The 57,098-nt window shown below is 73.5% G+C and carries 50 protein-coding genes, 2 pseudogenes and 1 riboswitch (1 of these 53 only partly in view); of the genes and pseudogenes, 13 read left to right on the top strand and 39 right to left on the bottom strand.

Features of this window, described 5'->3' with window-relative positions:
* Positions 1-217: 217 nt before the first annotated feature.
* From BLU95_RS30985 to BLU95_RS30955, 7 genes are all read left to right on the top strand, one after another.
* Complete coding sequence (locus BLU95_RS30985; protein ID WP_093862877.1) at positions 218-1,387, top strand: phytanoyl-CoA dioxygenase family protein; 1,170 nt, start codon at positions 218-220, stop codon at positions 1,385-1,387.
* Positions 1,384-2,859 carry a DUF6271 family protein gene (locus BLU95_RS30980; protein ID WP_231977912.1) on the top strand — a complete coding sequence of 492 codons (1,476 nt, stop codon included), beginning with the start codon at positions 1,384-1,386 and terminating at the stop codon, positions 2,857-2,859. The genes BLU95_RS30985 and BLU95_RS30980 overlap by 4 nt, the downstream gene beginning before the upstream one ends.
* A complete protein-coding gene (locus BLU95_RS30975; RefSeq protein WP_093862876.1) occupies positions 2,852-4,060 on the top strand; it encodes a type III PLP-dependent enzyme in 1,209 nt (402 codons plus the stop codon). Before BLU95_RS30980 ends, BLU95_RS30975 begins: the two co-directional genes overlap by 8 nt.
* Positions 4,060-4,713: a GNAT family N-acetyltransferase gene (locus BLU95_RS30970; RefSeq protein WP_093862875.1), complete on the top strand. Its 654-nt coding sequence runs from the start codon at positions 4,060-4,062 to the stop codon at positions 4,711-4,713. The genes BLU95_RS30975 and BLU95_RS30970 overlap by 1 nt, the downstream gene beginning before the upstream one ends.
* A gap of 97 nt (positions 4,714-4,810) precedes the next feature.
* Positions 4,811-6,064 carry an MFS transporter gene (locus BLU95_RS30965; RefSeq protein WP_093865249.1) on the top strand — a complete coding sequence of 418 codons (1,254 nt, stop codon included), beginning with the start codon at positions 4,811-4,813 and terminating at the stop codon, positions 6,062-6,064.
* 133 nt (positions 6,065-6,197) lie between these two features.
* A complete protein-coding gene (locus tag BLU95_RS30960; RefSeq protein WP_093862874.1) occupies positions 6,198-6,554 on the top strand; it encodes a DUF6204 family protein in 357 nt (118 codons plus the stop codon).
* 113 nt (positions 6,555-6,667) lie between these two features.
* Positions 6,668-7,672, top strand: a complete 1,005-nt coding sequence (locus BLU95_RS30955) for a hypothetical protein (RefSeq protein ID WP_093862873.1) — start codon at positions 6,668-6,670, stop codon at positions 7,670-7,672.
* Here the strand turns inward: BLU95_RS30955 and BLU95_RS30950 are convergent.
* Complete coding sequence (locus tag BLU95_RS30950; protein ID WP_231977910.1) at positions 7,648-8,550, bottom strand: DUF6597 domain-containing transcriptional factor; 903 nt, start codon at positions 8,548-8,550, stop codon at positions 7,648-7,650. The genes BLU95_RS30955 and BLU95_RS30950 overlap by 25 nt on opposite strands.
* A 544-nt stretch (positions 8,551-9,094) precedes the next feature.
* Between BLU95_RS30950 and BLU95_RS30945 the strand changes: the two genes are divergently transcribed.
* Positions 9,095-10,075, top strand: coding sequence for a LysR family transcriptional regulator (locus BLU95_RS30945; protein WP_093862871.1), 981 nt, complete (start codon positions 9,095-9,097; stop codon positions 10,073-10,075).
* A 273-nt stretch (positions 10,076-10,348) separates the two neighbouring features.
* Here the strand turns inward: BLU95_RS30945 and BLU95_RS30940 are convergent, their stop codons facing one another.
* From BLU95_RS30940 to def, 3 genes are all read right to left on the bottom strand, one after another.
* Positions 10,349-11,815, bottom strand: a complete 1,467-nt coding sequence (locus BLU95_RS30940) for an RsmB/NOP family class I SAM-dependent RNA methyltransferase (protein ID WP_093862870.1) — start codon at positions 11,813-11,815, stop codon at positions 10,349-10,351.
* A 71-nt stretch (positions 11,816-11,886) separates the two neighbouring features.
* Complete coding sequence (fmt, locus tag BLU95_RS30935; RefSeq protein WP_093862869.1) at positions 11,887-12,936, bottom strand: methionyl-tRNA formyltransferase; 1,050 nt, start codon at positions 12,934-12,936, stop codon at positions 11,887-11,889.
* A gap of 52 nt (positions 12,937-12,988) precedes the next feature.
* Positions 12,989-13,534, bottom strand: coding sequence for a peptide deformylase (def, locus tag BLU95_RS30930; protein WP_093862868.1), 546 nt, complete (start codon positions 13,532-13,534; stop codon positions 12,989-12,991).
* Between the two features lie 240 nt (positions 13,535-13,774).
* On the opposite strand from def, the pseudogene BLU95_RS45880 reads away from it, so the two are divergent.
* Positions 13,775-14,305, top strand: a pseudogene (locus tag BLU95_RS45880) (hypothetical protein); the annotation flags it as partial.
* 392 nt (positions 14,306-14,697) lie between these two features.
* Here BLU95_RS45880 and BLU95_RS30920 read toward each other — a convergent pair.
* The 14 genes from BLU95_RS30920 to pyrR all read right to left on the bottom strand — a co-directional run bounded on the left by BLU95_RS30920 (position 14,698) and on the right by pyrR (position 31,377).
* Positions 14,698-16,848: a primosomal protein N' gene (locus BLU95_RS30920; RefSeq protein ID WP_093862867.1), complete on the bottom strand. Its 2,151-nt coding sequence runs from the start codon at positions 16,846-16,848 to the stop codon at positions 14,698-14,700.
* A 122-nt stretch (positions 16,849-16,970) separates the two neighbouring features.
* Positions 16,971-18,179 (bottom strand): methionine adenosyltransferase, encoded by a 1,209-nt coding sequence (metK, locus tag BLU95_RS30915; protein WP_093862866.1) that lies wholly within the window; start codon positions 18,177-18,179, stop codon positions 16,971-16,973.
* A 152-nt stretch (positions 18,180-18,331) separates the two neighbouring features.
* A complete protein-coding gene (coaBC, locus tag BLU95_RS30910) occupies positions 18,332-19,567 on the bottom strand; it encodes a bifunctional phosphopantothenoylcysteine decarboxylase/phosphopantothenate--cysteine ligase CoaBC (RefSeq protein ID WP_093862865.1) in 1,236 nt (411 codons plus the stop codon).
* 164 nt (positions 19,568-19,731) lie between these two features.
* A complete protein-coding gene (gene rpoZ / locus BLU95_RS30905; protein ID WP_030240625.1) occupies positions 19,732-19,998 on the bottom strand; it encodes a DNA-directed RNA polymerase subunit omega in 267 nt (88 codons plus the stop codon).
* Between the two features lie 39 nt (positions 19,999-20,037).
* Entirely contained in the window at positions 20,038-20,595 is a 558-nt protein-coding gene (gene gmk, locus BLU95_RS30900) for a guanylate kinase (RefSeq protein ID WP_043471804.1), read from the bottom strand.
* 49 nt (positions 20,596-20,644) lie between these two features.
* On the bottom strand, positions 20,645-20,971 hold the full coding sequence (gene mihF, locus BLU95_RS30895) for an integration host factor, actinobacterial type (protein ID WP_030056187.1): 327 nt from the start codon (positions 20,969-20,971) through the stop codon (positions 20,645-20,647).
* A 370-nt stretch (positions 20,972-21,341) separates the two neighbouring features.
* Positions 21,342-22,175: an orotidine-5'-phosphate decarboxylase gene (gene pyrF, locus BLU95_RS30890; protein ID WP_093862864.1), complete on the bottom strand. Its 834-nt coding sequence runs from the start codon at positions 22,173-22,175 to the stop codon at positions 21,342-21,344.
* 46 nt (positions 22,176-22,221) lie between these two features.
* Complete coding sequence (locus BLU95_RS30885; RefSeq protein WP_093862863.1) at positions 22,222-23,334, bottom strand: quinone-dependent dihydroorotate dehydrogenase; 1,113 nt, start codon at positions 23,332-23,334, stop codon at positions 22,222-22,224.
* Between the two features lie 66 nt (positions 23,335-23,400).
* The gene (gene carB, locus BLU95_RS30880) at positions 23,401-26,712 is read right to left on the bottom strand and encodes a carbamoyl-phosphate synthase large subunit (protein ID WP_093862862.1); all 3,312 of its coding nucleotides are present in this window, start codon (positions 26,710-26,712) and stop codon (positions 23,401-23,403) included.
* Positions 26,705-27,862 (bottom strand): glutamine-hydrolyzing carbamoyl-phosphate synthase small subunit, encoded by a 1,158-nt coding sequence (carA, locus tag BLU95_RS30875; protein WP_093862861.1) that lies wholly within the window; start codon positions 27,860-27,862, stop codon positions 26,705-26,707. Before carA ends, carB begins: the two co-directional genes overlap by 8 nt.
* Positions 27,859-28,443 (bottom strand): PH-like domain-containing protein, encoded by a 585-nt coding sequence (locus BLU95_RS30870; RefSeq protein ID WP_231977908.1) that lies wholly within the window; start codon positions 28,441-28,443, stop codon positions 27,859-27,861. The genes carA and BLU95_RS30870 overlap by 4 nt, the downstream gene beginning before the upstream one ends.
* A complete protein-coding gene (locus BLU95_RS30865; RefSeq protein WP_093862860.1) occupies positions 28,440-29,744 on the bottom strand; it encodes a dihydroorotase in 1,305 nt (434 codons plus the stop codon). The genes BLU95_RS30870 and BLU95_RS30865 overlap by 4 nt, the downstream gene beginning before the upstream one ends.
* 26 nt (positions 29,745-29,770) lie before the next feature.
* Positions 29,771-30,748: an aspartate carbamoyltransferase catalytic subunit gene (locus BLU95_RS30860; RefSeq protein ID WP_093862859.1), complete on the bottom strand. Its 978-nt coding sequence runs from the start codon at positions 30,746-30,748 to the stop codon at positions 29,771-29,773.
* Between the two features lie 5 nt (positions 30,749-30,753).
* Positions 30,754-31,377 carry a bifunctional pyr operon transcriptional regulator/uracil phosphoribosyltransferase PyrR gene (gene pyrR, locus BLU95_RS30855; protein ID WP_093862858.1) on the bottom strand — a complete coding sequence of 208 codons (624 nt, stop codon included), beginning with the start codon at positions 31,375-31,377 and terminating at the stop codon, positions 30,754-30,756.
* A 330-nt stretch (positions 31,378-31,707) separates the two neighbouring features.
* Between pyrR and bldD the strand changes: the two genes are divergently transcribed.
* Positions 31,708-32,211, top strand: coding sequence for a transcriptional regulator BldD (gene bldD / locus BLU95_RS30850; protein WP_030300254.1), 504 nt, complete (start codon positions 31,708-31,710; stop codon positions 32,209-32,211).
* Positions 32,212-32,413: 202 nt separating this feature from the next.
* Here bldD and BLU95_RS30845 read toward each other — a convergent pair whose 3' ends face one another.
* The 6 genes from BLU95_RS30845 to nicT form a co-directional block, all read right to left on the bottom strand.
* On the bottom strand, positions 32,414-33,334 hold the full coding sequence (locus BLU95_RS30845) for a DUF8829 domain-containing protein (protein WP_093862857.1): 921 nt from the start codon (positions 33,332-33,334) through the stop codon (positions 32,414-32,416).
* A gap of 335 nt (positions 33,335-33,669) precedes the next feature.
* The gene (locus tag BLU95_RS30840) at positions 33,670-34,509 is read right to left on the bottom strand and encodes a thioesterase family protein (RefSeq protein ID WP_093862856.1); all 840 of its coding nucleotides are present in this window, start codon (positions 34,507-34,509) and stop codon (positions 33,670-33,672) included.
* Positions 34,510-34,668: 159 nt separating this feature from the next.
* Positions 34,669-35,106, bottom strand: a complete 438-nt coding sequence (gene nusB, locus BLU95_RS30835; protein WP_093862855.1) for a transcription antitermination factor NusB — start codon at positions 35,104-35,106, stop codon at positions 34,669-34,671.
* A gap of 4 nt (positions 35,107-35,110) precedes the next feature.
* Entirely contained in the window at positions 35,111-35,674 is a 564-nt protein-coding gene (gene efp, locus BLU95_RS30830) for an elongation factor P (protein ID WP_093862854.1), read from the bottom strand.
* Positions 35,675-35,739: 65 nt separating this feature from the next.
* Positions 35,740-36,846 carry a M24 family metallopeptidase gene (locus BLU95_RS30825; protein ID WP_093862853.1) on the bottom strand — a complete coding sequence of 369 codons (1,107 nt, stop codon included), beginning with the start codon at positions 36,844-36,846 and terminating at the stop codon, positions 35,740-35,742.
* 66 nt (positions 36,847-36,912) lie between these two features.
* Positions 36,913-38,082 carry a Nickel transporter NicT gene (nicT, locus tag BLU95_RS30820; RefSeq protein ID WP_093862852.1) on the bottom strand — a complete coding sequence of 390 codons (1,170 nt, stop codon included), beginning with the start codon at positions 38,080-38,082 and terminating at the stop codon, positions 36,913-36,915.
* 32 nt (positions 38,083-38,114) lie between these two features.
* Positions 38,115-38,307, bottom strand: a riboswitch (cobalamin riboswitch).
* 83 nt (positions 38,308-38,390) lie between these two features.
* Between nicT and BLU95_RS30815 the strand changes: the two are divergent.
* A pseudogene (locus BLU95_RS30815) lies at positions 38,391-38,726 on the top strand (ArsR/SmtB family transcription factor); the annotation flags it as partial.
* Between the two features lie 181 nt (positions 38,727-38,907).
* On the opposite strand, the gene BLU95_RS30810 reads toward BLU95_RS30815, so the two are convergent.
* From BLU95_RS30810 to BLU95_RS30750, 13 genes are all read right to left on the bottom strand, one after another.
* The gene (locus tag BLU95_RS30810; RefSeq protein WP_093862850.1) at positions 38,908-39,741 is read right to left on the bottom strand and encodes an Fpg/Nei family DNA glycosylase; all 834 of its coding nucleotides are present in this window, start codon (positions 39,739-39,741) and stop codon (positions 38,908-38,910) included.
* 83 nt (positions 39,742-39,824) lie between these two features.
* Complete coding sequence (locus BLU95_RS30805) at positions 39,825-40,700, bottom strand: AAA family ATPase (RefSeq protein WP_093862849.1); 876 nt, start codon at positions 40,698-40,700, stop codon at positions 39,825-39,827.
* Positions 40,701-40,930: 230 nt separating this feature from the next.
* Positions 40,931-41,359, bottom strand: coding sequence for a type II 3-dehydroquinate dehydratase (gene aroQ, locus BLU95_RS30800; protein WP_030396059.1), 429 nt, complete (start codon positions 41,357-41,359; stop codon positions 40,931-40,933).
* Between the two features lie 8 nt (positions 41,360-41,367).
* A complete protein-coding gene (gene aroB / locus BLU95_RS30795; protein ID WP_093862848.1) occupies positions 41,368-42,459 on the bottom strand; it encodes a 3-dehydroquinate synthase in 1,092 nt (363 codons plus the stop codon).
* Positions 42,452-42,973 carry a shikimate kinase gene (locus BLU95_RS30790; RefSeq protein ID WP_093862847.1) on the bottom strand — a complete coding sequence of 174 codons (522 nt, stop codon included), beginning with the start codon at positions 42,971-42,973 and terminating at the stop codon, positions 42,452-42,454. Before BLU95_RS30790 ends, aroB begins: the two co-directional genes overlap by 8 nt.
* A complete protein-coding gene (aroC, locus tag BLU95_RS30785; RefSeq protein ID WP_079008809.1) occupies positions 42,970-44,154 on the bottom strand; it encodes a chorismate synthase in 1,185 nt (394 codons plus the stop codon). Before aroC ends, BLU95_RS30790 begins: the two co-directional genes overlap by 4 nt.
* Before the next feature lie 281 nt (positions 44,155-44,435).
* The gene (locus BLU95_RS30780; RefSeq protein ID WP_093862846.1) at positions 44,436-45,266 is read right to left on the bottom strand and encodes a shikimate dehydrogenase; all 831 of its coding nucleotides are present in this window, start codon (positions 45,264-45,266) and stop codon (positions 44,436-44,438) included.
* A gap of 34 nt (positions 45,267-45,300) precedes the next feature.
* The gene (mltG, locus tag BLU95_RS30775; RefSeq protein WP_093862845.1) at positions 45,301-47,340 is read right to left on the bottom strand and encodes an endolytic transglycosylase MltG; all 2,040 of its coding nucleotides are present in this window, start codon (positions 47,338-47,340) and stop codon (positions 45,301-45,303) included.
* A 156-nt stretch (positions 47,341-47,496) separates the two neighbouring features.
* On the bottom strand, positions 47,497-48,771 hold the full coding sequence (gene mltG, locus BLU95_RS30770) for an endolytic transglycosylase MltG (protein ID WP_231977900.1): 1,275 nt from the start codon (positions 48,769-48,771) through the stop codon (positions 47,497-47,499).
* Between the two features lie 109 nt (positions 48,772-48,880).
* Positions 48,881-49,369, bottom strand: a complete 489-nt coding sequence (gene ruvX / locus BLU95_RS30765) for a Holliday junction resolvase RuvX (protein ID WP_093862844.1) — start codon at positions 49,367-49,369, stop codon at positions 48,881-48,883.
* A 16-nt stretch (positions 49,370-49,385) separates the two neighbouring features.
* On the bottom strand, positions 49,386-52,055 hold the full coding sequence (gene alaS, locus BLU95_RS30760) for an alanine--tRNA ligase (RefSeq protein ID WP_093862843.1): 2,670 nt from the start codon (positions 52,053-52,055) through the stop codon (positions 49,386-49,388).
* Positions 52,055-52,498, bottom strand: coding sequence for a DUF6167 family protein (locus BLU95_RS43445; RefSeq protein ID WP_197698634.1), 444 nt, complete (start codon positions 52,496-52,498; stop codon positions 52,055-52,057). Before BLU95_RS43445 ends, alaS begins: the two co-directional genes overlap by 1 nt.
* 4 nt (positions 52,499-52,502) lie before the next feature.
* On the bottom strand, positions 52,503-52,979 hold the full coding sequence (locus BLU95_RS30750) for a DUF948 domain-containing protein (protein ID WP_093862842.1): 477 nt from the start codon (positions 52,977-52,979) through the stop codon (positions 52,503-52,505).
* Positions 52,980-53,209: 230 nt separating this feature from the next.
* Between BLU95_RS30750 and BLU95_RS42540 the strand changes: the two genes are divergently transcribed.
* Both BLU95_RS42540 and BLU95_RS30740 read left to right on the top strand, forming a co-directional pair.
* Positions 53,210-55,411, top strand: coding sequence for an ATP-binding protein (locus BLU95_RS42540; RefSeq protein ID WP_159425045.1), 2,202 nt, complete (start codon positions 53,210-53,212; stop codon positions 55,409-55,411).
* 125 nt (positions 55,412-55,536) lie between these two features.
* Positions 55,537-55,830, top strand: a complete 294-nt coding sequence (locus BLU95_RS30740) for a tetratricopeptide repeat protein (RefSeq protein ID WP_093865246.1) — start codon at positions 55,537-55,539, stop codon at positions 55,828-55,830.
* Positions 55,831-55,926: 96 nt separating this feature from the next.
* On the opposite strand, the gene rpsD is transcribed toward BLU95_RS30740, so the two are convergent.
* On the bottom strand, positions 55,927-56,541 hold the full coding sequence (gene rpsD / locus BLU95_RS30735; protein ID WP_030396046.1) for a 30S ribosomal protein S4: 615 nt from the start codon (positions 56,539-56,541) through the stop codon (positions 55,927-55,929).
* A gap of 321 nt (positions 56,542-56,862) precedes the next feature.
* On the bottom strand, positions 56,863-57,098 hold the final stretch of the coding sequence (locus BLU95_RS30730) for a replication-associated recombination protein A (RefSeq protein ID WP_231977898.1). 1,324 nt of this gene lie beyond the right edge of the window; the window shows 236 of its 1,560 coding nt (coding positions 1,325-1,560); its start codon lies beyond the right edge, outside the window — the gene reads right to left on this strand; it ends in the stop codon at positions 56,863-56,865.

Raw genomic sequence — 57,098 nt, 5'->3', positions numbered from 1 at the left:
CCCTTCCCGCCACCACCGCCTCCGGAACCACCTTCACCGTTCTCCCCACCGCTCACCCGGCCGTGCCCATCAGCCGTTCCCGATGCCCGTCCCGCTGCCGCCGCCCCCTGCCGCCCGCTCCCCCGCGACCGCTCTCCCGTCACCCCGGGCACACGACGCTCTCGGCACACACGACCACCACCGATCCCACGCCCCGACCCGACCTTGGAGTGCCGTGATGCCGAAGCCCGACGGGTACCTGTATCGAGCCGCTTCGGAGCGCCCGTACTTCAGCAACGACGGCGAGGCCTACCTCGCCGCCACCGCGCTGAGGGACATCCAGAAGCAGCGCCCGTTGCGCGTACTGTCGGAGGAGCAGTTCGCCTTCTGGCAGACGTACGGCTACGTGATCGTGCCGGAGGCGATCGCCCCCGAGGCCGCGCGCAGGCTGCTCGACTTCGCCTGGTCGTTCCAGGGCCTCGACCCCGAGCGGCCCGAAACCTGGTACGAGGAACGGGACTTCCGGGACGAGCTGGACCAGCACCTGCACATCTACGGCTTCGTCGAGGCCTACCAGCACCAGCTCATGTGGGACAGCCGGCAGGCCCGCCGGGTCTACGACGCCTTCGTCGACGTCTGGGACTGCGAGGAGCTCTGGGTCACCCTCGACCGGCTCAACCTCAACCCGCCGAACGTCAGGAACCGCGACCGCGCGCTGATCGAGCCCACCGACGAGGGCTTCGACATCGAGCTGCACTGGGACGTCGACTCCACCGCCGGGATGCTCCCCCAGCGCGTGCAGGGCATCATCGCCCTCAACGACACCGCACCGGACCTCGGCGGTTTCCAGTGCAACCCCGAGCTGTTCCGCCGGTTCAACACCTGGCAGGCCACCCAGCCCGCCGACCGCGACCCGATCCGTCCGGCCGTCGACCGTGCCGACTTCCCGGTCGTCCGGCCCGAGTTGAAGGCCGGTGACCTGCTGATCTGGAACGGCATGCTGGCGCACGGCGTGGCCGCCAACACCTCGGCGGACGGCGTGCGCTCCGTACAGTACCTGTCGATGATGCCCGCGCTGGAGGAGCACACCGAGCTCCGCGACTCGCGCATCGGCTCCTGGCGCGACCGCTCCACCCCCACCTGGAACCGCACCCTGGTCGGCGACCACCGCGAGCACGAGTCGCTGCGCTACGGCGCGGCCGAACTCACCGGCCTCGGGGCCAGGCTGCTCGGCCTGGAGCCGTGGCACCCGGCCGACGCCGAAGCCGCCCCCGGTACCGACGGCAACCCCGACACCGAAGGCACCCCCGGCCCCGACAGCGCCCCCGGCACCGGCGCGCAGGCACCGGTGGCCGGCGACACCCCCGGCCCCGAGGGCATCCCCGCGCCCAGGAAGGGCGAGGCATGACCGTGGACCTCGCCGCACCCGGCATCTGCCTCGCCCTGCCCACCAACCGGGCCTGCGCCGCCGCCATCGCCGACGTCGGCGCCGAAGCCGCCTGGGCCGCCCGTGAGTTCGGCGTCCGGGTGCATCTGCTGATCCTCGACTCGGCGGACGCCGCGACCCGCGCCGAGCACGAGAAGGCCGTCGCCGACCTCCCCGCCGTCCAGGGGGTCCTGGTCCACCACCTCGACGAGGAGCAGCAGCGCACCTTCCTGCGGTCCGCGATCGACCGGGCCCTCGCCGCGACACCGGCCCTGGCCGCGGCGGCCGGTGCCGACCGGCTGCTCGAGCTGATGCTGCCGGACACCGTCTCCTACGGCGCCTGCACCAACCGGGCTTTCCTGTTCGCCGCCGCGCTGGGCTGCTCCTCGCTGCACCGCCGCGACTCCGACAGCACCTACCAGGAGCTGGACGGCGAACCGGTGTTCCCGATCCACCACGAGCTGCGCTCGATCGGCCGGCGTGCCGCCGACGCCGCGCCCGGCGTCACCCACCACACCCTCGACCCGGTGCACGCGGAGAAGCCGGTCGCCCTGGTCGGCAGCTCCTTCATCGGCGAACTCTCGGTCGACCTCGGGGAGATCCGCTCCCTCGACCCGGCGGTCTACGAGGAGGTCGTGGGCCTGTGGGCGGCCACCGGCTCCACCGTCGAGCAGCGGCGCGAGCTGGTCGCGGACTCGTTCGTCGGCAACGGCACCGACCCGTTCACCCACGACCGTGCCGTGCTCGACCTGCCCGACATCTGGCGGATCGACATGTGCAACATCGCGCTGGACCGCGAGTTGTACGAGCGGGTGCCGCTGCCGCCGGCGACCGACACCATCGGCAGCGACTACTTCCTGCACCACCTGGTGCTCGACGCGGGGCTGCCCGGCGTCACCCACAACCGCAACATCGTCAACCACTACACCTCGGAGCGCCGCACCGACGCCGGGTTCCTCGCCTACCAGCTGCGGTTCACCAAGTTCCTGCTGTCGATGCTGTACCTCCACCCGGTGTACGACGCGCTGGAGGCGGCCGGCGGGGCGCTGCTCGACGAGCACCACCACGTGCGGCCCGGGGCGGTGGCCGGGTTCGCCCGCCGCGCCGCGGCCGAGGACCGGGCGGAGAACCACCGGCGGCTGGCCGTGCTCGACCGTGCCTACCGCGGGCTGGGCGGGCGCTACGCCGACTTCGCCGACCGTCTGCTGCCGCGCCGGGAAGGCCTGTTGGACGAGGCGCAGGCCGACATCGAGGCGTTCGCCCTGCTCGTCGATGCGTGGGGCCCGCTGGTGGCGGCCGCCCGCACCGTCCCGCCGACGCCGTCGGGCGCCGACCTCCTCGCGCCCGCACCGGCACCGGCACCGGCATCCACACCCTCGAGCGCGCCCGCGCCCACGAACACCCCCGGAAGACCCGAGCGACCCACCACCGGCCGGAGCACCGCCCATGCCTGACCACGGACGCCTGCGCACCGCCCTGGCCGCCGCCGAGGACGACCGGATCATCTACGACCTCGACGGCATCGAGTCCCAGTACGACGACCTGCTGCGCGAACTGCCCGGCGTCGACGTCCGGTTCGCCATGAAGGCCTGCCCGGTGGACGAGGTGCTCGACTGCCTGGCCGCCCGGGGTTCCGGATTCGACGCGGCCGGACCGCAGGAGATCGTCCAGGCGCTGCGCACCGGCGTGCCGGTGGAGCGGATCCACTACGGCAACACCGTCAAGTCCGACGAGCAGATCGCCGAGGCGTACCGGCTCGGTGTGCGCGACTTCGCCACCGACAGCCTGGCCGACGTCCTCGCGATCGCCGAACACGCGCCGGGGGCACGGGTCTTCTGCCGTCTCGCCACCACCGGCGCGGGGGCGCTCTGGGGCCTGAGCCGGAAGTTCGGCTGCTCGCCGGCGGACGCCCTGCGGGTCCTGGACGCGGCCCGGGACGCCGGACTGGTCCCGGCCGGGCTCTCGGTGCACGTCGGCTCCCAGCAGCTTACCTCCGAGGCCTGGCAGCAGGCCCTGGAGACGATCGCCTCGGTGGTCGAGGAGGCCAACCGGCGCGGCATCCTGCTGGACCACGTCAACCTCGGCGGCGGCCTGCCCGCCCTCGGCGTACTCGACCGGCGCGGGGAGCCGCTCGACCCGCCGGTCGACAAGATGTTCGCGGTGATCCGGGAGGGCATGCAGCGGCTGCGCGAGGTCTCCGCGGCGCCGCTCGGCTTCCTGCTGGAGCCGGGCCGGCACCTGGTCGCCGACCACGGCGCGATCCGGGCCCGCATCACGCGCCTGACGGATCGTCAGCAGCTGGACGGTGAACGGGCGTACTGGCTCTACCTGAGCTGCGGAAAGTTCAACGGGCTGTACGAGATGGACGAGTTGCGCTACCGGCTGGAGTTCCCCACCCACCCGGACGCCGTGACCGTACCCGCCGTGATCGCCGGTCCCACCTGCGACAGCGACGACGCCTACGCCGACGAAGGGGCCGGTGTGCCCGTCCCCCGGGACGCCGCCTCGGGCGACCCGGTGTGGATCCTCTCCTGCGGCGCCTACGCCACCGCCTACACCACGCGGGGCTTCAACGGCTTCCCCCCGCTGCCCTACAGCTGCGTCCGGGCGGACCGCCCGGACGGCGCGCCCCGCCCCGAGGGAGTACCGCAGTAATGTCCGCGCACCCGGCCGCCCGACCCGGCACCGGCCGCCTCCTCACCGACCGGCCCGCCACCGGCCGCCTCCTTACCGACCGGCCCGCCACCGACCGGCCCGCGAGCGACAGCGGCACCGCCGCCCGGCTCCCGGGCGGCGGTGTGGGCCTCGACGACGAACTCCTGGTCCGCCCGCTCGCCGAGCACGACTGGGCCGAGGTGGTGCCGCTGGAGGCCCGCGCCTACGGCGAGAGCGGGCTCTCCGAGGGCGGGGAGGCCCTGCGCTCGCGCCACCGGGCCGCCCCCGACTACTGCTTCGCGATCGAGCACAAGGGCGAGTTCGGCGGCTACCTGCTCGCCCTGCCCTACCCGCTCGGCCACTGCCCCGATCTCAGCCGCGCGGAGTCCCCGGCTCCCGCCGACTCCACCAACCTGCACGCCCACGACCTGGTCGTGACCGAGCGGCTGCGCGGGCGCGGACTGGCCCCGCGCCTGCTCACCTTCCTCGCCGACACGGCCCGGGAGCGCGGCCACACCACCATCTCGCTGGTCGCCGTCCGCGGCAGTGAGGTGCTCTGGGCCCCCCTCGGCTACCTCCCCCGCCCCGAGGTCCGGCTCCCCGCGAGCTACGGCGACCGGGCCGTCTACATGGCGATGCCCCTCCACCCCTAGCCGTTCCCCTCCACCCCGGCACCGTTCCCCCGCCCTCCCCCCAGTGACGAACTCCCCGAGTGACGAACTCCCCCACCCAAGAATCGGACTGATGCACATGCTCCGCGTGCGCGACGACTTCCTGCGGGCGCACCTGGCCATCGCAGCGCTGTTCTGTTTCCTCGGCTTCCAGTACGCGACCTGGGTGTCCCGGCTGCCCGCCCTGAAGGCCGACTTCGAGCTCAGCGACGGGCAGATCGGCCTGCTGCTGATGGCCTCCGGGATCGGCGCGGCCGCCTCCTTCCCGCTCGTCGCCACGATGATGAAGCGGTACGGCTCCCGCACCCTCGCCACGGTCTCCGCGATCGTCCTCGGCCTGGTCCTGGGCGGCTTCGCGCTCGCCCCGAACTTCGCCGTCCTGCTGCTGGTGGCGGCCCTGGACGGCGTCGCGGTCGGCTTCCTGAACGTCGCGATGAACGCCCAGGGCGCCGCGCTGGAGGTCCGCTTCGGGCGCACCGCGATGTCCAGGCTGCACGCCACCTTCAGTGCCGGCCTGGGCCTGGCCGCCCTGCTCGCCTCCGGTGTGAACATCGTCACCACCACGCTGTCGGCGCACTTCGCGATCGCGGCCGCCGTGCTCGCCCTGCTGCTCCTGCTGGCGGGGACCGGCATGCTGGCGGACGAGCCGCAGTCGGCCGAGGCCGACCGGACGGCCGACCGGGAGAGCGCGGAAGCGGCCTCCGGAGCCGCCGAGGCGACGCCGCCGAAGCGCCGCGGAATCCCGCTCCCCTCCCGGATCACCATCTGGATGGGCGTCGCGATGGTCTTCGGCACCATCACCGAGGGCGCCATGAACGACTGGTCCGCCCTCTACCTGAAGAACGTCGTGCACGCCTCGCCGCAGCTGGCCCCCCTGGGCATCGCCGTCATCTCGGTGATGATGGTCGTCGCCCGGCTGTTCGCCGACGGCTGGCGCACCCGCTTCGGGGACGGCCCGATCGTCCGGGTCGGCAGCACCGTGGCCGGGCTCGGCCTGGCGCTCGCCCTGCTGGTCGGCGGTGTCGTGCCGGCCCTGATCGGCTTCGCCTGCGTCGGTCTGGGCATCGCCGCCGTCACGCCCTGCGTCTACGTCGCCGCCGCCCGGCAGGGGTCCGACGCCCTGGCCCTGGTGGCCGCCACCGGCACCACCGGGCTGCTCGCCGGCCCGGCCGTGATCGGCTTCGTCGCCAATGCCACCGGCCTGGCCTGGGGCATGGGTGTGGTCGCAGCCTCGGCGCTGGTCGTCGCGCTCTGCTCCACCCGGATCGCCTGGCCCACCCTCGACGCGGCCCCGGCCCCCGGCACCTCCGACCCGGTCCTCCGCGAAGCCTGAGCGACCACCCCGGCCCCGGCCCCGGCCACCGACACCCGGGGCCGGGGCCGGGGCCGGCCCGGTGTGCGGCCCGGCATGCGGACCGCCGCAAAACCCTTCGCCCACCCGCCGCCCCGCGAACTACGCTCGCGGGATGACCACCCGCACCTTCCGCATCACCGTCCGCGGCGTCTTCGACGGCCTCACCCCCGAACAGCACGCCGAGCTGCAGTCCAGGGCCGCCGAGCACGACATCCTGTACGCCGCCTTCACCCCCGAGGGCCACCTCAGCTACGACCTGACCGCCCGCGCCGTCTTCACGTTCCGCTACCAGGACACCGGCGAGGCCGAGGAGGACATCCTCGAGGCCACCGAGCGCGCGGAGCAGTCGGCGCGCGCCTGGCTCGACGAACGCGGGTACGGCCACAAGAACCTCCGTTCCCAGGCCGAGGACCTCTCCCAGGCCCCGCTCGGCAAGCGACAGCGGCGGGCGGCCGCCAAGGACCTCTGACGCCCACCACGCCCGCGCCCGGCAGCCCCGCGCGGCACTCCCGCACGCGACACCCCCGCGCCCGCGTCCGAATCGTTCAAGACGGCCGCCCCCGGCCCGCCTACGGTCGAGTCATGACCCGCACCCGCACCGCACGCCTCACCGGGGACCGTCTCGACGCCGCCGCCGCGTTCCTCTGGACCTCCGGCCGCGTCATCGAACAGCGGCGCTTCGCCCACCTGTTCGGCGGCGAGAGCGACTCCGCCGGTGACCCCGTCGGAAGTCCCGCCGGCAACCCCGTCGGAAGTTCCGCGGGGGACCCCGGCGGCGTCCTCGCCGCCCTCGAGGCCCACCGCACCGCCGACGGCGGCTACGCCTACGGCCTCGAACCGGACGTGCGCGGGCCCGCCGCCCAGCCCATCGCCGTCCCGGGCGCACTGCTCGTCCTGGAGGAGGCCGGGGCGCTGGACCAGGCCCGCGCCCGGGCGGTCTGCGACTGGCTGGCGGGCGTCGCCGCCCCCGACGGCGGCGTGCCCGTCGTCCTGCCGAGCCTGCGCCGCTACCCGCACCCGCCGTTCGTGCCGGTGCCCGAGGAGGGCCGGCCGCCGGTCGGCGCGCTGCTGTCCACCGGCCAGATCGTCGCCCCGCTGCTCCGCCGGGGCATCGTCCACCCGTGGCTCACCGCCGCGACCGCCTTCTGCCGCACCGCCGTCGAGAACCTCCGCGAGACCCACCCGTACGAGGCGGGCGCCGCGATCCGCTTCCTCGACGCCGCGCCGGACACCGTCTGGGCCGGGCGGGAGGCCGCCCGGCTGGGCGCGCTGGTCCGCGAGCAGCGGATCGTCCTGCTCGACCCGGCCCGGCCCGAGGACGCCCGGATCTCCCCCGGCTACGCACCGGGCGAGCACCACCTCCCGCACGACTACGCCCGCCGGCCGGACAGCCTGGCCCGCCGGTGGTTCAGCACCGCCGAACTCGCCCGCGGGCTCGACCACCTCGCCGCCGAACAGCAGTCGGACGGCGGCTGGCCGATCCACTGGGCGCGCTGGTCGGCAAGCACTGAGTCCGAGGCCCGCCCGGGTGTCACGCTCCAGGCGCTGCTGACCCTGCGCGCCTACGACGCTCCCGGGGGCGCCTGACCGGGCCGCGCGGCGGCCCGGCCCAGCAGAACCGTCGGCGACAACCCCGACCAGCGGCGCACCTCCCTCGTGAGGTGCGCCTGATCGGCGTACCCGGCCCGAGCCGCCACCGCCGCCAGCTCCGGCACGGCACCGGCACCGGCACCGGCACCGGCAGAACCGCCCGAACGCGCCCAGGCCACCGCCCGCCGGAACCGCAGCACCGCGTGCAGGGTCTTCGGCCCGTAACCGACCGCGTCCGTCGTCCGACGCCGCAACTGCCGCTCCGAAAGCCCGAGTTCCGCCGCCAGTTCCGGCAGCCGCACCCGCTCCGGGCGCCCCAGCACGGTCACCGCCCGCTCGACCAGCCGGTCCGGCGACCACCCGGGCACCCGCGCGGCCACGAAGGCGTCCAGCACGGCCGCGGCATCCGCCGGCCCGCGCACCCCGGCGCGCCACTCATCGTCCCACTCCCCACCCCACTCCCCGCACCGCTCCGCCCGCCCCTCCGCGCACCGCTCCGGAGTCCGCCCCGCGAGCCGACCTTCGAGCCGTTCCGCGAGCCGCTCCGCCTCCCCCGCACCGACCACCTCGGCCAGCGGCACCTGGAGGTCGCAGAGCTCCCGCACCGGCATCGCCCCCAGCAGCAGCCCGGCCGCGCCGGGCCGGAAGCGCACCCCGGCCAGCTCTGCCCCGCCCGGCACCGGCACGGTCCGCGGCGCGAGGTCCGGACCGACCACCTCCAGCCCCGCCGCCGACCACACCAGGTCCACACAGCCGTCCGGTACGACGAGCTGCCCGTACTCCGGCCCCGCGGTGTTCCGCCGGACCCAGACACAGGCCACCTGCCGCCCGGAAGCGGCGGCGGGCGGCCGTTCCGCGTACGAGGAGGAACCCACCCTCCCACTCTCACCCGGACACCGGCCCGGACGCCACCGCCAAGGCGGCACCCGCACCGACCACGACCGCACCGACCGCGACCGCAACCGCCAACACCACCGCCACCGCCCGCCGCGCCCGCCCATTCGCCCGTTCACCCGGGGCGCGCTCCGGCGCAGGTCCATTGGTATGTACCACCGTCCGATGATCCGGACCGACCGTCACCACTTCCGCGCCCCCGCCGCCGGGCCGGCCGGTCACGCGGGGGGCGTCACCCCGGCCGGGACGCGGGGCGCCCGGGCAGCTCACCGGGCCGGTGCGGCCGGCGTGCGCCGTCGGCCGGACGAAAGGTCGGCACACGGCCTCCTTGGCAGGCCATCACCAACATGTCATTGTCAATCATCACGTCAGATCCTTCACTCCAAAGGGGAGTTGTCACGATCGACGGTAGATGACGAGTCGTCATGCCTCCCCACGGAACCCTTGGTCAGCACTGCTTCCACTTCTGGTCATCCCCGCCCCCACCACCCCCACCCAGCCGACCGACCACCAGCGGAGAACTCCATGCCGGACCTCGATCTCAACCTGCTCGTCGCCCTGGACGCCCTGCTGGAGGAGGGCAGCGTGACAGGCGCCGCAGAGCGGCTGCACACCTCGGCCCCGGCCATGAGTCGCACGCTAGGGCGACTGCGCCGGGTGCTCGGCGATCCGCTCCTGGTCCGGGCCGGACGGGGGCTGGTGCCGACGCCGCGCGCGGTGGAACTACGGGCGGAGGTCAGGGCGCTGGTCAGCCGGGGCCAGTCGCTGCTGGTCCCGCGCGCCGCCGCCGAACCGGCCGACCTGAACCGCCGCTTCACCCTCCAGACCGGGGACGTCCTCCTCACCACCATCGGCGCGACCCTGGTGGAGACGGTCCGCGCCCAGGCCCCGGCCGTCACCCTGCGCTTCCTGAGCGACCACCCGGAGGGCGCCAGCGCGATGCGGGACGGCGTGATCGACCTGGAGGTCGGCGTGACGGACCACCTCGACCCGGAGACCCGCACCGAACCGCTCGCCACCTCCGGTCTGGTGGGCATCGCCCGCGCCGGACACCCGCTGACCGTCGGCGCACCGCCCACCGCCGAGGAGTTCGCCACCGCCGACCATCTCGCGGTCTCCCGCAACGGCCGCGGTCAGGGGCCGATCGACCAGCGGCTGGCCGAGGTCGGCCTCTCCCGGCGGGTCGTCGCCAGCGTGCCGAGCTATCCGGCCGCGCTCTTCCTGCTCCGCGACAGCGACCTGGTCGGCCTCGCCCCGGCGCGGCTGGGCACCCGGGCGGCCGAGGCCCTCGGCCTGAGCACCTTCCCGCTCCCGGTGCCCATGCCCGAGGTGACGCTGACCATGGCCTGGCACCCGCGCAACGACCAGGACGCCGGCCACCGCTGGCTGCGCGAGCTGGTCCGCGGCGTCGTCACCGCCCGGGCCGGTGCCCCCCGCCGCACCATCGGCCTACCCCCGGCCGACGCGTTCCTCGGTGCCAACCGCCCGGTCCTGAGTGCCCGTTGACCACCCGGGCCGGGTCCGGCCCGGGGCGAGCGGCCGGCCCGGGGCGAGCGGCCCGGCCGGGGCCGCAGCAGCGGTTCCGCGGGACCGGCTGCGCCGGGCGCTCCGCACCGAGTTGCACCGCACCGACGACGTGGAGCGGTCGCGGGCGGTGATCGCCCGTCGCGGTGTGCCGCACGGCTCCGGCCGAGGAGCCGTGCGGTGGGTCGCCGAGCACATGCCGCCGCGACCGCCCCCACACCGTGCGGCGGGTCGGCGAGCGCCCCGCGAGCGCCGCTACGCCGTGCGGCGCAGCAGAGCCAGGTACATCGCGTCCGTCCCGTGCAGGTGCGGCCAGAGCTGGACGTCGGGGCCGTCGCCGAGCGCCGGCACACCGGGCAGCAGCGGGCGGGCGTCGATCCACTCGACCCGGCCGCCCTCCTCCCGCAGCACGTCGTCGACGACCGCCCTGGTCTCCGCGAGGTGCGGCGAGCAGGTGGCGTAGCCGACCACGCCGCCGATCCGGGTGGCCTCGACGGCCGAGCGCAGCAGGTCGCGCTGGAGCGGTCCGAAGGCGGCGACGTCCGCCGGCCGTCGGCGCCAGCGGGCCTCCGGGCGGCGGCGCAGGGCGCCGAGGCCGGAGCACGGCACGTCGACGAGCACCCGGTCGAAGCCGCCGGACTTCCAGGCCGGACGGGTGCCGTCGGCGGCGATCACGGTGTACGGGCCGGGGTTGCCGGCCAGGGCGCGGGCGACCAGGCGGGCGCGGTGCGGCTGCTTCTCGCTGGCGACCAGCGCGGCCCCGCGTTCCGCGGCGAGCGCGGCGAGCAGGGCGGCCTTGCCGCCGGGGCCGGCGCAGCCGTCGAGCCACAGTCGGTCCGGGCCGTCCAGCGGCGCGGCGGCGAGGGCGAGGGCGACCAGTTGGCTGCCTTCGTCCTGGACGCCGGCCCGGTTGTCCTGCACGGCCGCGAGCGAGCCCGGGTCGCCGCCTTCGGCGAGCCGCAGCGCGAACGGGGACCAGCGGCCCGGCTCGGCCTCGGGCAGGGTCTCGGCCAGCTCCCCGACGGCGATCCGCCCGGGCCGGGCCACCAGGGTGACCTCGGGGCGCTCGTTGTCGGCGCGGAGCAGTTCCTCCATCGCCTCGCGCCCGGCGGCGCCGGGCTGCCAGCGGCCGAGCGAGTCCCAGAGGGCGGCGACCACCCAGCGCGGGTGGGAGTGCACGACGGCGAGGTGGTCCTCGGCGTCCTTGTCGAACGGCGGGGCGACCTGCTCCAGCCAGGTGTCCAGGTCGTGGGCGCTGATCCGGCGCAGCACGGCGTTGACGAACTTGGCCTTGCCGTCGCCGAGCACCGCCCGGGCGAGTTCGACGGTGGCCGAGACGGCGGCGTGGCTGGGGATGCGGGTGGTCAGCAGCTGGTGGGCGCCGAGCGAGAGGACGTCGAGGACCGGCGGGTCGACCTTGCTGAGCGGGCGGTCGATGCAGGCGGCGATGACCGCGTCGTAGGTGCCCTGGAGCCGGAGGGTGCCGTAGACCAGCTCGGTGGCGAGTGCCGCGTCGCGCCGGTCCATGCCCTTCTGCTCGGCCTCGCGGAGCAGCGAGGGCAGGATCAGGTTGGCGTAGGCGTCGCGCTCGTCGACGGCCCGCAGGGCGCGGAAGGCGACGATCCGCGCGGGGTCCTTCTTCGGGCGCCGGTGCGGGCGCGGGGCGCGCTTTCCGCCGGACGCGCCGGAGGTGGTGCCGGAATTGCTGCTGGACGTGCTCATGGGATGTGCCTCAAGGTGCTACGGAGGTTATGTCTTGATCTCTCGAACAGTAACGCGAAATGCGCGCGGGCTCAGCTCGTGCTCGCGCCGGAGCCGCCGTCGGTGCTCGTCCCGCCGTCGGTGCTCGTCCCGCCGTCGGTGCTCGTCCCGGCGTCGGTGCTCGCGCCGGAGCCGCCGACGGCGGGGCGCTCGCCCAGCCGCTCGCCGGACTCGATCCGCGCGCCGCGCGCCCAGTCCGCCGCCCGCATGGCCTTCTTGCCCTGCGGCCGCACCTCGCCCAGCTCGACCTCGTGGCTGCCGGTGCCGACCCGGACGCTGTTCTTGCCGACGGCCAGCTCGCCCGGGGCGAGCTCGGCGGAGGCCGGCACCAGGGTGACCGGACCGGTGACCTTGAGCCGCTCGCCGCGGAACTCGGTCCACGCACCGGGCGCGGGGGCGCAGCCGCGCACCACCCGGTCGACCCGCAGGGCGGGCGCGGTCCAGTCGATCCGGGCGTCCTCGACGGTGATCTTCGGGGCGAGGGTGATGCCCTCGGCGGGCTGCGGTACGGCGTGCAGACTGCCGTCGGCGATGCCGTCCATGGTGGCGGCGAGCAGCCGGGCACCGGAGTGCGCGAGCCGGCCGAGGAGGTCGCCGCTGGTGTCGGCGGCGCGGACCTCCTCGGTGATCACGCCGTAGACCGGGCCGGAGTCCAGGCCCTGCTCGATCAGGAAGGTCGACGCGCCGGTGACCTCGTCGCCGGCCATCACCGCGTGCTGGACGGGTGCGGCGCCGCGCCAGGCGGGGAGCAGCGAGAAGTGCAGGTTGACCCAGCCGTGCTTCGGGATCTCCAGGGTGCCGGGGCGCAGCAGGGCGCCGTAGGCGACGACCGGGCAGCAGTCGGGCGCGAGCTCGGTGAGCCGGGCGACGAAGTCGGGGTCGCTCGGCCTCGCCGGCTTGAGGACCTCGATCCCGGCCTCCTCGGCGCGCTGGGCGACGGGGCTGGCGACGAGCTTGCGGCCCCGGCCGGAGGGGGCGTCGGGGCGGGTGACCACCGCGACGACCTCGTGCCGGTCGGAGGCGAGCAGGGCGTCCAGGGCGGGAACGGCGACCTCGGGGGTGCCGGCGAACACGAGGCGCATCAAGTGCCTTTCTGCAGTACGGAGTTGACGTAGTTCGTGATCGGTCCGACGCTCAGCGCGCCGCGCCGAAGGTGCTGTGCGGGGAGACCTTGACCACCGGCACCGGGCCGGAACCCCAGTCCGTCTCCCGGATCGCCCTGAGCGCGGCCTTGCGCTGCTCCGGGTCGAGGCGGTCGATGAAGACGATGCCGTCCAGGTGGTCGGTCTCGTGCTGGATGCAGCGGGCCAGCAGCTGGGTGCCCTCGACGGTGACCGGGTCGCCGTACATGTTGAAGCCGCGCGCGACCACCCCGTACGCGCGCCGGGTGTCGTAGCGCAGACCGGGGAGCGACAGGCAGCCCTCGGGGCCCTCCTGCTCCTCCTCGCTGAGCGACAGGTCGGGATTGATCAGGTGCCCGGTGACGCCGTCCACGTGGTAGGTGAACACCCGCAGCGAGATGCCGAGTTGAGGCGCGGCCAGACCGGCGCCGGGGGCGTCGAGCATGGTCTCGGTGAGGTCCCCGACCAGGGTGCGGAGTTCCTTGTCGAAGGTGGTGACGGGCTGGGCGGTGGCGCGCAGGATAGGGTCTCCGAAGATTCGGATCGGCTGGATCGCCACGGGCACGGGCTCCTTGTCCGTCGGGGTGCCGGCTGCTGGGAACGGGCGGGCCGGGCGGTGCGCGCGGCCGTCGGCAAGTCTATGCAATCCCCCCGCACGAGGTTCTGGCATATCCCGCTCACCCCGGCTGCGTGACCCCGGTGGCCGGTCCGGCGTTGGTCAAGGGGGATTGACCGTGGCCGGAGCGCGCGGGAAGGGCGCTCCGGTCGAGTGAACCGTACGGAAGGCGGCACGTAGGCCATGGCCGAGCAGATCAACCACGACGCCCGGGCGCGGGCGAGCCTGCACCTGCTGGTGCGGGACATCGAGCGGGTGAGGCGGCAGGTCGACGCGCTGCGGACGCTCACCGCCCAGTTGGGCAACGTCTACCGGCCCCGTCGCCCCAGCACCTCCGCGGGCTTCGTGGTGTACGGACGAGCCCCCGCGCCGACGGTGCGGCTGGCGCAGGAGCTGCGGGAGAGCGTGGAGACGCTGGTGGCGGCGGCGGTCGAGTTCGACCGCGCGCTGGGGTTCTCCTGGGACTCGGTGGGCTCGGCCCTCGGGGTGACCAAGCAGGCGGTGCACCGCCGCTACGGCATGCGCCGGCCGACCGGCGAACTGCTGGCGGCGGGCGGGACGGTGCCCAACCCGAGCCGCCCGGACCGTTCCGAGGAGCTCTCCGGCCACTCCGCGCCGCACCCCGCGACCCACACCCCGCAGCACGCCGCGGCCGGCCTCCCGCCGGCCCACGGCGCTCCGGGCCAGAGCGCTCCGGGCCACAGCGCTCCGGGTCACGGCACGCCGGGCCACGCCGCCCCGGCCCACCCGGCGGTGGAGCGCGACCGCTCCCCCGCCCCGACCGGGCTGGCCGCGACCGTCCCGGCCGCCCGCCAGGGCGGTCTCGACCGCACCGCCCTGGAGCGCAGCGCGCTCGACCGGGGCACCGCCGACCGCACCGCCGCCGACCGCGCGCCCGTCGACCGCACCCCCGTCGACCGCGGCGCACTGGACCGCTCCGGCGTCCCCCTGCGCGGCTGACGCACCACCCGGACGGCGGGTGAGGGCCGCGGACGCGCCGACGCCGCGCCCCTCACCCGCCGTCCGGCGACACCGACCACCACCGCACCGACCACCACCGCACCACCGGCCGCGCCACCGGACACACCCCCGCCGGACCCCGCCCCTCAGCCGATGTCCGTCGGATCGATCCGCACCTTCACCACCTCCGGCGTCCGCAGCGCGATCCGCGCGATCTGGGCCGCCTTCAACGCCGCCGCCAGCGCGGCCCCCTGCCCGGGCGGCACCCGCAGCAGCGCCCGCTCCTGCTCCTCGCCCCGCAGCGCCGCCACCGGCACCGGTCCGAGCACGTCCGCGTCCTGCGGCAGCCGGACCAGGTTCAGGAGGTCCGCCACCGCCGCCGGACTGCCGGTCACCGAAGCCATCCGCGCCACCGGCGGGAAGTGCAGCTGGGCCCGCTCGTCCAGCTCGAACCCGGCGTGCCCGAGCGGGTCCCAGCGCACCAGCGCCTGCACCGCCCGTGCGGTCGGCTCGGCGACCACCACCACCGTTCCGCCCTCCCCGGCCGGCCGGACCAGCGCGGCGGCGGCCAGCCAGAGCCGCAGCGCCTCCTCCCCGGCCCGCAGGTCGGGGCGGCCGAGCAGCGCCCAGCCGTCCAGCAGCAGCGCCGCCGCGTACCCGCCGCTCCCCTCGACCACCGGCTCGGCCCCGGGCGTGGAGATCACCAGCGCCGGTTCGTCCGGCACGGTCGTCAGCACCGCGTCCCGCCCGGAGGTCCGCACCGGGACCCGGGGGAACGCCTTGCCCAGCTCCTCGGCCGTCCGCCGGGCGCCGACCACCTGCGCCCGCAGCCGGAACGACCCGCACTCCGGACAGTGCCACTCCCGCTCCTCCTCGCCGCACCATCCGCAGTGCAGGGGTGCGTCGGCGCCGGCCGCCTCCAGCGGGCCCTCGCAGCGCCGGCAGCGGGCGGGCGTGCGGCAGCGCCCGCAGGCCAGCCGGGGCACGTAGCCGCGCCGGGGCACCTGGATGAGCACCGGACCACCGGCGGCCAGGCCCTCGCGGGCGGCCTCCCAGGCGATCGAGGGCAGCCGGGCGGCCTGCGCGGCGGCGTCCCGGTGCTGGTCGAGGTCGGTGACGGTGCGGACCCGGGGCGCGGTCCGGCGGACCGTCTCCCGCTCGGCGGTCAGCGCCCTGGCCCAGCCGGTCCGCACCAGCTGGGCGCCCTCGACGGTGACCACGTGCCCGCCGAGCAGGACCGCCGCGCCCTCGTCCGCCGCGCGCAGCAGGGCGACCTCGCGCACGTGCGGGTGCGGGGCGCGCGGGTCGCAGTGACTGGAGTCGCCGTCGGACCAGACCACCACCAGCCCGAGGTCGTGCACGGGCGCGAACATCGCCGCCCGGGTGCCGACGGCGGCGCGCACCGAGCCCCGGCTGACCGTGAGCCAGCGCCGGTAGCGCTCGCGCGGGCCGAGGTCGGCGGCCAGCACGGCGTGCCGGCCCTCGCCCAGCAGTTCGGTCAGCGCCCGGTCGACCCTGGCCACCGACCGGCCGTCGGGCACGACGACCAGTGCGCCGCGCCCGCTCGCCAGGGTGGCCGCGACGGCCCGGGCGATCTCGTACGGCCAGCCGGGGCCGGGCAGGGCCGTCCAGACCGCGCGCGGCGCCCCGCCGCCGGCCAGCGAGGCCAGGAAGTCCGGTCCGGCCGGGTAGCGGGACCAGCCGCCGGGCGCGGGCGCGTCCGGGCGGGGCGGCGACGGCGGCGACGGCTCGGCCTCCGCCTTGGCGTGCCGGGGCGGCACGGCGAGCTGCAGGACGTCGGCGAGGGTGCCGGCGTACCGGTCGGCGACGGTGCGGCAGAGCCGGAGCAGCTGCGGGGTGAGCACCGGTTCGGGCGAGAGGACCTGCGCGAGCGGGGCCAGCGGCCCGGAGAAGTCGCTCTTCTCCAGCCGGGCGACGATGAAGCCGTCGTGCAGCTCCCCGCCCTCGCGCTGGCCCTTGACCACCCGCGCGCCGAAGCGGACCCGGACCCGGACACCGGGCTGGGCCTCCTCCGCCATCGCGGCCGGCACTTCGTAGTCGAAGAACTTGTCGATGGTGAGCACGCCCTTGTCGACGACCACCCGGGCCACCGGCAGGTGCTCGGCCCGCTTGGCTCCGCGCCAGCTGCGCGGCTTGGCCCGCCGGACCGTCTCCCGGATGAACGCCAGCTGCTCCGGCGCCCCGGCCTCCCCGCCGGTCGCCTCCGCGCCCTCGACCTCCCCGCTCTCCTCGCCCGCCACCCCGCCGTCCCCGCCACTCCCCTGCCTGCTGCTCATCGCACCCAGTCCTACCAGGTCCCACCGACAGAACGGCGGCGGGTCCACCGACAAAACGGCAGGTGGTGGCCGCCCGGAGTCCGGGCGGCCACCACCTGCCGTCAAACGATCCTATGAGCCGATCAGGCCTCGACGGCCTTCTTCAGCTGCTCCACCCGGTCGGTCCGCTCCCAGGTGAAGTCCGGCAGCTCACGGCCGAAGTGGCCGTACGCGGCGGTCTGCGAGTAGATCGGGCGCAGCAGGTCCAGGTCGCGGATGATCGCGGCCGGACGCAGGTCGAACACGTCGGTGACGGCCTTCTGGATCGCGAGGACCGGAACGGTCTCGGTGCCGAAGGTCTCCACGAACAGGCCGACCGGCTCGGCCTTGCCGATCGCGTACGCGACCTGCACCTCGGCGCGGCGGGCGAGGCCGGCGGCGACGATGTTCTTCGCCACCCAGCGCATCGCGTACGCGGCCGAGCGGTCCACCTTGGACGGGTCCTTGCCCGAGAAGGCGCCGCCGCCGTGACGGGCCATGCCGCCGTAGGTGTCGATGATGATCTTGCGACCGGTGAGGCCGGCGTCGCCCATCGGGCCGCCGATCTCGAACCGGCCGGTCGGGTTGACCAGCAGGCGGTAGCCCTCGGTGACCAGCTTGATGCCCTGCTCGGCGAGCGCCTTCAGCTCCGGCTCCACGACGAACTCGCGGATGTCCGGGGTGAGCAGCGACTCCAGGTCGATGTCGCTCGCGTGCTGGGTGGAGACCACCACGGTGTCGAGGCGGACGGCCTTGTCGCCGTCGTACTCGATGGTGACCTGGGTCTTGCCGTCGGGGCGCAGGTACGGGATGGTCCCGTTCTTGCGCACCTCGGTGAGGCGGCGCGAGAGGCGGTGGGCCAGCGTGATCGGCAGCGGCATGAGCTCGGGCGTCTCGTCGGACGCGTAGCCGAACATCAGGCCCTGGTCGCCGGCGCCCTGCCGGTCCAGATCGTCCTCGTCGCCCTCGACCCGGGCCTCGTACGCGGTGTCGACGCCCTGGGCGATGTCCGGCGACTGCGCGCCGATCGAGACGGAAACGCCGCAGGAGGCGCCGTCGAAGCCCTTCTTGGAGCTGTCGTAGCCGATCTCCAGGATCTTGTCCCGGACGAGCTGCGCGATCGGCGCGTAGGCCTTCGTGGTCACCTCGCCGGCCACGTGCACCTGGCCGGTGGTGATCAGCGTCTCCACCGCGACCCGGGAGGTCGGGTCCTCGCGGAGGAGAGCGTCGAGAATGGTGTCGCTGATCTGGTCAGCGATCTTGTCGGGGTGTCCCTCGGTCACGGACTCCGAGGTGAACAGGCGGCGAGACACAGCGCTCCCTGGGGTTGCAGCGGCTGCTGACTGAAAGGCCCCGGTCGGAACCGGGGACTTCCGGAAAGACTTGATTCCTGGAGTGTAACGGTCGGCTTCCGAGAAACGTCACGTGATTCCGGAATCGAAGACCGAATGCCCACCCCTCGAGATCAATGGGCGCGCAGATCCAGCCGTTCCGCGACCAGGTCCCAGACGACGTCCGCGAGGGCCTCCTTCGGGCCCACCGGAACGGCGGTCTCACTGCCGTCCGCGCCCAGTACCACGGCCTCGTTGACGTCCTGCCCGAAGGCCTTTCCGTCCCCCACCTCGTTGACCACCAACAGGTCGCAGCCCTTGCGCGCGAGCTTGGCCCGGCCGTTGGCGAGGACGTTGTCGGTCTCCGCCGCGAATCCCACCACCAGTTGACCCGAACGGGTGCGGCGGGCGGAGAGCTCGGCGAGCACATCGGGGTTGCGGACGAGCGCGACCGGCTCCGGTTCGACGCCGTCGACCTTCTTGATCTTGCCGGTGGCATAGGCCGCGGGCCGGAAGTCGGCCACCGCGGCGGCCATGACCACGGCGTCCGCGTCCTCGGCGGCCTTCAGCGCCGCCTCCCGCAGTTCCAGCGCGGTGGCCACCCGGACCACGTCCACCCCGGCCGGGTCGGGCAGTCCCGCGTTGGCCGAGATCAACGTCACACGGGCACCGCGGGCCGCGGCCGTCGCGGCGAGCGCGTAGCCCTGCTTGCCGGAGGAGCGGTTGCCGAGGAAGCGCACCGGGTCGAGCGGCTCACGGGTGCCGCCGGCCGAGACCACCACGTGCCGACCGGCCAGGTCGGCCCGCTCGCCGCCGTACCGGAGCACGGCCCGGCAGGCGTCGAAGATCGCGGCCGGCTCGGGCAGCCGCCCCTTGCCGGTGTCCTTGCCGGTCAGCCGGCCACTGGCCGGCTCCAGCACGATCACGCCCCGGCGGCGCAGCGTGGCGACGTTCTCCCGGGTGGCGGGGTGCTCCCACATCTCGGTGTGCATCGCGGGCGCCAGCACCACCGGGCAGCGTGCGGTGAGCAGGGTGTTGGTGAGCAGGTCGTCGGCGAGGCCGTGGGCGGCCTTGGCCATCAGGTCGGCGGTGGCCGGGGCGACCACCACCAGGTCGGCGTTCTGCCCGATCCGCACGTGCGGGACCTCGTGCACGTTCTCCCAGGTCTCGGTGGCCGCGGGGCGGCCGGAGAGCGCCGCCCAGGTCGCCTCGCCGACGAAGTGCAGCGCCGCCGCGGTGGGCACCACGGTGACCTGGTGGCCGGACTCGGTGAACCTCCGCAGCAGCTCGCACGCCTTGTACGCGGCGATGCCGCCGCTGACGCCGAGGACGACGCGCGGTGCGCCCGTCCGCTCCGTGCTGCCGCTCATGTCGCCTGCTCTCCTCGTGGCGGTCCCAGATGCCCGCCAACCCTACGACCCGCCGACGATCACCCGCGCAGCGGCACCCCGTCGGAGCGCCGTGAGCGTCCGGACATGACGGAGGGCCCGTCGGAGCGAACTCCGACGGGCCCTTCCGCACGGGCGGGGACGCCTCAGGCGGCCTCGATCGCCTCGGCCGTCAGCATGCCGGCGTTGATCTCGCGCAGCGCGATCGACAGCGGCTTCTCGTGCACGTGGGTGTCGACCAGCGGGCCGACGTACTCCAGCAGGCCCTCGCCGAGCTGGGAGTAGTACGCGTTGATCTGACGCGCACGCTTGGCCGCGTAGATGACCAGGCTGTACTTGGAGTCGGTGGCCTCAAGCAGCTCGTCGATCGGCGGGTTGATGATGCCCTCGGGCGCGGTCATGGAAGAGGACACGCGAAAACCTTCCGAAAGGGTGGAAAAAAAGACAACAGGTCAGCCTACACCGAGCAAGGCTAGCAGTTCGGTGGCCACCTGCTCGACGGAGGTGTTGACCAGGGTGGTGTCGAACTCCGGCTCGGCCGCCAGTTCGATCTTGGCGGCCTCCAGCCGCTTCTCGATCACGTCCTGCGGCTCGGTGCCCCGGCCGGTGAGCCGGCGGACCAGCTCGTCCCAGCTCGGCGGAGCCAGGAAGACCAGCTGCGCCTCGGGCATGGACTCGCGCACCTGGCGGGCGCCCTGCAGATCGATCTCCAGCAGCACGGGCTCGCCGCGCTCCAGCTTCTCCTGGACCGCCGCCCGGGGGGTGCCGTAGCGGTTGCCCGCGAACACGGCCCACTCCAGCAGCTCACCGTTGGCGATCAGCTTGTCGAACTCGTCGTTGTCGACGAAGTGGTACTGGACCCCGTGCTGCTCGCCCGGCCTCGGGTGGCGGGTCGTCGCCGACACCGAGAGCCAGACTTCGGGGTGCTGCTTCCTCATATGAGCGACGACCGTGCTCTTGCCGACCCCCGAGGGGCCGGAGAGCACGGTCAGCCGCGGACGCTCACTCATGCACCGATTATCCCGGATCGCGGGCGATCCTGGGACCACGGGGGCACGGTCAGGCGGCACCGCCGCCGAACTCCCGCTCCAGGGAGGCGATCTGGTTCGTTCCGAGACCACGGACACGGCGGCTCTCGGAGATGCCGAGCCGCTCCATGATCTGCTTGGCACGGACCTTGCCCACGCCCGGCAGGGACTCCAGCAGGGCGGAGACCTTCATCTTGCCGATCACGTCGTTGTCGGCCTTGCCGGCCTTGATCACCTCGTGCAGGGAGGCGCCGGAGTGCTTGAGCCGGTTCTTGACCTCGGCGCGCTCCCGGCGAGCCTCGGCGGCCTTCGCGAGCGCGGCGGTGCGCTGTTCAGGGGTAAGGGGCGGAAGAGCCACGCCGTTCACCTCAGGTGTGGATGGAAGGGATTGAACTAGGACTGTTGTGGTTCCCAGGGCATCGGCCAGAGAGCGACGCGCCGCCCCTGACCTGCGAGAGCAGCAGTATTCGCGGCTCTTCGATGACCTATCGCCGGACACTACCCGGATTGCGGCGCCGCGTCAGGAAAAGAACACGAAAAGTCCTGGTCAGCCAAGGCCGACCAGGACTTTCCGGGGCAAAATGACCGTGATTGCGAAGCTTTGGCGGCACCGATGTGACGGCGCTCACGTCGGGCCGCCGCCCCGTCCTCCCCGTCGCAACCCGTCACGGGGGTGCTGCGGAGCGTCCGCCGGGACGAACCCCGCGACGCCGCCCGCTACTTGACCGCTACTTGACCGCTTCGGCGTACTCCTGGACAAAACGGTCGGCAGCCGAACGCAGCGCCTCCACCGAGGGACCGTGCTTCAGCACGTCCCGGCTGACGCTCGGGACGACATTGCGCACCGAGCCGCCGAACACCCGCGGCAGATCGGCCATCGTCGCGCCCTGCGCCCCGATGCCGGGGGCCAGCAGCGGACCGTTGATCGCCAGGTCCACCCCGGCGTCGGCCAGGGTCGCGCCGACCACCGCGCCGAAGGAGCCCAGCGGCTCGGCCCCGGCGTTCTCCTCGGCCAGCTGCCGCAGCACCGAGGCGGCCACCGGCTCCCCGCCGGCGCCGACCGCGCGCTGCACCTCCGCGCCCTCCGGGTTGGAGGTGAGCGCCAGCGCGAACACGCCCGCGCCGCTCGCCTTCGCCAGGTCCAGCGCCGGGCGCAGCGAGCCGAAGCCCAGGTAGGGGCTGACCGTGACGGCGTCCGAGAACAGCGGGCTGCCGGGCGCCAGGAAGGCCTCCGCGTAGGCGGCCATGGTGGAGCCGATGTCGCCGCGCTTGGCGTCCATCAGGACGAGCGCGCCGGCCGCCCTGGCCTCCTCGACCGAGCGCTCCAGGACGGCGACGCCCCGGGAGCCGAAGCGCTCGTAGAACGCGGCCTGCGGCTTGAGCACGGCCACCCGGTCGGCCAGCGCCTCGACCACGGTGCGGCTGAAGGTCTCCAGGCCCGCGACGGTGTCCTCCAGACCCCAGGCGGCGAGCAGGGAGGCGTGCGGGTCGATGCCCACGCAGAGCTGGCCGCGGGTGTCGAGGGCGTGGCGCAGCCGGGCGCCGAAGGGGGCGAGGGTCATGACGTCCTTCCGGAGGGGCGTGGGAGAAGAGGCGTGGGGGGAGGGCTCAGGCGGCCGTGCGGTCGTCGACCGCGCTGCCGACCGCCGCGGCCAGGCTGCGGAAGCCGCCGGCCCGCAGGCGCGCCGACAGGCCCTTGTGGACGCGCCGGCACCAGAACGGGCCCTCGTAGACGAAGGCGCTGTAGCCCTGCACCAGGTCGGCGCCGTGCACGATCCGCTGCCAGGCGTCCTCGGCGGTCTCGATGCCGCCGACCGACACCAGCGTCAGCCGGCCGCCGGTACGGGCGCGCAGCCGCTGGAGGACCACCAGCGCGCGCTCCTTGAGCGGGGCGCCGGACAGGCCGCCCATGCCGATCTCCGCGACCCGGGCGGCGTCGCTGCGCAGGCCCTCGCGGCCGATCGTGGTGTTGGTCGCGATGATGCCGTCCAGGCCCAGTTCCAGGGCCAGGTCGGCGACCTCGTCGATGTCCTCGTCCGCCAGGTCGGGGGCGATCTTGACCAGCAGCGGCACATGGTGCGGGGTGGTCCGGTCGGCGGCCTCGCGCACGGCGCTCAGCAGCGGGCGCAGGTGCTCGACGGCCTGGAGGTTGCGCAGCCCGGGGGTGTTCGGCGAGCTGACGTTGACCACCAGGTAGTCGGCGAAGCGGGCCAGCCGCTCGGTGGACTTCACGTAGTCGGCGACCGCGTCGGCCTCCTCGACCAGCTTGGTCTTGCCGATGTTGACACCGACCACCGGGGTGGAGCTGGTGTGCGGGCGCGCGGCGAGCCGGGCGGCGACCCGGGCCGAGCCCTGGTTGTTGAAGCCCATCCGGTTGATCAGCGCGCGGTCCTCGACCAGCCGGAACAGCCGCGGCTGCGGGTTGCCGGGCTGCGCCTCGCCGGTGACGGTGCCGATCTCGACGTAGTCGAAGCCGAGCATCGACAGACCGTCGATGCCGACGCCGTTCTTGTCGAAGCCGGCCGCGAGGCCGAACGGGCCGGGCAGGGCGAGGCCGAGGGCGTCGGTGCGCAGCGCCCGGTCGCGCGGGGCGAGCACCAGCCGGACGAGGCCGCGCAGGCCGGGCACCGAGGAAGCCAGCCGGATCCAGAAGAAGGCCAGGTGGTGGGCCTTCTCCGGGTCCATCTTCTTGAACACGAGGTCGAACAGCAGCTTGTACACAAGATCCTCCCAGGGCATGGAAGTGGGGGGCACCCGGCGGTACTGGTGCCCCCCACAACGGTGGTGCTAGTTGGCGCGGCCGGCGTTGATCAGCTCGGCGTGCTCCTGGAGCGACATGACGCCGACCTCGTCGCGCAGCAGCCGGTCGATGCCCTGGACGGCGGCGCCCATGGCCTGCACGGTGGTCAGGCAGGGCACCGCGCGGGCGACGGCGGCGGTGCGGATCTCGTAGCCGTCGAGGCGGCCGCCGGTGCCGTACGGCGTGTTGATGATGAGGTCGACCTCGCCGTCGTGGATCAGCTGGACGATGGTCCGCTCGCCGTTCGGGCCCTCGCCCTCGCTGTGCTTGCGCACCAGCGTGGACGGGATGCCGCCGCGCTGGAGGACCTCGGCGGTGCCGGCGGTGGCGAGCACCTCGAAGCCGAGGCTGACCAGCGCGCGGGCCGGGAAGACCAGGTTGCGCTTGTCGCGGTTGGCGACCGAGACGAAGACCTTGCCCTTGGTCGGCAGCGCGCCGTAGGCGCCGGCCTGGGCCTTGGCGTAGGCGGTGCCGAAGACCCGGTCCAGGCCCATGACCTCGCCGGTGGAGCGCATCTCCGGGCCGAGCACGGTGTCCACGCCGCGGCCGTGGACGTCGCGGAAGCGGCTCCACGGCATCACGGCCTCCTTGACCGCGATCGGGGCGTCGGCGGGCAGGGTGCCGCCGTCGCCCTCGGCCGGGAGCATGCCCTCGGCGCGCAGCTCGGCGATGGTGGCGCCGAGCGAGACCCGGGCGGCGGCCTTGGCCAGCGGCACCGCGGTCGCCTTGGAGGTGAACGGCACGGTGCGCGAGGCGCGCGGGTTGGCCTCCAGGACGTACAGGATGTCGCCGGAGAGCGCGAACTGGATGTTGATCAGACCGCGCACCCCGACGCCGCGGGCGATGGCCTCGGTGGAGGCGCGCAGCCGCTTGATGTCGTACCCGCCGAGGGTGATCGGCGGCAGGGCGCAGGCGGAGTCGCCGGAGTGGATGCCGGCCTCCTCGATGTGCTCCATGACGCCGCCGAGGTACAGCTCGGTGCCGTCGTAGAGGGCGTCGACGTCGATCTCCACCGCGTCGTCGAGGAAGCGGTCGATCAGCACCGGGTGCTCGGAGATCAGACCGGCGTGCCGCTCCAGGTAGGAGGCGAGCGACTCCTCGTCGTAGACGATCTCCATGCCGCGGCCGCCCAGCACGTAGGACGGGCGGGCGAGCACCGGGTAGCCGATCTCGTCGGCGATGGCCTTGGCCTCCTCGAAGGAGAAGGCGGTGCCGTGCTTGGGCGCGGGCAGGCCCGCGTCGCGCAGCACCCGGCCGAAGGCGCCGCGCTCCTCGGCCAGGTCGATGGCCTCGGGCTGGGTGCCGACGATCGGCACGCCGTTGTCCTTGAGCGCCTGGGCCAGGCCGAGCGGGGTCTGGCCGCCGAGCTGGACGATCACACCGGCGAGCGGTCCGGCCTGCTTCTCGGCGTGGACGATCTCGAGCACGTCCTCCAGGGTGAGCGGCTCGAAGTAGAGCCGGTCGGAGGTGTCGTAGTCGGTGGAGACGGTCTCCGGGTTGCAGTTGACCATGACGGTCTCGTAGCCGGCCTCGGCGAGCGCGAAGGAGGCGTGCACGCAGGAGTAGTCGAACTCGATGCCCTGGCCGATGCGGTTCGGGCCGGAGCCGAGGATGATCACCGCGGGCTTGGTGCGCGGGGCGACCTCGTTCTCCTCGTCGTAGGACGAGTAGAAGTACGGGGTCTTGGCCGCGAACTCGGCCGCGCAGGTGTCGACGGTCTTGAACACCGGGCGGATGCCCAGCGCGTGCCGGACCTCGCGGACCACGTCCGGGCGCAGGCCGCGGATCTCGCCGACCTGGTGGTCGGAGAAGCCGTGCCGCTTGGCGTGGCGCAGCAGCTCGGGGGTGAGCTCGGCGGCCTCGGCCAGCTCGGTGGCGATCTCGTCGAGCAGGAAGAGCTGGTCGACGAACCACGGGTCGATCTTGGTGAACTCGAACACCTCGTCCGGGGTGGCCCCGGCCCGGATGGCCTGCATCACGGTGTTGATCCGGCCGTCGGTCGGCACGACCGCCTTGGCCAGCAGCTCGGCCTTGTCGCCCACCGGGCCGATCCAGGTGAACTGGGAGCCCTTCTTCTCCAGCGAGCGCAGCGCCTTCTGCAGCGCCTCGGGGAAGTTGCGGCCCATGGCCATCGCCTCGCCCACCGACTTCATGGTGGTGGTGAGGGTGGCGTCGGCGCTCGGGAACTTCTCGAACGCGAACCGGGGCACCTTGACCACGACGTAGTCGAGGGCCGGCTCGAAGGAGGCCGGGGTCTGCTCGGTGATGTCGTTGGGGATCTCGTCGAGGGTGTAGCCGACGGCGAGCTTGGCGGCGATCTTGGCGATCGGGAAGCCGGTCGCCTTGGAGGCCAGCGCCGAGGAGCGGGACACCCGCGGGTTCATCTCGATGACGATGACCCGGCCGTCGTCGGGGTTGACGGCGAACTGGATGTTGCAGCCGCCGGTGTCGACGCCGACCTCGCGGATCACGGCGATGCCGATGTCGCGCAGGATCTGGTACTCGCGGTCGGTGAGCGTCATCGCCGGGGCGACGGTGATCGAGTCACCGGTGTGCACGCCCATCGGGTCGAAGTTCTCGATCGAGCAGACGACCACGACGTTGTCGCTCTTGTCGCGCATCAGCTCGAGCTCGTACTCCTTCCAGCCGAGGATGGACTCCTCGAGGAGCACCTCGGTGGTCGGGGAGAGCGTCAGGCCCTGGCCGGCGATGCGGCGCAGCTCGTCCTCGTCGTGGGCGAAGCCGGAGCCGGCGCCGCCCATGGTGAAGGAGGGGCGGACGACGACCGGGTAGCCGCCCAGGGTGTCGACCCCGGCGAGCACCTCGTCCATGGTGTGGCAGATGACCGAGCGGGCGGACTCGCCGTGGCCGATCTTGGCGTTGACGGCCTCGACCACGCCCTTGAACAGCTCGCGGTCCTCGCCCTTGTTGATCGCCTCGACGTCGGCGCCGATCAGCTCGACGCCGTACTTCTCCAGCGTGCCGGCGCTGTGCAGGGAGATCGCGGTGTTGAGCGCGGTCTGGCCGCCCAGGGTGGGCAGCAGGGCGTCGGGGCGCTCCTTGGCGATGATCTTCTCGACGAACTCCGGGGTGATCGGCTCGACGTAGGTGGCGTCGGCGATCTCCGGGTCGGTCATGATCGTCGCCGGGTTGGAGTTCACCAGGACGACCCGCAGGCCCTCGGCCTTGAGGACGCGACACGCCTGCGTGCCCGAGTAGTCGAACTCGGCGGCCTGGCCGATCACGATCGGGCCGGACCCGATGACCAGGACGGACTTGATGTCAGTGCGCTTAGGCACGCGGGCCCTCCATGAGCTTCACGAAACGATCGAAGAGGTACGCCGCGTCGTGCGGGCCTGCGGCGGCCTCCGGGTGGTACTGCACCGAGAAGGCGGGCACGTCCAGCGCCTGGAGGCCCTCGACCACATCGTCGTTGAGGCAGACGTGGGAGACCTCGACCCGGCCGTAGGGCGTGTCGCTGACCTTGTCGAGCGGGGCGTTCACGGCGAAGCCGTGGTTGTGGGCGGTCACCTCGACCTTGCCGGTGGTGCGGTCCTGCACCGGCTGGTTGATGCCGCGGTGGCCGTACTTGAGCTTGTAGGTGCCGAAGCCCAGCGCGCGGCCGAGGATCTGGTTGCCGAAGCAGATCCCGAAGAACGGGGTCTTCCGCTCCAGCACGCCCTGCGCCACGGCGACCTGGTGGTCGGCGGTCGCCGGGTCGCCCGGGCCGTTGGAGAAGAACACGCCGTCGGGGTTGACGGCGTAGACGTCCTCGATCGTCGCGTTCGCGGGCAGCACGTGCACCTCGATGCCGCGCTCGGCCATCCGCTGCGGGGTCATCGCCTTGATGCCGAGGTCGAGGGCGGCGACGGTGAAGCGCTTCGCACCGATCGCGGGCACCACGTACGGCTCGGTGGTGGCGACCTCGGCGCAGAGGTCGGCGCCCTTCATCTCGGGCGAGGACTGCACCTTGGCGAGCAGCGCCGCCGGGTCGGCCAGCGCCTCGCCGGAGAAGATGCCGCAGCGCATGGCGCCGCGCTCGCGCAGGTGGCGGGTGAGGGCCCGGGTGTCGATGCCGCTGATGCCGACGACGCCCTGGTTCACCAGCTCCTCGTCCAGCGAGCGGCGGGAGCGCCAGTTGGAGGCGACCCGGGCGGGGTCGCGGACGACGTACCCGGCGACCCAGATCTGCTTGGACTCGTCGTCCTCGTCGTTCCAGCCGGTGTTGCCGATCTGGGGGGCGGTCATCACGACCACCTGGCGGTGGTACGAGGGGTCGGTGAGGGTCTCCTGGTAGCCGGACATGCCGGTGTTGAAGACGGCCTCGCCGTAGGTCTCGCCGGTCGCGCCGTAGGCCTGGCCCCGGAAGGTCCGGCCGTCCTCCAGGACGAGCACAGCGGGCACACGCTCCCGCCGTTGGCGCTGCGTGGTGGGGACAGGTGCGGTCATGACGCGGCCTCTTCCGTCTTCTTCGTCGTCGTACGTGTTGCGATGTGGGCGACCGCCTCGACCCAGGCGGCGTGCTCGTCCGGGTGGTCGAACCGGAACCCGGAGTCCAGCTCCGTGCCCTCGACCGCCCAGGTGACCACGAGGAGCCCGGAGGGGACGACCTTGCCGGCGATCCCGGAGTCCGTCCGGGCACCGGTCAGGTGCTCGGCGGGGATCCAGAAGTCGACGTCACCGGGGCGCTGCACCAGCAGGCCGTTCTCGCCGAGGGTCAGATCGGCGCGGCTGCGGGTGCCCAGGCCGTGCGCGACGACCCGGTCGAGCCAGTTCCCGGCGGTGGTGGTGCCGTGGTACCGGCCGCTGCTCTCCAGGATGGTCCGGCCGGCGCGCTCCGGCACGGCGGGGAGCGGCGGGATCCCGGACTGCAGGGTGCGGCGCCAGTTCCAGCCCTGGCGCATCAGCCAGTACACGAGGCCGATGACCAGCAGCAGGCCGACCGTCCAGCCGATGTACCCGGGCCAGTTGGCGACCCTGGCCTGCTCCTGGGCCAGCAGCGCCGCGGCGCCCCCGGTCGTGGAGCTCACGCGAGGTCCCCCTGCTCGACCAGCTCGCCGGCCAGCACCGTGGCGGTGCCGCGCAGGAAGGTGGCGTGCACCCGACCGGGCAGGTCGAGGCCCTTGTAAGGGGTGTTGCGGGAGCGCGTGGCGAAGCTGTCGGGGTTCACGGCACCACGGTACGCGGGATCGAACAGCACCAGGTTGGCGGGCTCACCCACCGAGACCGGCCGGCCCTGCCCCGCGAGGCGGCCGATCCGGGCCGGGCGGTGCGACATCCGGTCGGCGACGCCCTCCCAGTTCAGCAGACCGGTGTCGACCATGGTCTGCTGCACCACGGACAGCGCGGTCTCCAGGCCGACCATGCCCATCGCGGCCACGGCCCACTCGCAGTCCTTGTCCTCGGCCGGGTGCGGCGCGTGGTCGGTGGCGACGGCGTCGATGGTGCCGTCCGCCAGCGCCTTGCGCAGCGCCTGGACGTCCTCGGCGGTGCGCAGCGGCGGGTTGACCTTGTAGACCGGGTCGTAGGAGCGGACCAGCTCGTCGGTCAGCAGCAGGTGGTGCGGGGTGACCTCGGCGGTGACGTCCCAGCCCTTGGCCTTGGCCCAGCGGACGATCTCGACCGAGCCGGCGGTGGAGACGTGGCAGATGTGCAGCCGGGAGCCGACGTGCGCGGCGAGCAGCACGTCGCGGGCGATGATCGCCTCCTCCGCGACGGCCGGCCAGCCGCCGAGGCCGAGCTCGCCGGAGACCTGGCCCTCGTTCATCTGGGCGCCCTCGGTCAGCCGCGGCTCCTGCGCGTGCTGGGCGACGACCCCGTCGAAGGCCTTCACGTACTCCAGCGCGCGGCGCATCATCACCGCGTCGTCGACGCACTTGCCGTCGTCGGAGAAGACCCGGACGCCGGCGGCGGACTCGTGCATGGCGCCCAGCTCGGCGAGCTTCTTGCCCTCCAGGCCGACGGTGACGGCGCCGACCGGCTGCACGTCGCAGTAGCCGGACTCCTGGCCCAGCCGCCAGACCTGCTCGACCACACCGGCGGTGTCGGCCACCGGGAAGGTGTTGGCCATCGCGTGGACGGCGGTGAAGCCGCCCTTGGCGGCGGCGCGGGTGCCGGTGAGGACGGTCTCGGCGTCCTCACGGCCGGGCTCGCGCAGGTGGGTGTGCAGGTCGACCAGGCCGGGCAGGACGATCAGCCCGGTGGCGTCGATCTCGATGTCCGCCGTGGCGTCCAGGGCGGTGCCGATCGCCGCGATCGCGCCGTCGACGAGGTGGAGGTCCTGCGGAGCGCCGCCGAGGATCTGGGCGTTGCGGATCAGGTAGGTGACCATGGTGTTGGTTCGCTCGCTTCGCTCGTTCACTGGGCGGTCTCGCCGGATTCGGTACGGGGGGCGTCGGCGAGGGTGGCTCCGCCGAGCAGCAGGTAGAGCACGGCCATCCGGACGGAGACGCCGTTGGCGACCTGCTCGACCACGGTGCAGCGCGGCGAGTCGGCGACCTCGGCGGTGATCTCCATGCCGCGGACCATCGGGCCGGGGTGCATGACGATGGCGTGCTCGGGCAGCCGGGCCATCCGCGGGCCGTCCACGCCGTAGCGGCGGGTGTACTCGCGCTCGGTGGGGAAGAACGCGGCGTTCATCCGCTCGCGCTGGACCCGGAGCATCATCAGCGCGTCGGTCTTCGGGAGCACGCTCTCCAGGTCGTAGCTGACCTCGCAGGGCCAGTTCTCGATCCCGATCGGCAGCAGGGTCGGCGGGGCGACGAAGGTCACCTGGGCGCCGAGCGTGGTGAGCAGGTGGACGTTCGAGCGGGCCACCCGGCTGTGCAGGATGTCGCCGACGATGGTCACCCGCCGCCCGGCGAGGTCGTTGCCCGACCCCGGGTTGAGGTGGCGGCGCATGGTGAAGGCGTCGAGCAGGGCCTGGGTGGGGTGCTCGTGGGTGCCGTCACCGGCGTTGATGACGCTGCCGTGCAGCCAGTCGGACTGGGCCAGCCGGGCCGGCGCGCCGGAGGCGTGGTGCCGGACGACGACCGCGTCGGCGCCCATCGCCTGGAGGGTCAGGGCGGTGTCCTTGAGGCTCTCGCCCTTGGAGACCGAGGAGCCCTTGGCGGAGAAGTTGATGACGTCCGCGGAGAGCCGCTTCTCGGCGACCTCGAAGGAGGTCTTGGTGCGGGTCGAGTCCTCGAAGAAGAGGTTGACGACGGTGCGGCCGCGGAGGGTGGGGAGCTTCTTGACCGCCCGGCCGGACAGCTGGGCGAGTTCCTCGGCGGTGTCCAGGACGAGCAGCGCGTCGTCGCGGCTGAGATCGGCGGCGGACACGAGGTGGCGCTTCACGCGGGTTACTCCGGGAGGTGCGGTTCGGTGGCCTGAGCGGCCAGGGCCTGGGAGGAGCGCGCGGCGAAGTCGCGGTCGCCGACGAGCACGGCGTCCACGCCGTCGCGGTCGGACAGGCGCACCTGGACGGCCTCGCGCAGCGACGTGGGGAGGTTCTTGCCCACGTAGTCGGCGCGGATCGGCAGCTCGCGGTGGCCGCGGTCGACGAGCACGGCGAGCTGGACCGCGCGCGGGCGGCCGATGTCGTTCAGGGCGTCGAGCGCGGCGCGGATGGTGCGGCCGGAGAAGAGCACGTCGTCGACGAGGACGACCAGCCGGCCGTCGATGCCGCCGGGCGGGATCTCGGTGTGCTCCAGGGCGCGGGCGGGCTTCAGCCGCAGATCGTCCCGGTACATCGTGATGTCCAGGGTGCCGAGCGGGATGTCCTGGCCGGTGATCTGGGCGAGCCTGGCGTGCAGCCGCCGGGCGAGGTGGACACCCCTGGTGTGGATGCCCAGCAGCACGACGTCCTCGGCGCCCTTGGCGCGCTCGACGATCTCGTGCGCTATCCGGGTGATGACCCGGGCGATGTCCGTGCCGTCCAGCACTTGGTGCGGCGGCCTCGGTGCGGATTCCTGGTGTGCGGTCATGCCGAAGCGGACCTCCTTCCCCGCCTCACGGGACGGGTCTTAAAGGATGTCGGGAGACCCCCGCCGACCTGCGGCGCGGGCTCCGGTCATCCTACCAGCGTGATTCTGCGGCCAACCGACGGCCATCGTTCCGCTTCCCCTGGTTCACGTGCCGGACGCACCCCTGATGCGGCCCATTCGCACGACTGCCCCATTCGGCTTGACGCAACTACCTCACTCTACGTAACCTCACAGTGAGTTACGAGACGGACGTCGAACCCACCGGTAACGGCGTCGGCAATCGCCCGTGACCCACCACTGAACGCGAAGCAATCTCGTCCGGGGAGATCAATGTCCAGCGACTACGCGAAGCAGCTCGGAGGCAAGCTCCGAGCCATCCGCACCCAGCAGGGGCTCTCCCTGCACGGTGTCGAGGAGAAGTCCCAGGGGCGCTGGAAGGCAGTCGTCGTCGGCTCGTACGAGCGTGGCGACCGTGCGGTCACCGTGCAGCGGCTGGCCGAACTGGCGGAGTTCTACGGGGTCCCGGTGCAGGAGCTGCTGCCCGGCGGCACGCCCGGCGGCGCGGCCGAGCCGCCGCCGCGCCTGGTCCTCGACCTGGAGAGACTGACCCAGGTCCCGTCCGAGAAGGCCGGCCCGCTGCAGCGCTACGCGGCGACCATCCAGAGCCAGCGCGGCGACTACAACGGCAAGGTGCTGTCGATCCGCCAGGACGACCTGCGCACCCTGGCCGTGATCTACGACCAGTCGCCGTCGATCCTCACCGAGCAGCTCATCTCCTGGGGCGTGCTCAACCCCGACGCGCGCCGTGCGGTGCGCGAGGAGGAGACGGGCTGAGTCCCGGCCCCTCGGTCCCCGGCTCCCCGGTCCGCGGCTCCTCGGCCGGCGGCCCACGCACCGGGAGCGGACCGCACCAGCAGAAACGTCACGGCGCGGCACCCCGCACAGGGTGCCGCGCCGCGGCGTTCCCGGGCGGGCGCCGACGCCCGCGAGCGGCCGCCGGGGCGCCCGTCCCGCGTTCAGCGGGCCGTCCCCGCGTTCAGCAGACCGTCTCCAGCCGGTAGCCCGGCTCGGCCGCCACGCCGTCCAGCCGCACCGGGCCGGACGCGGGCGTCCACACCCGCCCCTCGCTGGCCCAGGCCCAGGCGGTCGGCCGGTACTCCCCGCAGGCCGCCGCCGAGCCCTGCGCGCCGTGCAGCACCGCGAGGCCGGGCAGCCCCCGGGCCAGCCCGGCGCAGAGCACCGCGCAGAGCAGCTCGAGGTCCTCGTCGTTGATCCGGACCACGCCGTCCTCCCACTGGAGCACCCGGGCCGCCGCGGTCAGCCGCCCGCCGGGCGCGTCCACCGACAGCCGCAGCTCGTAGACACCGCTGCCGGCTCCCAGCAGCATCCGGCGGAACACCTCGGCGCCCTGCTCGTAGGCGCCGCGCACGGCGTCGTCGCGCTCGCCGTGGAGGCGGCCGTCGAGCAGCAGATCGGCGTGCCGCAGGGTCAGCCCGTTCTCCCGGGCGCGCACCAGCCGGGGCAGGAAGTCGCCGACCAGCTCCTCGCCCTGATAGGTCAACAGCTGGGTGCGCAGCGGCGGGTTGACCAGGTAGCGCTCGCGGGCGACCGGCTCGGCCGGGTCGAGGCCGTGCAGCAGACAGAACTCGGCGAAGTCCTGCGGGTGGAACATCCGCGCCCGGACGGTGTCGAACCGCCGCCGGGCGTCGGCGAGCAGCTCGGCGGTGTCGGCCAGGTACCGCTCGTGGTCCGGGGCGTCCGACAGCCCCCAGGCGCGGGCCTCCTCGAAGTCCGCCGCGCTGGTGAGCACCCCGATCACGAAGGCCTGACCGGCGCCCTCGGACCGCTGCCGCTCGCACCCCTCGGCCCGGTCGGCGGCGACGCGCGGACGGACCCGGGGACGGTGGCCGGCGGCGGTGCAGTCGGGGGTGCGGCGGGCGCGGCCGTTGCGGCTCATCGGGGCTCCTCGGGCGGGGCGGGCGGGGCGGCGGCGGGTGGACCGCCGACCTTGTCCTCCCCCGCCCCGCGTGGCGCACACGTACGACGTGTCACAGGACTGTAACCGAGGGTGAATCGGATGTTTGGAGTCACGCACGGTTGTGCGCCCGAGCGGTCGCGCCCCGCGCGTCCGCCCCGCGCGAGGCGCCGTCGTCACACCCCGTGCCCACCCGCTCACACCGTTTCGGCCATTCCCGCCCGCGCACGCCCGTGAACGAGCGCCCCCACCGGTAAGAGGGCGCCCCCTCCGCAAGCGGGCGCCCTCTCCCGGAAACCCCGCGCCGCAAGCGGCGACTATCTGGGCACGCGCGCCAACTGCCGGGACTGCGCGACCAGTCGGCCGGTCTCGTCCCAGACCTCGGCGTCCTCCTCGAAGTAGCCGCCCGCGAGGTTGCGGGTCGCGTGCACGACCCGCAGCCAGCCCGGCGCGGGCCTGGCCCGCAGATGCACCGTCAGCTCCACGGTCGGCGCCCAGCCCGGCATCCCGAGGTCGAAGGTGACCGGCGGCAGCGCGTCGGCGACCAGCAGGAGCAGCAGCGGGTCGGGCTCGCGGCCGTCGGCGAGCCGGAACCAGCCCTGGATCCGGCCGGTGCCGGACGGCTGCCCGAGCGCCCAGCCGATGGTCGCCGGATCGAGCCGCATGTCGAACCGCTCCAGCAGCGCGGCCTGCGCGATCAGCTCCTTGGGCGCGTGCTCGACGCCGATGCACTGGTCCGGCGGCGGCAGCTGCGGCGGGGTGGCACTGGTCCGCACCTCGCCGTCGTGGGTGGCGAGGTCGCCGTGGGTGGCGAGCACCCGCAGCCGTTCCACGCCGTCCTGGCTGAGTGCGGCGGTGCCGGTGGACAACGTGCGACCGGTGCGGACGACGTCGGTGCGCACGGTGGCCGGTCCGGGGGTGGCGGCGGAGAGGTAGTAGCCGCTGATCGACACCGGGTCGGTGTGGCCGGCGCTCTCCGGGCGGGCCGAGTGCGCGAGCGAGAGCGCGTGGCCGGCGACGGCCAGCAGCAGTCCGCCGTTGACGCCGCCGCCGATCTGCCAGCCGGCGCCGAGGTCGCCGTCGTAGCGGCCGGGCTCGTCCGGGTGCGGGGTGAGGGCGATGCCCTGATCGAACTCGCTGCGGATCGCCGTGGTCATGGGGGGTGGCCTGCCCTTCACTGCGGGGTCGCCGGCGGGCGTGGGCCGCCGGAGCACCAGGTTACTGGCGAGTAGGGCCACCATACGCCGAACGGGTGAACACGCCGAACGGCCGCCGGACCGTTTCCGGTCCGACGGCCGTCGGTGCGGGTGCGCGCCTCAGCGGCGGATGCTCGGCTTGAGCTCCATGAAGCGGGCCAGCAGACCGTTGACGAACGCCGGGGAGTCGTCGGTGGAGTACTCCTTGGCGATCTCCACCGCCTCGTCGACGACGACCGCGTCCGGGACGCCGTCCTCCCAGATGAGCTCGTAGGCGCCGAGCCGCAGGACGTTGCGGTCCGCGATCGGCATCCGGTCGAGCGTCCAGCCGACGGCGTACTGCGAGATCAGCTCATCGATCCGGCGGGCGTACTGGACGTACCCCTCCACCAGTTCCATGGTGTACTCGGCGACCTGCGGGGTGCCCTCGTCCGGCTTGGGCTCCCGGGCCCGGGCCACCCAGTCGGCGAGGACCGTCAGCGGGTCGACCCCGCGGTGGTCGGCCTCGAACAGGATCTGGAAGGCTCGCGTGCGGGCCTTGGTGCGTGCGGACGACACGGACTTACTTCACCCGGCCGAGGTAGCTGCCGTCGCGGGTGTCGACCTTGACCTTCTCGCCGGTGGTGATGAAGAGCGGCACCTGGATCTCGGCGCCGGTCTCCAGGGTGGCCGGCTTGGTGCCACCGGTGGAGCGGTCGCCCTGGACACCCGGCTCGGTCTCGGCGATGACGAGCTCGACCGCGGCCGGGAGCTCGATGTAGAGGACCGCGCCCTCGTTGGTCGCGACCAGGGCCTCGAAGCCCTCCAGCAGGTACTTGGCGGCGTCGCCGACGACGACCGGCTCGATGGTCAGCTGGTCGTAGGTGTCCATGTCCATGAACACGAAGTTCTCGCCGTCCTTGTACGAGAACTGCATGCCGCGCTTGTCGACGTTGGCGGTCTCGACCTTGGTGCCCGCGTTGAAGGTCTTGTCGACGACCTTGCCCGTCAGGACCTCCTTGAGCTTGGTGCGCACGAAGGCCGGACCCTTGCCGGGCTTGACGTGCTGGAACTCGACGACGGACCAGAGCTTGCCGCCCTCCAGCTTGAGGACCATGCCGTTCTTGAGATCGTTCGTGGAAGCCACGGGCGCACTTACTCCTGGATATAGCTGTCAAGGAACCAAGGAACGCGTCCTGTGCCGCGGGAGCGTCACAGCGCGAGGAGCTCCTTGGTGGTGATGGTGAGCAGCTCGGGACCGCCCTCCTCAAGGGGGCGGACGACGAGCGTGTCCTCGATCCGGACCCCGCCGCGTCCCGGGAGGTGGACCCCCGGGCCGACGGTGACCGGCACGCGGCTGTCCAGTTTACCCATGTCCGCGGGACCGAGACGCGGTGCCTCCCGGATCTCCAGCCCGATACCGTGGCCGACCGGGTGCGGAGAGGTCTCCGTGTGCCCGGCGGACTGCAGGATCTCCCGCGCCGCCTGGTCCGGCACGTGCTGCTCGACCCCCGGGCCGAGCGCCTCCCGGCCGGCCCGCTGGGCCCGGAACACCAGCCGGTGCAGCTCCACCTGCCAGGGGGCCGGGGCCGCGCCGATCACGAAGGTCCGGGCGGTCGAGACCCCGTAGCCCCGGTACCGGGCGCCGAGCACCACGGTCAGGAAATCGCCCTCCTCGACCCGGCGGTCGGTGGGCTGGTGCGCCTGCTGCCCGGAGTGGCTGCCGGTGCCCACCGAGACCGGGAACGCCGCGCGGTCCGCGCCGTGGTCGATCATCCGGCGCTCCAGCTCCATCGCCAGGTGCCGCTCGGTCCGGCCGACCAGGATCGACTCCAGCAGCTCGCCGAGCGCCTGGTCGGCGATCTCCGCCGCGATCCGCAGATCGGCGATCTCGTACTCGTCCTTGACCACCCGCAGCCGCTCGACCGCCTGTCCGACGTCCGCCAGCCGGGTGCCCTCGACCAGCCCGGCCACGGCCCGGTGCCGGGTGACCGTCAGATCGTGCTCCTCGACCGCCAGCCCGGCCAGCCGCAGCCCCGCCGCGGCGCCCGCCGCGGCCAGCGCGGTGTCCGCCCCGGCCGCCACCTCCAGCCTGGTCACCTCGGGCGAGATCAGGTGCTCCCCGGTGTCGTCCGGCGGCAGGTCGTCGGGCAGCGCCAGCAGCGCCCGGTCCCGGGTCAGCAACAGGGTCGCCCCGCACGGCGGACACCCGGTGAGGTACCGCACGTTCGCCGCCCGGGTGATCAGCGCCGCGTCGGTCCCGGACGCACTGCAGTGCTCCCGCAACCGCTCCCGCCGGCCCGCGTACGCATCAGCCATGGGTCGAGCCTACGAACCCCGCCCCCGATCCGCCCGCCGAACGCCCCCACCCGGGCCCGGGCCGGACTACTCGGCGCCGCCGGTGGGGGCGGGGGTGGCGGGGGCCGGGTCGGCGGTGGCGGGGGCGGGGGTGGCGGGAGTGGCCCACTTCTGCTCGACGCCGGCGAGGCGCCAGTAGGCGATGGCGGCGGCCCAGACGGCGACGAACAGGCCGACGATGGCGTAGCCGACGTTGTCCAGGGTGATGTCCGCGATCCAGCCGGTCACCGGGTCGGTGAGGTCGAACTTCTCGTGCAGGACGCCGACGAGTTCGATGGTCCCGATGATGAACGCCACCGCGATGGACAGCCCGGTGATGGTCAGGTTGTAGTACACCTTGCGCACCGGGTTGGAGAACGCCCACTGGTAGGCGAAGTTCATGAAGGTGCCGTCCAGGGTGTCGAACAGGCTCATCCCGGCCGCGAACAGCAGCGGCAGGCAGACGATCGCGTACCAGGGCAGGCCGGACGCCGCGCCGGAGCCCGCCATCACCATCAGGGTGACCTCGGTCGCGGTGTCGAAGCCCAGGCCGAGCACCATGCCGACCGGGAACATCTGGCCGGGGCGGGTGATCGAGCGGGTCGCCCGGTTCAGCACCCGGGCCAGCAGGCCGCGCGAGTTGAGGTGGTCCTCCAGCTCCGCCTCGTCGAACCGGCCCTCCCGCATCGAGCGGAAGACCTTGAGGATGCCGAACAGCGCGGCCAGGTTGAGCGCGCCGATCAGGTAGAGGAAGGCACCGGAGGCCGAGGTGCCGACCACGCCCAGCCACTGGTGGGTGCTGGACTCGTCGTCCATCAGGGTGCTGGCCAGCTGCGCGCCGCCCGCCACCAGGGCGGCCATCAGCACCACCATCGAGGAGTGCCCGAGCGCGAACCAGAAGCCGACCGAGACCGGCCGCTTGCCGTCCGCCATCAGCTTCCGGGTGGTGTTGTCGATCACCGCGATGTGGTCGGCGTCGAAGGCGTGCCGCATGCCGAGGGTGTACGCGGTGATCCCCAGGCCCACCCCGAAGACCTGCGTGCCCACCTCGTACTTCTCCGGCGCGACCAGGAAGATCAGCGTTCCGAAGGCCACCACGTGCATGGCCAGGATCACGCCCATCAGGCCGGCGGTCCGCACGGTGTCCTCCCGCCGCCATCGGAAGGTGGGCAGGGCGGTGGGCGCCGCCGGGGCGGCGACGGTTTCGGGCAGGGTCATCCTGGGATCACGCTCCAGCACCTCGTGGAAACACTTCGTGAGATGCCGCGGCCGGTCTCCTGGCTGACGGGGCTCCCGTACCCGCCTTCCCGGACGCGCGAGGCGCCCAGTGGCGACGTGGGTACGGACACTTCCCCCCGATCACAGTGGCGAGGGCCGCTCCGGACTGGAACCCCTGAGGGTCCGTCACCGGTCTTCCCGAGCACCACGGCGGGCAACACCGTAGGGGGCGGGCGACGACCCTTGCAAGGCTGCGCACCTGCGCAGGTGTCCAGGATCACAGCGTCCGGCCTGCGAGAATGGCCCGTATGCATCTCGTTCCGGCCGACCGCGCGGGCCACCGCACCATCGACGGGCACCGGGTCTGCGAGGCCATCGCGGCGATCGGCGACACCGCCCACGTCCGCTCCTGGGCCGAGCGGTTCTCGCTGCTCGCCGACCCGGGCCGCCTCGCCCTGCTGCTGGCGCTGCACCGCACCGGGCCGCTCGCCGTCAGCGACCTGGCGGTCGCCACCGGCATGCGCGACCCCGCCGTGTCCCAGGCCCTGCGGCTGCTGCGGACGGCGGGGGCGGTGATCGGCGAGAAGGAGGGACGCGTCGTGCGCTACCGGCTCGTGGACGCGGACCTGCGCCCCCTGCTGGACGCGTGCGCCGTCGACACTCCCGAGCGGCACACGCACCACGAGCCCCATGAGCCCCACAAGCAGCACGAGCAGCACGAGCGTTCCGGGCACCACGGCCGGCACGAGCACGACGAGCACGACGCGGCCACCGGCTGACCCCGGCCGACCGGCGGCCCGGTCTACGGACCGGTCGACGGACCGGTCAGCGGACCGGGACGCCCGCCGGCTGGCAGGAGGGGCACCAGAACAGATTGCGGGAGGCGTGCTCCTCCGCCCGGACCTCGGTGGCGCAGACCAGGCACGGCATCCCGGCCCGCCGGTAGACGTACACCTCGCCGCCGTGGTCGTCGACCCGCGGCGGGCGGCCCATCGCCTCGGGGGTGTGCTCGGGGCGCACGGTGTCGATGCGGCCCGCGCCGACGCCCTCGCGCATCAGCGCGACCAGGTCGGCCCAGATCGCGTCCCACTCGGCCCGGAGCAGCTCGCGCCCCGCCCGGTGCGGATCGATGCCGTGCCGGAACAGCACCTCGGCGCGGTAGACGTTCCCCACCCCGGCCAGCACCTTCTGGTCCAGCAGCAGGGCCGCGACCGTCGTCCTGCTGCTCGTCATCCGCCGCCAGGCGGCGTCCGGGTCGGCGTCGGCGCGCAGCGGGTCGGGGCCGAGCCGGGCCGCCACCGCGGCCTTCTCGGCGCCGGTGATCAGCTCGCAGGTGTTGGGGCCGCGCAGATCGGCGACGTGCTCGTCGTTCTCCAGCCGCAACCGGACCAGGCCGACGGGGGGCGGCACCGGTCCGTCGCCGATCGCGGCGAAGGTGAAGCCGCCGTACAGGCCGAGGTGGATGTGCACCCAGGCGTCCTCGCCGAAGCCGAGGAACAGGTGCTTGCCGACCGCCTCGGCGGCCTCCAGCTCCCGCCCGTCGATCAGCTCGGCGGCGTCCGCGAACCGCCCCTGGGGGCTGCTGGCACGGACCGCCCGGCCACCGAAGGCACGGTGGTTCTCGGCGGCGAGGCGGTGGATGATGTGGCCTTCCGGCACGGGCGCGGCTCCCCCGGTGGAACGTTCAGGACCCGTCCATCATCGCAGTCGGCACCGACAGACCCGCCGGGTGCGCGGGCCCCTCAGCGGACCGGGATGCCCATCAGCCGGGCCAGGATCACCCGGTCGAGCTCGGCGGCGGTGGCGGCCACGTCGAGGTGGGAGTTGTCGATGATCGGCAGCCCGGAGTTGTACCAGCCGGCCATCCGGCCGTGGATCCGCGCCACCTCCTCGTCGCCGAGCCGTCGGTTCCCGCTGCGCCGGGCGTTGCGGTGGAGCACCGAGTCGAGGCTCGGCAGCAGCACCACCGGGATCATGCCGGGTCCGATGTGCCGCTTCCAGCCGCCGAGGCCGATCGCCGGGCGGTCGGGGAAGACCGCGTCGTCGATGATGCAGGAGATACCGTTGGCGAGGTAGTTGCGGCAGGCGAAGCCACAGGTCCGGCGGGCCAGCCGGTACTGCGCCTCGGAGGCGTTGTTCCAGCCGGACTGCGGGTTGGCGAAGCCGGACTGCACCCACTCCCGGACGTCGTCGAGGCTGATGTGCGCGGTCGGGCTGGGACGGCGCTCGGCCCAGTGCCGCGCGACGGTGGTCTTGCCGGCGCCGGCGGGGCCGATCAGCAGCACCGCGATCGGGCCGGCGGGGGCGTGCTGCTGCGGTGGCCTGGCGGGCAGCTGGACGGGCGCGCCGGAGGGCAGCAGGAAGTGCCCGGTGGACCCGGCGGGCACCGGGGCGGGCGCGGGCGGCGAGGCCGGAGCCGGGGCGGGCGCCGGCGCCGGGGCCGGCACCGGTCCGGGCGGAGGCGACGGCAGCACCGGCAGCGGAACGGTCGGCGGCCCCGAGGAGTCCGTCGAGGCGCCCACCGGCAGGGGCGCCGGAACAGGCACCGGTACCGGTACCGGAACCGGCAGAGGCGCCGGAACAGCCGCCGGAACAGGCAACGGCAACGGAACGACCATCGGAGCAGGCACCGTCCCGGCCGCCACCGGATACCCCGGCACCGGCGGGGCGACGGGACGTGGGGGGACGGATCCACCCCCGGCGTACTGCGTCACGGCACCTCCCGACTTCCTTCAGCGGGACACTACACGGCGGTGCGGCGGTGGACACAGCCCACCGCCGCACCACCGCCGCACCACCAACCGCACCACCGCCGCACCGGGCCGGTCACCCGACGGGCGCCCCGGCGTCAGCCCGCGGCGAGCTGCTCGGCCAGCGCCCGCAGGGCCAGCTCGTACGAGCCGATCCCGAACCCGGCGATCGTGCCGGAGGCCACCGCGGCGATCACCGAGGTGTGCCGGAAGGTCTCCCGGGCGTACGGGTTGGAGATGTGCACCTCGACCAGCGGCGCGGTGCGCTGCGCGGCCGCGTCCCGCATCGCGTACGAGTAGTGGGTGAACGCGCCCGGGTTGATCACCACCGGCACCCGGCCGTCGGCGGCCTCGTGCAGCCACTCCACCATCTGCTGCTCGGAGTTGGTCTCGTGCACCTCGACCTCGAAGCCGAACTCCTTGCCGAGCGCGGTGCAGCGCTCGACCAGCCCGGCGTACGAGGTGGCACCGTAGACGTCGGGCTCGCGGCTGCCCAGCCGGCCCAGGTTGGGACCGTTGAGCACCATCACCCTGGTCACCCGGACACCTCCGCGTAGGCGGCGACCAGCAGCGACGGGTCGGGGCCCTCCAGCACGGAGGTCTTGCCGAGGCCGTCCAGCACGATGAAGCGGATCAGGTCGCCGCGCGACTTCTTGTCGATCTTCATCGCGTCCAGCAGCTTCGGCCAGGCGTCCGCCCGGTAGGTCAGCGGCAGACCGACCGAGGCCAGCACCGAGCGGTGCCGGTCGGCCGTGGCGTCGTCCAGCCGGCCCGCCAGGCGGCCCAGCTCGGCGGCGTACACCATGCCGATCGAGATCGCCGCGCCGTGCCGCCACTTGTAGCGCTCGTTGCGCTCGATGGCGTGGCCCAGGGTGTGGCCGTAGTTGAGGATCTCGCGCTGCCCGGACTCCTTGAGGTCCCCGGAGACCACGTCGGCCTTGACCTGGATCGCGCGGCGGATCAGCTCGACGGTGTGCGGCCCGGCCGGGGTCCTGGCTCCCTCGGGATCGGCCTCGATCAGGTCGAGGATGACCGGGTCGGCGATGAAGCCGCACTTGACGACCTCGGCGAGCCCGGAGACGTAGTCGTGCTTGGGCACGGTCTCCAGGGTGTCGAGGTCGGCCAGCACGCCCACCGGCGGGTGGAAGGCGCCGACCATGTTCTTGCCCTCGGCGATGTTGATGCCGGTCTTGCCGCCGACCGCCGCGTCGACCATGCCGAGCAACGTGGTGGGCATGGAGATCCAGCGCACCCCGCGCAGCCAGGTGGCGGCGACGAAGCCCGCCAGGTCGGTGGTGGCACCGCCACCGAGACCGACGACGACGTCGCTGCGGGTGAAGCCGGTCTGGCCGAGCACCGACCAGCAGTACGCGGCCACCTCGGCGCTCTTCGCCTCCTCGGCGTTCGGCACCTGCAGCGCGATCGCGTCGTAGCCCTCGCCGGCCAGGTCCTCGCGGATCGCGTCGGCGGTGGCGGACAGCGCCTCCGGGTGGATGATCGCGACCCGCTTGGCCCTGGCGCCGATCAGCGGGGACAGCTCACCGAGCAGCTGGTGCCCGATCAGCACGTCGTACGGGTCGTGGCCGGCGCTGCCGCCGACGTGGATCCTGACGGTGGTGTCAGTCATGGGGGGTCTTCAGCTCCAGTGCTTCCAGTACGGCGTCCGCGACCTGCTCGGGGGTGCGGCCGGCGGTGTCGACGACGGCGGTGGCCACCTCCAGGTAGAGGGGGCGGCGGGCCTCCATCAGCTCGCGCCAGCGGGCCCGCGGGTTGACGGCCAGCAGCGGGCGCGGGGCGTCCAGGCCGACCCGCTTGACCGCGTCGGCGAGCGGGACCTCCAGGAACACCACCGGCAGGTCGCGCAGCAGCTCACGGGTCGGCCCGGCCATCACCGCGCCGCCGCCGAGCGCCAGCACCCCGGCGTGGGTCCCGGCCGCGGCGCGCACGGCCGCCTGCTCCAGCTCGCGGAAGTGCGGCTCGCCCTCGTCCACGAAGATGTCCGGGATGGGCTTGCCGGCCCGCTCCTCGACATCGGCGTCGGTGTCCCGGAAGCCCACGCCGAGGCGCTCGGCGACGACCCGCCCGACGGTGGACTTGCCACTGCCGGGCGGGCCGACCAGCACGAGGACCGGAGTGGTCATCGGACGATCAGGTTGTCGAGGTAGCTCCGCACGTTGCGCCGGGTCTCCGACACGTGGTCGCCACCGAACTTCTCGTTCACCGCGTCCGCGAGCACCAGGGCCACCATCGCCTCGGCGACGATGCCGGCCGCCGGCACCGCGCAGACGTCGGAACGCTGGTGGTGCGCCTTGGCGGGCTCGCCGGTGCGCACGTCCACGGTGCGCAGCGCGCGCGGGACGGTCGCGATCGGCTTCATCGCGGCGCGGACCCGCAGCAGCTCGCCGGTGGACAGACCGCCCTCGGTGCCGCCGGAGCGGCCGGAGACGCGCTTGGCGCCGTCGGGGCCCGGCACGATCTCGTCGTGCGCCTGCGAGCCGGGGACGCGGGCGAGGTCGAAGCCGTCGCCGACCTCGACGCCCTTGATCGCCTGGATGCCCATCAGCGCGGCGGCCAGCCGGGCGTCCAGGCGGCGGTCCCAGTGCACGTGCGAGCCGAGGCCGACCGGCACGCCGTAGGCGAGGACCTCGACGACGCCGCCGAGCGTGTCGCCGTCCTTGTGGGCCTGGTCGATCTCGGCGACCATCGCCTTCGACGCGTCGGCGTCCAGGCAGCGCACCGGGTCGGCGTCCAGCTTCGCCTCGTCGGAGGGCAGCGGCAGCACACCGGCCGGGGCCTTGGCGGCGGCCAGCTCGACCACGTGGCTGACGATCTCGATGCCGCAGGTCTCCTTGAGGTAGGAGCGGGCGACGGCGCCGAGCGCGACCCGGGCGGCGGTCTCCCGGGCGCTGGCGCGCTCCAGGATCGGGCGGGCCTCGTCGATCGAGTACTTCTGCATACCGGCCAGGTCCGCGTGACCGGGACGCGGGCGGGTCAGCGCCTCGTTGCGGCCGAGACCGGCCAGCACCTCGGGGTCGACCGGGTCGGCCGACATGACCTGCTCCCACTTCGGCCACTCGGTGTTGCCGACCATGACGGCCACCGGGCTGCCCATGGTGAGCCCGTGCCGGACGCCGCCGAGGAAGGTCACCTCGTCCTGCTCGAACTTCATCCGTGCGCCGCGACCGTAACCGAGCCGGCGGCGCGCCAGGGCGTCGGCCACCACCGCGGTGGTGACCGGTACACCGGCCGGCAGGCCCTCCAGCGTCGCGACGAGTGCGGGGCCGTGCGACTCCCCCGCCGTCAGCCAGCGCAACGTACCCAACGGAGCTCCTTCATCAGCGGACCGGTGCGGGGCTGCCGCACCCGTCCGGGCGTGCCTTCTCTGCCCGAATCCTTTCATGCCGGACGACCGACCGGACCTGGAGTCCGATCACCGGACATCATTCGGCCGACCGGCGGACGCGAATGGCCGGTCACCGCGGGGCCGACGGCCCGCCGGCGGGACACCGCCGCACCCCGGGCACGAAGGGCGCACGGTACGGGCACGGCGGGCGCACCGCGGAAGCACACCGTCCGTGCACCACCCCACGGCGCGGGCGGCGGTCAGCCCGCCGCGAGCGCCGCCTCGCCGGCCGCGCGGACCGCCGCCAGCGGACCGGGAGTGCGCCCGGTGAAGAGCTCGCTCTGCAGCACCGCCTGGTGCACCAGCAGGTCGAGGCCGCCCAGCACGGTCGCCCCGCGGTCCGCGCAGGCGGCCGCCAGCGCGGTCGGCCACGGGTGGTACAGCACGTCGAAGAGCGCGCCCGGCCCGGCGGTCAGCCCCTCGGCGAAGGCGTCGGTCGCCCCGGCCGGGGTGGTGGCCACCGTGAGCGGGTGCTCCAGCGCCCCGGCACCGCGCTCCCAGTCGGCGGTGCGCACCGCCACGCCGAGCCGTTCGCCCAGCGCGGCCATCTCCCGGGCCCGCTCGGGGGTGCGGACGTAGACGGTCACCTCGCGGGCGCCGAGCCGGGCCAGCGCGGCCAGCGCCGAGGAGGCGGTCGCCCCGGCGCCGAGCACCGCCGCCGCCGGCACCTCGGTGATGCCGCGTTCGCGCAGCGCGTTGACCAGGCCGGGCACGTCCGTGTTGTGGCCCTCGCGCCGGCCGTCGGCGGTGAACACCAGGGTGTTCACCGCGTCGACCGTCCGGGCGGTGTCGCTGACCTCGTCGAGCAGCGGGATCACCGCCCGCTTGAGCGGCATGGTCAGCGAGCAGCCGGTCCACTCGGCCTCGTCCAGCCCGGCGACGAAGCCGGGCAGGCCGGCCTCGTCGACCTCGAACCGGTCGTAGCGCCAGCCGTCCAGTCCGAGCGCCGCGAAGGCGGCCCGGTGCAGGGCGGGCGAGAGCGAGTGGGCGATCGGCGAGCCGAGGACGGCCGCCCGGTGCTTGCTGGTCACGCTGGTCACTTCCTCCGCCGCCTGCCGGCGGTCGTCACTTGGTGGTGCAGTGGACCGAGGCCGCGTCGAACTTCTGCCCCGCCGCCAGGCAGTAGGACTCGACGTTCTTGGCGTGCTCCGCGTCCGTCTCCGCGAAGAGGGTCTGGGTCGGCGACATCGCGATGAAGTACAGCCACTTGCCGTCCGCCGGGTTCAGCGTGGCCTTCAGCGCAGCGTCGCCCGGGTTGGAGATCGGGGTCGGCGGCAGGCCGGCGTTGTAGTAGGTGTTGTACTTGTTGGACGCGTCGTTGATGTCCTTCTTGTCCAGCGTCTTGCGGCCCAGCGCGTACTGCAGCGTGGTGTCCATGCCGAGCTTGCCGTTGACCTTGCCCTTGTCCGCCAGGCGGTTCTGGATGGTCCGGGCCATCTTGGCGAAGTCCTCGGGGTTGTTGCCCTCGGCCTGCAGGATGCTGGCCTCGATGACCACCTCGTAGCCGGTCTTCAGCCCGATCTTGGACGCCTCCGCGTCCAGGCTCGCGTAGCGGTCGACGGCGTTCTTCACCATCTGCTTGAGCAGTTCCTCGGGCTTCATGCCGTCGGTGATCGAGTAGCGCGTCGGCCAGAGGAAGCCCTCGATGTTGCCGTTGGCGTAGGGCGGGAGGCCGAGCGTGGCCACCTGCTCCTTGGCGACGGCCGCGGTGGTGCCCTTGGCCAGCTTCAGCTTGTCGTCGATCTTGACGTAGGTGGCCGCGGCGGTCAGGCCCTCCTGGACGATCAGCTTCTCACCGCCGTTGGCGTCCACCAGGAACTGCACCGCGCCGTCGGCGGACATCTCCGTCGGCATGCTGTAGGTGCCGGGCTGGATGGTGGAGCACTTGACGTTCTTCTCGCAGGCCTTGCTGAAGGCGTCGACGCTCTTGACCACACCGGCCTGCTTCAGCGCCAGGCCCATCTGGCTGCCCGCCGCGCCCTGCTTGATCTCGACCTTCACCGAGCCGGTGCCCGGGCCCGGGAAGTCCGGCGGCGGGCCGAAGTGGTCCTTGTAGAAGCCGTAGCCCCACCAGCCGGCGCCGCCCATGATGCCGAGCAGGACCAGTGCGACGACCAGGCAGGCGCCACCGTTGCGCCGGCCCGACTTCTTGCCGTTCTCCTTGCGCTTCTTCTTGGCCTCGCGGGACTGGTCCTCCTCGCCGAGGAAGCCGCTCCCGTCCTCGTCGGAACCGTCGCCGCGGTACTCGTCCTCGGCGTACTCGCCCTCCTGGCCGTCCCACTCGTCCTCGGCGTGCCCGGCCTCCTCGCCGGCGCCGACCGGGTCGGCCCCGGCCTCGAGCGCGGCGGCCTCCGCCTCCCAGTCGATGCCGTCCGGCCCGGGGCCCGCGGGCCGCGCCGCGGCCGGCTGCTTCTGCTCAGCCGGCGCGCCCCGGCCGGGGCCGCCCGGCGCACCCTGCTGCGGCATCTGCTGCGGAGGCACGCCCTGCTGGGGCTGCTGCGGCATCGGCTGTGGGGCGCCCTGCTGGGGCATCTGCTGCTGGCCCGTGCCCTGCTGGGGGTAACCCTGCTGACCGCCGCCGTACTGCTGCTGCCCCTGGCCACCCTGCTGCTGCGGATAGCCCTGCTGACCCATCCCCTGCTGGCCCATCCCCTGCTGGGGGTAGCCCTGCTGACCGCCGCCGTACTGCTGCTGCTGCCCCTGAACGCCCTGCTGCTGCGGATAGCCCTGCTGACCCATCCCCTGCTGCGGGTAACCCTGCTGACCGCCCATGCCCTGCTGGCCCATCCCCTGCTGGGGATAGCCCTGCTGGCCCATGCCCTGCTGGGGGTAACCCTGCTGACCGCCCATACCCTGCTGCTGCGGATAGCCCTGCTGAGCGGCGCCGTACTGCTGCTGCCCCTGAACGCCCTGCTGCTGGGGATAGCCCTGCTGCCCCATGCCCTGGCCGCCGTCGCCGTACTGCTGCTGCTGCTGCTGCTGGGGATTCTGCTGCCACTGCCCGTCCTGCTGACCGGGGACCGGCTGCTGACCGCCGTACCCGGGGTCTCCCGGTTGCCACGGCTCGGAGCCCTGGGGGCCGTAGCCCCGACCCAGATCGGTCATTGATCCCCTTATACCGACGGAGACGACCGGAGGATCGGCCCGGTCGCCCGGGACGGCGTCCCGGCTGCTTGTCGAACCGGCGTGCTAGCGCAACACCTGGACGGAGACGCTACCGTACCGCAGTCGACCGTCCGGCCGGGGCCGCAGCCGCTGCGCTCAGTGACCGCCCGCCCCCGGGGACGCCCCCGCCCCGGCGGAGGCCGACGCGGGCGCCGACCCGGAGCCCGTCCCCGACGCCGGGGCCGAGCCGGAGGCCGTGGCGGACGGGCTCGCGGCCCGGGTCGCGTTGAACTCGGCGACGTTCTTCTGCTGCACCTCGAAACTGTCGGTGAACCGGGTGTCCCCGGGCTTCACGGTCACGAAGTAGAGCCAGTCCCCCGGCGCCGGGTCCACCGCCGCCATGATCGCCTGCCGCCCCGGGTTGGAGATCGGGGTCGGCGGCAGCCCGGCGTGCTTGTAGGTGTTGTAGGGCGAGTCCAGCCGGGTGTCCGTGACGCTGGTGTTCAGCGTGGAGCGTCCGAGCGCGTAGTTGATGGTGGAGTCCAGCTGGAGCGGCATGTTCTTGGCCAGCCGGTTGTAGATCACCCGCGCGACCTTGGCCATGTCCTCCGAGTTGTCGGCCTCGCCCTGGACCATGCTGGCGATGGTCACCAGTCCGTACAGGCTCTGCCCGAGATTGGTCGCGACGACCTCCGCGTCGTCCCGGGCGAACTCCTTCCCCGCCCGGTCGACCATCTGCTTCAGCAGTTCGGCGGCGGTGGTGTCCTCGGTGACGCTGTAGGTCGCGGGGAACAGATAGCCCTCGGGGGTGCCGTTGGCGGTCTCCGGCAGGCCCAGCTCGGCGGCCTGGTCCTTGGCGGTCTGCTCGGTGGTGCCCTCGGCCAGCCGCAGCTTCTTGTCGATCGCCGCGTAGATCTGGCTGCCGCGCCAGCCCTCGGGGATGGTCAGACCGTTGGCGTTCGCCGGGTCGACCAGGACGGCGAGCGCCGCGGCCGCCGACATCCGCTGCCGCAGGGTGTACGTGCCCGGCTGGATCCGCCCGGCCGCCGCCGCACTGCCCTTCGCCGCCCGGGTGAAGGCCAGCGAGCTGGCCACCACGCCGTTGCGCACCAGGGCGGAGGCGATCTGGCTGAGGCCGGCCCCTTCGGGCACCGAGACCTGCACCGATCCGGAGCCGCCGCCCGCGAAGTCGGCGGCGGCCGGCGGCTTGCGCTGCCCCTGGATCCAGCTGAAGCCCGCCAGCCCGATCCCGCCGAACACGACCACCAGCGACAGCGCGGTCAACAGACAGGCCAGCCCGTTGCGCCGCCGGTGCGGGTCCGGCGGTTCGGGGCGCGGGGCGGGCGGGCCCGGCGGACGGCCCTCCGGTTCGATCACCGGCGCACCGAGGTGGCCGGGGCTCAGGCCGGGTGTGAGGTCCAGATCGGTCACGGCACGCCCCCTCGGCGGTCCGCACGGCGTGCGGCACGACGGCAATGGCAGAGGGGTCCGTGCGGACGCGTCCGCACGGACCCCTCACCGGGACGTTAGAGCAGGCCGGTCAGCCCGCCGCCTCGACGCTCTCACCGGGCGGGCGTCCGCTCACCCGTTCGGACTCAAGGGCGGTCTGCAGGATCACCACCGCGGCGGCCTGGTCGACCACCGAGCGGCCCTTCTTGGCCTTGACCCCCGAGGCGCGCAGCCCGTGGGTCGCGGTCACGGTCGACATCCGCTCGTCGACCAGCCGGACCGGGACCGGCCAGAGCCGGCCGGCCAGCCTGACCGCGTAGCCGCGGACCTTCTCCGCCGCCGGGCCCTCCTTGCCGCTGAGCGAGCGCGGCAGACCGACGACCACCTCGATCGCGCCGTACTCCTCGACGATCGCGGCGATCCTGGCCTGCGACTTCACTCCGGCGGGGACGGTCTCCACGGGGGTGGCGAGCACCCCGTCGGGGTCGCAGGACGCGACCCCGATCCGGGCGTCCCCGACGTCGACGGCGATCCGCCGCCCGCGCCGGAAGGGCTTCTCCTCGATCTGCTCGGTCTCCATCAGAACGCGGACCCCATCAGGAGGCGCGCTCCGCGACCAGACCGCGCACGGCGGCGACGGCCTTGTCGATCGCGGTCGCGTCGGTGCCGCCGCCCTGGGCGACGTCGTCCTTGCCGCCACCGCCGCCGCCGAGGGTCTTGGCCGCGGTGCGGACCAGCTCGCCGGCCTTGATGCCGCGGCCGCGGGCGTCCTCGTTGGTGGCGATCACGGTCAGCGGGCGGTCGTTCGCCACGGTGAAGGCGGCGACCACGGCCGGGCGCGAACCGAGGCGGCCGCGCACGTCCAGGACCAGCTTGCGCAGCTCGTCCGCGCCGGTGCCGTCGGCGACCCGGGCGGCCACCACGGCGATGCCGTGCACGTCCTCGGCCGAGTCGGCGAGACCCGCGGCGGCCGCGAGCACCTTCTCGGCGCGGAAGCGCTCGATCTCCTTCTCGGCGTCCTTGAGCTTGGCGAGCATGCCGGAGATCTTCTCCGGCAGCTCCTCCGGGCGGCCCTTGACCAGCTCGGTCAGCTGGGCGACCACGGTGTGCTCACGGGCCAGGAAGCGGTAGGCGTCGGCGCCGACCAGCGCCTCCACCCGGCGCACCCCGGAGCCGATCGAGGACTCGCCGAGCAGCTTCACCAGACCCAGCTGGGCGGTGTTGCCGACGTGGGTGCCGCCGCACAGCTCCTTGGAGAAGTCGCCGATGGTGACGACCCGGACCTCGTCGCCGTACTTCTCGCCGAACATCGCGATGGCGCCGGCCTTGCGGGCCTGGTCCATCGTCATGACCTCGGCGGTGACCTCCAGCTCGCGGGTCAGCACGTCGTTGATCTTCTGCTCGACGTCGGTCAGCACGCTGCCGGGCACGGCGGCGGGCGAGCCGAAGTCGAAGCGGAAGCGGCCCGGGGCGTTCTCCGAACCGGCCTGGGCGGCCGTCGGGCCGAGCGCGTCGCGCAGCGCCTGGTGGGTCAGGTGGGTGGCCGAGTGGGCCCGGGCGATCGCCCGGCGGCGGTCCACGTCGATGGTGGCGTAGGCCGAGGCGCCGAGCACGACCTCGCCGAACAGCACACCGCCGGAGTGCACGACCACGCCCGGCACCGGCTGCTGCACGTCGCGGATCTCCACGACCGCGCCGGAGTCCAGCCGGATCCGGCCGTGGTCGGCGAGCTGGCCGCCGCCCTCGGCGTAGAACGGGGTGCGGTCGAGGATGAGCTCGACCTCGTCGCCCTCGGAGGCGGCCGGCGCCGGGACGCCGTCCACCAGCAGGCCGACCACGGTGGCCTCGCCCTCGGTGAGGGTGTAGCCGGTGAAGACGCTGGCGCCGGACTTGTCGGCGACCTCGCGGTACGCGGCGACGTCGGCGTGGCCCATCTTCTTGGCCTTGGCGTCCGCCTTGGCGCGGTCCCGCTGCTCCTGCATGAGGCGGCGGAAGCCGGCCTCGTCGACCTGGAGGCCCTGCTCCTCGGCCATCTCCAGGGTCAGGTCGATCGGGAAGCCGTAGGTGTCGTGCAGCTTGAACGCCTGGTCGCCGGAGAGCACCGCGCCGCCGGACTGCTTGGTCTCGGTGACCGCGGCGTCGAGCAGGCTGGTGCCGGCCTTCAGGGTCTGCAGGAAGGCCGCCTCCTCGCCGACGACGACCGTCTCGATGCGCTTGCGGTCGGTCTCCAGCTCCGGGTACTGCGGGGCCATCGCCTGGATCGCGACATCGGTGAGGTCCTTGGCGACCACGCCGGTGGCGCCCAGCAGGCGCATGTTGCGGATGGCGCGGCGCAGGATGCGGCGCAGCACGTAGCCGCGGCCCTCGTTGCCGGGGGTGACGCCGTCGCCGATCAGCATCAGCGCGGTGCGGATGTGGTCGGTGACCACGCGCAGCGAGACGTCCGACCTGTGGTCCGCGCCGTAGGTGTGGCCGGTCAGCTCGGCGGCCCGGTCCAGGATCATCCGGCTGGTGTCGATCTCGAAGAGGTTGTCGACGCCCTGCAGGATGGCGGCCAGACGCTCCAGGCCGAGGCCGGTGTCGATGTTCTTGCTCGGCAGGTCGCCGAGGATCTCGAAACCGTCCTTGCCGTCGCCGTGGCCGCGCTCGTACTGCATGAAGACCAGGTTCCAGATCTCCAGGTAGCGCTCGCCGTTGACGGCCGGGCCGCCCTCCTCGCCGTAGGCGGGGCCGCGGTCGTAGTTGATCTCCGAGCACGGGCCGCACGGGCCGGGGACGCCCATCGACCAGAAGTTGTCCTTCATGCCCAGGCGCTGGATCCGCTCCGACGGGACGCCGATGACGTCACGCCAGATCTGCTCGGCCTCGTCGTCGTCCTTGTAGACGGTGATCCAGAGCTTCTCCTTCTCCAGGCCGTAGCCACCGTCCGCGACGGGAGTGGTGAGCAGCTCCCAGGCGAACTTGATGGCTCCTTCCTTGAAGTAGTCGCCGAAGGAGAAGTTGCCGCACATCTGGAAGAAGGAGCCGTGCCGGGTGGTCTTCCCGACCTCCTCGATGTCCAGGGTGCGCACACACTTCTGGACGCTGGTGGCGCGCGAGAACTGCGGCTTGACCTCGCCCAGGAAGTACGGCTTGAACGGCACCATGCCGGCGTTGACCAGCAGCAGGGTGGGGTCGTCGGCGACCAGGGACGCCGACGGAACGACGGTGTGGCCGCGCTCCTCGAAGAAGCGCAGCCAGCGGCGGCGGATCTCTGCCGACTCCATTAGTGGTCCTTCCGGTTCGTACCGCCCCGCGGCGGAATCGCGCGCCGGGGCGTTCTCTCGATGGCTTGGGGGGTGGTGCCGGCGCCGTCGGACGAGGCGCGGGCACGGCTGGGCGGAGGCAGGGCGGCGGCCGGGCTACCGGGCGCCGCCGAGATAGCTCGGTACTGGGGCTCACCGCGGAGCACCCCACTGCGACGGCGCGGCTCGACGACGGCGGTGCCGTCCAGGCCGAGGTCCTCGCGCAACTGCTCCTCGCGCTCGGTCATGCCGGTCCGGACGTCCTGGGCGAACTGCTTGGCCAGGTCGCCCAGGTGCAGCGCACCGCGCGCGGCGGTGCCGGACAGGCTGTCCGGGGTGAGCCGGTGCACGGCCTCGTTGGCCTTGTTCATGGCCCAGACGGTGGCACCGGCGCCGACCGCCATCCAGAAGACGCGTCGCACCATGCCGTCAGCCCCTCACCGCGCGCCGGACCCGGGACAGCAGTCCGGTCCTCGGCGCGGTCGCGGCGCGGACCTCGGCCCGGACCAGCCGGGCCAGTTCCTCGCGCTCGGACGGCTGGGTGGGCAGCGTCGCGGTGCCCTGCTGCTTGGCGACGGCCTTGCGCACGCCGTAGCTGAACGCCGCGACCTTGACCAGCGGACCGCCGAGGGTCGCCGCGACGGTGGAGGAGAGCGCGTTGGCGTTGGCCGCCGCGTCCTGCACGTTGGCGGTGATCTCGTCCACCCGCTCCAGCTGCTCGTTGGCGCTGCGCACGGCGGCACCGGCCTCGGTCAGCAGCGGCACGGCCTGCTCGGTGACGGCGGAGACGAGGACGGTGGCCTCCTTGAGGACCCGCGAGAGCCGGACCAGCACGACGGCGAGCAGGGTGACCAGGACAGCCCAGAACACGGCGACGAGCAGACCGGCCAGCTCTCCCACGGACACCTTTGCGCGCTCCCTCGCCTCGCTGTTTCCCAAGGGGAACCCTATCGCGACCGCACCGGGTTTCCGGACCGGGTTTCCGCCGCGGGGCGCGCGGCGAACCGACCGGGTGTGCGATCCGCGCGCGTAACCTACCCGCCGGTCACCTCGTTCTGCCAGGCAGGTCGCCACCCGCGCGGCCGAGCCGGACGCCCGGGCCGACCTGGCCCGGGCCTCGAAACGGGGAGCAGGGCTTGGATCGGGATTCCACACCACGTCCGGACCGGCCGGTGCCGGGGCGGCTCCCGGCGGAGGTCACCAGCTTCGTCGGCCGGCGGAACGAGCTGACCGAGCTGGCCCTGCTGCTGGCCGAACGGCGGCTGGTGACGGTCACCGGCCCGGGCGGGGTCGGCAAGACCCGGCTGGCGCTGCGGGCCGCCGCGCGGGCGGCCGGGGCGTTCCCGGACGGCACCTGGCTGGTCGAGGCGGCACCGGTGCAGAACGGCCAGTTGCTCGGGCACGCCGTCCTGGAGGCGCTGCGGCTGACCGACGGAACGGCGCGGGCCCCGATGGAGGTGCTGACCGAGCGGCTCGCCGGGCGCAGGCTGCTGCTGGTGCTGGACGGCTGCGAGCACCTGGTGCCGGCCTGCGCCGAGCTGGCCGTGGCGCTGCTGCGGGCGCTGCCGGGGCTGCGGGTGCTGGCGACCAGCCGGATGGCGCTGCGGACGGCCGGGGAGCACCTGCTGAACCTGGCCCCGCTGCCGGTCGGCACCGCCGGCGCGGTCGCCCCGGGGGCGCTGCCGGACGCGGCGCTGCTGTTCGCGGACCGGGCCCGGGCGGTGCTGCCGTCGTTCGCGGTCACCGCCGAGAACGCGGAGGCGATCGCCCAGCTGTGCCGGCGGCTGGACGGCATCCCGCTGGCGGTCGAGCTGGCCGCGGGGCGGCTGCGGGCGCTGTCGGTGGAGCAGATCGGCGCGCGGCTGGACGACCGGTTCCGGCTGCTGACCGGCGGTGATCCGGCCGCCCTGCCGCGCCACCGGACGCTGCGCACCACGATCGGCTGGAGTCACGAGCTCTGCACGGAGCAGGAACGTTTACTCTGGGCGCGCCTGTCGGTCTTCGCCGGCGGCTTCGACCTGGACGCGGCCGAGTACGTGTGCGCCGGCGAGGGCGTCGACCCGGACGAGCTGCTGGACCTGCTCACCGAGCTGGTCGCCAAGTCCGTGGTCCTGCGCGAGGACAGCCCGTTCGGCGTCCGGTTCCGGCTGCTGGACACCCTCCGCGAGTACGGACTGCGCTGGCTGCGCGCGGCCGGCGAGGAGCCCCGGCTGCTGTGCCGGCACCGGGACTGGTACCTGGGCGTGGCCACCTGGGGCGAGGTCGAGTGGTTCGGTCCCCGGCAGGCGGAGACCGCCGAGCGGACCGAGCTGGCGCACACCAATCTGCGGGCCGCCCTGGAGTTCTGCCTGGCCGAGCCGGGCGAGGAGCAGATCGCCCTGCTGATGGCCGGCACGCTGTGGTTCTACTGGGTGGGCTGCGGCCACCTCGGCGAGGGCCGGCACTGGCTCGACCGGGCGCTCGCCCTCGCGCCCGAACCCACCGAGGCCCGGGCCAAGGCGCTCTGGGTGACCGGCTACATGGCCACCCTCCAGGGCGACCTGGTCTCCGCCCGGCCCGCGCTGGAGGAGTGCCGCCGCCAGGCGCTGGCCACCGGCGACGACCGCGCGCTCGCCTACGCGGTGCACCGGCAGGGCTGCGCGGCGCTGATCGGCGACGAGCCGGCCCGGGCGGCGGAGCTGTTCGAGGAGGCGCTCTGGCACTACCGCACCATCGGCGAGCTCAACAGCAACGTCCTGATGGCGATGTTCGAGCTGGGCATCGCCTACCTGTTCCAGGGCGACCAGGACAGCGGCGAGCTGTGGCTCGGCCAGGTCCGCGAACTGTGCGAGGAGCACGGCGAGCAGTGGGCGTACGCGTACGGGCTGTACGCGTTCGCGTACTCGCACTGGCTGAACGGCGAGGTCCGCCCGGCCCGGTCGCTGGCCCGGGAGAGCGTCCGGCTGAACCACCTCTTCAACGATCTGCTGGGCATCGTGCTGGCGATCGACCTGCTGGCGCTGCTGGAGACCGAGCCGGCCGGCCCGGGCGAGCCGGGGGACCTGCGCGAGGCCCGGGTGCTGCAGGGCGCGGCGCACCGGATCTGGCAGGCGGTCGGCAAGCCGTTCTTCGGCTCGCGCACCTTCAACGGCCCGCACCGGGCCTGCGAGGAGCGCGCCGTCGCCGGGCTGACCGAGCAGGAGTACGCCGACTTCTTCGCCACCGGCACCCGGCTCGACCTGGACGCCGCCGTGCACCGCGCGCTGGGCGGCGGCGAGCACCCGGAGGACCCGGGGGCGCGGCCGGGACCGGGGCCGCTGCCGCCGCCGGCCCCGCTGCCTTCCCCGGTGGGCCGCTGAGGGCCGCGGCAGCCCCCGGGCGGCCCGGGAATAGTTGAAACTTGTCCTTTGCTGGAGGGGGCAGACCGACCGGCCCGTACGGAAGGAGCACCCCCGTGGCCACCAACCTCGCCGACGACTACCGCATGGCGAACTTCTACTTCGACTCCAAGGCGTACACCGACGCCGCCCGGATGCTGGAGGGGGTGCTCGCCGAGGAGCCGGCCAACCTGTCGGTCCGGCTGCTGCTGGCCCGCAGCTACTTCCACTCCGCCCAGCTCCGCCGGGCCGAGGCGGAGCTGCGCCTGGTGCTGGACGCCGACCCGGCCGAGGACTACGCCCGGCTGATGCTGGGCCGCACCCTGGAACGCCAGGGCCGCCACGACGAGGCCCGGCCGCACCTGCGGCTGGTCGCCGCGATGACCGGCGAGCAGGTCTGACACCCTCCCCCGGACAGGCCCCGCACAGGGGCGAGCCCCCGCCGCCACAAGGGCGACGGGGGCTCGCTGGGTACCGCAGGTGATACCGCTCGCGGGTCAGCGCGAGTAGTACTCGACGACGAGCTGCTCGTCGCAGATCACCGGGACCTCCTTGCGCTGCGGCGCGCGGTCCAGGCGGAAGGCCAGGGCCTTCAGGTTGACCTCGAGGTACTTCGGGGTCTGGCCCTCGCCCGCGTTGCCACCCTCACGGGCGACCTGGAACGGGACCTTCTCCTTGCTGCGCTCGCGGATGGTCACCACGAAGCCCGGCTTCATCTGGAACGACGGCTTGTTGACCTTGCCGCCGTTGACCTCGACGTGGCCGTGGACGACCATCTGACGGGCCTGGTAGATGGTGCGGGCGATGCCCGAACGCAGCACCAGCGAGTCGAGGCGGGTCTCCAGCTCGGCGACGAGCGCCTCACCGGTCTTGCCCTCGGCCTTCTTCGCGCGGTCGAACGCACGGGCCATCTGCTTCTCGCTCAGGTCGTACTGAGCGCGCAGACGCTGCTTCTCGACCAGACGGACCTTGTAGTCCGAGTTCTGCTTGCGACCACGGCCGTGCTGGCCGGGCGGGTACGGGCGGGCCTCGAAGTACTTGACGGACTTCGGGGTCAGCGGCACGCCGAGCGCACGCGCGATCTTGACCTTGGGACGCTTCTGGTTCGCCATGAACCAAACCTTCCTTACTGACGAATACGGCTTCACCAGGTGTTGACGGAGGTCGCATGTCGCGGCCCGGAGAAAACCCCACCGCGCTGGGCGGTGCGATCAGCCGCTCTCCGGAGCCGGGCACGAGTGTGCTGGTCACACGGGCGGACCGGAAGCCGGTCGTCCGCGACACCTGGACGGTGCGCGACGCTCCTGGTGCGGACCCCCCGGAGGGGGTCTACGGCCACTGCCCCGCTGGTGCGGCCGGTCGGTCGGGTCTCCCCCACCGCCGTCCCGGGACATGGCACTCCGGCCGAGTATACCGGCAGATCACCGGCGCCCTCACCCGGCCTCCCGCTCCCCCTCCGCGGCCGCCTCCGGCCCGTGCTCCGGCTCGTGCTCCGGCCCGGACTGCGGGCCCGGCTCCGGCTTCGGGTCCGGCTTCGGGTCCGTCCTCGCCCCGGACTTCGGGACCGACCCGGGCTCCGCCTTCGCCCCGGACTTCGGGCCCGCCCCCGGGCCCGGCTTCGCTTCCCCCTTGGCCGGACCGGCCGGCTCGCCCCGCAGCCGCCCCCTGG

This window comes from Streptomyces sp. TLI_053 (assembly GCF_900105395.1).
Taxonomy (GTDB): domain Bacteria; phylum Actinomycetota; class Actinomycetes; order Streptomycetales; family Streptomycetaceae; genus Kitasatospora.
This window is presented reverse-complemented; position numbering and strand designations above follow the sequence as displayed.

What these genes read in the sequence shown, in the direction of transcription:
- BLU95_RS30985 (WP_093862877.1), top strand. Translation starts at nt 218, where the DNA reads ATGCCGAAGCCCGACGGGTACCTGTATCGAGCCGCTTCGGAGCGCCCG.
- BLU95_RS30980 (WP_231977912.1), top strand. Translation starts at nt 1,384, where the DNA reads ATGACCGTGGACCTCGCCGCACCCGGCATCTGCCTCGCCCTGCCCACC.
- BLU95_RS30975 (WP_093862876.1), top strand. Translation starts at nt 2,852, where the DNA reads ATGCCTGACCACGGACGCCTGCGCACCGCCCTGGCCGCCGCCGAGGAC.
- BLU95_RS30970 (WP_093862875.1), top strand. Translation starts at nt 4,060, where the DNA reads ATGTCCGCGCACCCGGCCGCCCGACCCGGCACCGGCCGCCTCCTCACC.
- BLU95_RS30965 (WP_093865249.1), top strand. Translation starts at nt 4,811, where the DNA reads ATGCTCCGCGTGCGCGACGACTTCCTGCGGGCGCACCTGGCCATCGCA.
- BLU95_RS30960 (WP_093862874.1), top strand. Translation starts at nt 6,198, where the DNA reads ATGACCACCCGCACCTTCCGCATCACCGTCCGCGGCGTCTTCGACGGC.
- BLU95_RS30955 (WP_093862873.1), top strand. Translation starts at nt 6,668, where the DNA reads ATGACCCGCACCCGCACCGCACGCCTCACCGGGGACCGTCTCGACGCC.
- BLU95_RS30945 (WP_093862871.1), top strand. Translation starts at nt 9,095, where the DNA reads ATGCCGGACCTCGATCTCAACCTGCTCGTCGCCCTGGACGCCCTGCTG.
- BLU95_RS30940 (WP_093862870.1), bottom strand. Translation starts at nt 11,815, where the DNA reads ATGAGCACGTCCAGCAGCAATTCCGGCACCACCTCCGGCGCGTCCGGC.
- fmt (WP_093862869.1), bottom strand. Translation starts at nt 12,936, where the DNA reads ATGCGCCTCGTGTTCGCCGGCACCCCCGAGGTCGCCGTTCCCGCCCTG.
- BLU95_RS30920 (WP_093862867.1), bottom strand. Translation starts at nt 16,848, where the DNA reads ATGAGCAGCAGGCAGGGGAGTGGCGGGGACGGCGGGGTGGCGGGCGAG.
- coaBC (WP_093862865.1), bottom strand. Translation starts at nt 19,567, where the DNA reads ATGAGCGGCAGCACGGAGCGGACGGGCGCACCGCGCGTCGTCCTCGGC.
- gmk (WP_043471804.1), bottom strand. Translation starts at nt 20,595, where the DNA reads ATGAGTGAGCGTCCGCGGCTGACCGTGCTCTCCGGCCCCTCGGGGGTC.
- pyrF (WP_093862864.1), bottom strand. Translation starts at nt 22,175, where the DNA reads ATGACCCTCGCCCCCTTCGGCGCCCGGCTGCGCCACGCCCTCGACACC.
- carA (WP_093862861.1), bottom strand. Translation starts at nt 27,862, where the DNA reads ATGACCGCACCTGTCCCCACCACGCAGCGCCAACGGCGGGAGCGTGTG.
- BLU95_RS30865 (WP_093862860.1), bottom strand. Translation starts at nt 29,744, where the DNA reads ATGGTCACCTACCTGATCCGCAACGCCCAGATCCTCGGCGGCGCTCCG.
- pyrR (WP_093862858.1), bottom strand. Translation starts at nt 31,377, where the DNA reads ATGACCGCACACCAGGAATCCGCACCGAGGCCGCCGCACCAAGTGCTG.
- bldD (WP_030300254.1), top strand. Translation starts at nt 31,708, where the DNA reads ATGTCCAGCGACTACGCGAAGCAGCTCGGAGGCAAGCTCCGAGCCATC.
- BLU95_RS30845 (WP_093862857.1), bottom strand. Translation starts at nt 33,334, where the DNA reads ATGAGCCGCAACGGCCGCGCCCGCCGCACCCCCGACTGCACCGCCGCC.
- BLU95_RS30840 (WP_093862856.1), bottom strand. Translation starts at nt 34,509, where the DNA reads ATGACCACGGCGATCCGCAGCGAGTTCGATCAGGGCATCGCCCTCACC.
- BLU95_RS30825 (WP_093862853.1), bottom strand. Translation starts at nt 36,846, where the DNA reads ATGGCTGATGCGTACGCGGGCCGGCGGGAGCGGTTGCGGGAGCACTGC.
- nicT (WP_093862852.1), bottom strand. Translation starts at nt 38,082, where the DNA reads ATGACCCTGCCCGAAACCGTCGCCGCCCCGGCGGCGCCCACCGCCCTG.
- BLU95_RS30805 (WP_093862849.1), bottom strand. Translation starts at nt 40,700, where the DNA reads ATGGTCGTTCCGTTGCCGTTGCCTGTTCCGGCGGCTGTTCCGGCGCCT.
- aroQ (WP_030396059.1), bottom strand. Translation starts at nt 41,359, where the DNA reads ATGGTGCTCAACGGTCCCAACCTGGGCCGGCTGGGCAGCCGCGAGCCC.
- aroB (WP_093862848.1), bottom strand. Translation starts at nt 42,459, where the DNA reads ATGACTGACACCACCGTCAGGATCCACGTCGGCGGCAGCGCCGGCCAC.
- BLU95_RS30790 (WP_093862847.1), bottom strand. Translation starts at nt 42,973, where the DNA reads ATGACCACTCCGGTCCTCGTGCTGGTCGGCCCGCCCGGCAGTGGCAAG.
- mltG (WP_093862845.1), bottom strand. Translation starts at nt 47,340, where the DNA reads ATGACCGATCTGGGTCGGGGCTACGGCCCCCAGGGCTCCGAGCCGTGG.
- ruvX (WP_093862844.1), bottom strand. Translation starts at nt 49,369, where the DNA reads ATGGAGACCGAGCAGATCGAGGAGAAGCCCTTCCGGCGCGGGCGGCGG.
- alaS (WP_093862843.1), bottom strand. Translation starts at nt 52,055, where the DNA reads ATGGAGTCGGCAGAGATCCGCCGCCGCTGGCTGCGCTTCTTCGAGGAG.
- BLU95_RS43445 (WP_197698634.1), bottom strand. Translation starts at nt 52,498, where the DNA reads ATGGTGCGACGCGTCTTCTGGATGGCGGTCGGCGCCGGTGCCACCGTC.
- BLU95_RS30740 (WP_093865246.1), top strand. Translation starts at nt 55,537, where the DNA reads ATGGCGAACTTCTACTTCGACTCCAAGGCGTACACCGACGCCGCCCGG.
- rpsD (WP_030396046.1), bottom strand. Translation starts at nt 56,541, where the DNA reads ATGGCGAACCAGAAGCGTCCCAAGGTCAAGATCGCGCGTGCGCTCGGC.